The organism is Pseudarthrobacter sp. J1738, from assembly GCF_050490315.1.
GTDB lineage: Bacteria > Actinomycetota > Actinomycetes > Actinomycetales > Micrococcaceae > JBNPEO01.
In genome coordinates this window covers 114257-170531 of sequence record NZ_JBNPEO010000003.1, presented here as the reverse complement: position 1 = coordinate 170531, position 56275 = coordinate 114257, and the positions used below count along the sequence as shown (strand labels likewise).

The following is a 56275-nucleotide window of genomic DNA, read 5'->3' as shown; positions in this document are numbered from 1 at the left end:
TGCCGGGGTTGACAGTCAGGAACCTTCCGGTCGAACGCAATAACCCGTAGTAGTCTGCGAACGGGCCGGCGATGTCCCGAGTCTGCAAAGCGTACTTAATTGCTTCCCAGGTGTTTGGTGCATGCCGGGTTTGGCTCCCCAGAGCTGAGGTGAGATCGTTCCTCAGAGAACTATCCCCTTGCATTTGTTTGACTGCATCATCGAATTTCATGTTCGGCGATGAGTTCGACTTCAACCACGAATCGATTTGTTTCCTGACACCAGCACCTTTGTGAACCCTCCAGACAAGCACTGAAGCCACATCGCGAACCGACATCGACGCTCTGGAAGACTTCCACGGCAAGATCTGGGGCACATCGTTCAACACCTCCGGCTGAGTGAACGGCCGGCCCGAAAGAAGTTTGCGCGCGAGCGTTTCGTACCATGCAGCTTCCCAAAGGAACCCCATGCCAAGCGCCAAACGCAATACCGTAGTAGCCCAGTCGACCCAAACTCTAGCCGGCAGGGCTTCAACCCAGACATCACTTGTCAGCGAATCCCAGGATCGGCGAAACCAAGTAAAGGGAGTCGAAGGATACAAACCACAAACATTCTCAAGGCCACCATCTGCAAATGTTTTCGACTGAATATCGTCGTTCAAAAGACTCTTGAATACCGCCGAATCCATGGCAGCTAGAAGCGGATCAATTTCGCACCGAATGGAAGCCGCTCGGAGCCAATTACGTGCCACGCCACTTTCAATTTCCCCTCCACCGAAGGAATATAGAGATTCAAGAATCTCCGCCAAATCGGGAGGGTTCTTCGACTTCTGGATTCCACGCATGTCCTGCAACAGCGCAAAGCCCGGCGTTAACGGACTGGCGGCTTGATGCGTGCTCTTCTCCGCTCTGATGCCCGTGACGCTGTTGACAACTGACATGGCGAGAGTGGTTGCATCTATTGCGCTGGGACCGATCCCTGCTTCTTTGAGTGACACTCCGAAGTCGCCGAGTGCAGCACCTTTCGGAGCGGTTTCCCATAAGTCGAAGTGTTGTGTGCCGGTCTGACCTTTTGCTCGGAACATCATCGCTACCGGTTTTTCACTACCCGCATGTTCTGGCTTCCATTCGAATACTTTCCAAGCCAGAGATGAGATAAAGCCTTCTGGCACAGAAACGTACTGCGGTCGATTGATTTTCAAGTACATATCACTGGCAAAAACCATGATCGGTTGGGTCGACATATTAGCCTTTCGCAACGTTCAAGAGTAAATCGCGGTCGCCATGAACAACCCTGTAGTCAGCCGTTATCAATTGAGATGGAACGAGCCGCGCGGCTCGAAACCGCTCGAGACGGGGAGATGTACTTTCAGTCAGCTCCGTCATACCGGGGCGGTCGCTGCCACAGGCCGTCGCTTCACGAACTAGTTGGAAGTCGAGCGGCATGCGAGCGATTTCCACCCCCTGCTCGCTCAGGATCAGAAAAATGTCCTCACCAACCGTGAGCGTCTTCATGTCGACATCCCCGGTTCGTAGCGCCATTTTGGCTTCGGTCTGCTGACCGACCACGGGGTCCGTCCGGCTGTCAAGAATTGGAATCAACGATGCGGAGTCATTGTCCTGCGGGCGCCGTTTCGGCCGAAGCAGGGTACGTAGACCGTCGCGAATGTCGTCGGGAAGGGTGGGAGAGGAGTACCAGGTCTCTGCCCAAAGGCTGACGTCGCGTCGGAACGCCATTACGCCATTGGCTACCGCATAAAGGCGCCCCAAGTAACCGCCGTACCAGTGAATAAACGAGTATCTATCCGCATCTTTTAGGCCATCGAAGTTCATAACTGCCGAGAATGCGGCGTCGACTCCTTCGTCGAAAGTCGTCACTACATCCCGAAACGCATCTTCTTCATCGATTCTGTCCAACAGGTTCTTCAAGGGGGACCCCGTCGCCGCGGGCCCGGTAAATGAATCCGTCACGGACGTCGCCCATCCCGTGCTGGCGTCAGCTGAAAGTATCCCCGGGACAGCGTCGCGCATAGGATCCACCGCTGAGGTGAGTCGAGTAACTGGGTTACGGCGCGGATCACTGGAGCCGCTGTCCGAGTACTCGACCCCGAATATCGCTTGGCTAAACCGCTGATTAGCGAGTTGACGCAACTCCTTGAAGGATTTCACGGGGTCCATGGCCGGCGTCAGAGTTGAAGTAGAAATTTCCTCCACGGACTGTCGATCCGCGATTTCGGGCAAGCCTCCGACAAGTGCACGTACCGTTGCACCCCAGATTTCGCGATAGGTGAACCTCTTGCCGTTTACGATTTCGGCGCCACGAAGGACTGACAACAGTCCGGCACGGATTCGTTCCGACCTAAGCGACTCAACATTGGCAAGAATGGGATTAACCTGCCCCTCGTGACGAACATTGATAGGTTCCCCCAGATCATTGACAACCTGAGCCAACAAGGAACCCGCAGGACAGGCGTCGTCTTGCCAACTTAATCTTTGACCGACGTCAGAAATTTCGTAGGTTCCGGCAGCCAGACGGTCGCCCTCTGTCGAACCTTCAAAAAACATTTCCGGACGTCGTTCAAGAAGAGAACATACGTCCACAAAAACTACAAGAATCTGGGCCTTCGGGCTGCCGGCGTCCAGCAGCAGTCCGCTCATGACGTAGTCCAGCCGCTGCTGGGATTCTACCGTCCATGATTGTCCGTGCTGAGTGCCTGAAGGATCGCTGTTTAGCCACGTCAGGATGGCCTCTCCGGCCGATAATTCGGCGGCATCCTTCCCAGCGATAGCGTTCGCCTCCTCAACGAGGATCCCCCGGTTGACACATGCGATTAGCTGGTGATCGGCGTTCTGAACGATTTCGTCGATCTCGTGACAAAGTGGCTGCCGCTCGTGTTCGTCGCTAGGAATGGTGGCATCATTTATGAGAGTCACCCGGTTCGCGCCGGTGGAGTACGTGTAGCGCCTGTGCGCGAGACCGTCATCCGGCGGCGAAACCTTCGTAAGCCCTTTTACCAGCGCACTAGCAGCATGGGATTTTCCTGCGCCGGGCCCCCCGACCAACATCAGAAACCGCGGCAAGCCGCCGGCCGACATACCTTCGCCGAACCAGTTGCATGCTTCATCAACACCCGGCGGTCTTGGAGCTGTCGGCTTTTCTTCATCGGCATCGCTGGCTTCCGGCTTGGCGGCTACATCGCCACCGCCCGTCGAACGATCCCATAACTGCTGTATTTGGGCCCAAAATTCGGGAAAACCTGTTCCGGTTTCAGATTGATGCTGAGTCATTGCCATGGGAAATTCGTTGATCCGTTTCTCGGCCAGAGTACGCAGGGATGCTTGATAATGCGCGCGCGGCTTATAGCCGTTAATGTAGCGACGCCCCAGATCCCGAAGTACGGCACTGAGGTTTCCATATTTAAACTCAATAGCTGCATGGGAACGCCTGACGTGCTCTTGGAGCTCTAAGTTGAAGCGACGCTTTACAAATGGCTCGCCGCTAACCTCTCGCAACAGCATCGCCAAATAGCTGTCTATTAGACGATCAATTTCGTCGTCAGTCCACGCACCACTACTCAAAAAAACCGTCATGTTCCCCCAGTTCCTGACGCCAAACCCAAGTACGAGGTGCTTGTTAGAATGCGCACCTAAGTACTAGAACCTTTTAGAATCCCTTTTACGCCGGTGGGAGACCTATAGGTAGTTTGGAGTGCTTAATAGCGCGTTTGACTTGCTGACGTTGAGCTATTTATATCAGGTATGCCCCGCCGGTGTATACGCGGTAACCCCGATTTCAGGCCGGCCGCCAGCGTATCCGCCACTTGTGATCCTTTCCTTTTGAAACGCACCAGGTTTAAAGCGGTCCGGGTCCCCAATTTGAGCCGTTTAGTCGCCGGCTTGAGGTACCCAAGGCCGCCATTCTCAATATTCTTGAGCACGGTGTCAGGCAATCCTTCACGTCTGACAAAATTGGGTTCTCCTGAGACCCAAGTCCAAATAATCTCGATTACTATTGGTGCCGGATCGTCCGAAGACAATTCTGGCGCACCCGGAGGTAAGGCAGATCTGCTCAACGATCGACTGACGGTGCGCCCTCAAGAGGCAACCTGTCATCTGAGAATCGATCAACGCGCCCAGAGCCCGGCCCCTAAACGGCTTTGGAACCCGGGCGGGAACAGGAAGCGTCGTCGTATCAGTAGAATCTGGCGAAAGTAACCTCACGGCGACCCCACGAATCAAGACCTCTTAGGTCCAGGACCCATCACTCCGAGCGGCGCAATCCCTTGACGGTTAGGCCAGCGCCACCGCAAGAAACCGAGCCTGGTGAAAAACAACCGTCCGGCGCCGTAACGTCTGACCCAAACCCGTGGAGACTCGTACCCATGACCCCACAACTTCTGGATCCGTTAGACACCTCACGTGTTGTGGTGTATCACCAAACCCATCACGTGGACGGCGCACCGCTCTCCCCCGCGGAGCTGTTGCACAACTGCCCGTTCTGGGCGGCCATCGTGCTGGACGCCATCCACGTCAACACGGAGCTCTAGGACGTCACTCTCGATGACGCTCCCCCTGATTACCCCAAAAACGATTCCATATGGACTGGGCCGAGCACGAAACTTCACCGCCCCGCCCGGAACCCCATCTCCCTCGAAATCGCAGCCGCAGTACCCTGCACAGGTTTGAGGAGTTCTCGCATTCTGTTCGCTGGCATGTACGGCGCCGTTGCCGAGACGCTGATGGCCCCAACAATGGACCCGGAACCGTCACGGACGGGCGCAGCCACGCACCGGATGCCTGGCTCGTTTTCCTCCATGTCATACGAGTAAGCACCGTTGCGGTAGTGAGCCATCCGGGCAACAAAGTCCTCTTCGGCTTTAGCCCCGGCCTGGCGGGCTGCGGGCGAAGCAGCCGTCTCATCCGCAGGAGTCTCAGAGCGCCAGCGCTCCACCCACGCGCCTTCGTCGTCGTCCAACAAAAGCGCCTTGCCAATACCGGTACGCGTGAGCGGCATCCGTAGGCCAACCCGCGAGCGCATCTCAGCGCCTCGCTGTCCCGGGATCTTCACCAGATACAGCACCGAGCCATGATCCCTCACGGCAAGATGCACAGTATCTAGTGCTTGGTCTGCCAATAATTCAAGATGCGGCGTGGCCACGGCCGCCAACGGATTAGAGGCCAGCGCACTAAATCCAAGCTCAATCAACGTTGCTCCAAGGGCCAACCCTGCCGAGGTGTCCCGTAAGTAGCCTTCGCTTTTCAGAGCCTGCAAGAGCCGATGCACCGTACTTCGCGGCAGACCAGTAACCCGCTGCAACTCAGTAGCTTCCTTGGCGCCACCAGCAACAAGGTGAATCAGCGACAATCCGTTCAGCAGCGTTTGGGCGCCTTTGGGCGTCGACTCTGACTTTGGCATCAATTCCATGCGTCCCACTATATGGGAACTAGTTGAACAATGTGGGACAGGACACCTAATTTCATTGCATGCATCACCTCGAATCTCCCGGTCAGCCCGCGCTGGTGGCCCTTGACTGGGGCACATCCTCGCTCCGCGCTTGGTCACTAGACCAGGACGGAACCGTTCTATCCGTGACCACCTCACGCGATGGTCTCCGAGCAGTAGGCGAGCGCGCCATCACCAATGGGCAAGAACCAGCGCAAGCCTTCGCCGAAACTTTGTCCGCAGTTTCCGAACAGCTAGGCGCCTCCGGTGTACCCGCACTGGCCTGCGGCATGGTTGGCGCAGACGGCGGCTGGACAACCGCCGCTCGCCTTGACCTACCTCTGCCAGCTGATGCCATGGCCTTACAACCGACTGCCGTTCTCAATACCTCTCCCGCAGTGAGGATCGTCCCCGGCCTCAAAACGTCTCCGGACGCAACTGGCGCCTCGGACGTGATTCGCGGTGAAGAGACTCAAGTCCTCGGAGCTCTGGCCCGCCTAGGAAACCCCACGGAAGCGAACTTCATCCTTCCCGGCACCCACACCAAGTGGCTTCAAGTAGCCAAAGGCAAGATCGTCGACTTTGCCACGGCCATGACGGGTGAACTTCATGCCGCGCTTTTGGACGCCACCATTTTGGGCGATCCCACACGTAGCGCCGGTACGACTCTGAGCACCACATCAACAACAGATTTCGGCGCTTTTGATTCCGGAGTAACGCACTCCTTGACTCATCCAGGCCAACCGTTCGCCGCCCGCCTCTTCAGCGCCCGCACTCGGTACCTATCCGGCGAAATTGCGCCCAGCAGCATCCCCTCATATTTGTCTGGCCTGCTCATTGGCGACGAGACAGCCGCCATGCTGCCCCGGACCCGGCCTGACTCCGGAGTACCTCTGGCGCTGTGCGCGGACGGTCCCCTCGGCAAGCTCTACCAGCGAGCTTTAGCAGCCCAGGGCGTCCATGTCCCGCTCCTCGAGGACACTGCCCTTGACGGTTTGCGCGCCATTGCCCGCGCCTGGGGCCTCTTGCCAAACAACTTCGCCAGCATCTCCGCTCACCTCGCATAAGGATCACAATGCCTTCCACTCTCACTGGCCTGATCGCCATTCTGCGCGGCCTCACACCCGAAGAAGCCCCCGCCGTGGGCCGTGCCCTCTACGAGGCAGGCTTCCGCACCCTAGAAGTCCCCCTCAACTCCCCCAACCCCTTAGAGTCCATCCGCCTACTCCGCAAAGACTTACCCCAAGACATTCAGGTGGGCGCGGGAACCGTCCTCACCCCCGCGCAGGTAGCCGACGTTGCAGCCGCCGGTGGCCAGCTCATCGTCTCCCCCAACGCCAATACCGAGGTCATCGCCGCCACGGTTGACTCTGGCTTGGCCAGCTACCCCGGCGTGGCTACACCCAGCGAAGCTTTCGCCGCACTCAGCGCTGGCGCCACAGCCCTCAAGATCTTCCCCTCCGAAACCGTGGGGATCGCCGGCATGAAGGCATGGTCTTCCGTCCTTCCAGCTGGCACACAACTACTGCCCGTGGGTGGCGTTGATGACCAGACACTCGGCACGTGGCTGCAAGCAGGAGCCGCAGGGGCAGGCGTGGGCTCCTGGCTCTACAAACCGGGGCGTTCCATCGATGAGATTGCCGAACGTGCAGCTTCGCTGGTCACCGTTTGGACCACACACACGGCTGCCTAGCCCCCAGCCCTTCCGAAAGATGAGCTATCAATGAAGATCAAATCCATCACCACCTACACCGTCCCGCCGCGCTGGCTCTTTGTAAAAGTTGAGACAGACACCGGGGTCATCGGCTGGGGCGAACCAGTACTCGAAGGCCGCGCTGCCACCGTTGCAGCAGCCGTGGACGAACTCGCCGACTACCTGATTGGCAAGGACCCCCGCTACATCGAAGACCACTGGACAGTGATGTACCGTTCCGGCTTCTACCGCGGCGGCGGCGTACACATGTCCGCCCTCGCAGGACTAGACCAAGCCCTCTGGGACATCAAAGGCAAAGCACTCGGTGTCCCCGTGCACGAACTATTGGGCGGCAAACTGCGCGACTCCATCAAGGTGTACTCCTGGATTGGCGGCGACCGCCCCGGCGAGACAGCAGCGCAAGCGCGTGACGCCGTCGCCCGTGGTTTTAGCGCCGTAAAGATGAACGGCCCTGAAGAACTTCAGTACGTAGACACTTGGGACAAAGTTCAACGAGTGGTCCATAACGTCTCCGAAATCCGCGAGGCTGTTGGCCCAAACATTGGCATCGGTGTGGACTTCCACGGACGAGTCCACCGGCCCATGGCGCGCGTACTACTCAAAGAGCTGGAGCCGTATCACCTGATGTTCGTAGAGGAACCAGTCCTCTCCGAACACGTTGACGGCATCGCTGACGTATTGCGTGAATCCTCCACTCCCATCGCTTTGGGCGAGCGCCTCTTCTCACGGTGGGACTTCCGCCACGTTCTCGAGTCAGGCGTAGTGGACATCATCCAGCCCGATCTCTCACACGCCGGCGGGATCACAGAAGTCCGCAAGATCGCAGCAATGGCAGAAACGTACGACGTCGCACTGGCACCTCACTGCCCACTGGGACCTATCGCTTTGGCCGCCTGCCTTGCTGTGGACGCCGTCAGCTACAACGCGGTGATTCAAGAACAAAGCCTAGGAATTCACTACAACAAATCCAACGACCTCTTGGACTACGTCACAGACCCCAGCGTCTTTGACTACGCCGAGGGCATGGTCAAGATCCCTTCCGGGCCGGGCCTAGGAGTGGACATCAACGAGGAATACGTCAAGGAGCGGGCCAAAGAAGGCCACCGCTGGCGCAACCCCGTATGGCGTCACGCTGACGGTTCCTTTGCGGAATGGTGACCCAGCTTTAACCGCTTTCCCATCACAAAATGCGTTTTCCAACTTCTCACAACGAGGTGACTTAATGAGTGCAACCCTCGCGCCGTCTATTCTGCGCAAACTAAATTTGAAGATCATCCCTCTGGTGATCATCTGCTATTTCATCGCCAATCTGGACAAAACGAATATCTCCATCGCGGCCCTCCAGATGAACGCCGATCTTGGAATGACTGCCACCATGTACGGCGTTGGTGTCTCCGTCTTCTACATCACCTACCTGATCTTCGAAGTGCCCTCCAACCTGCTGATGACCAAAGTGGGTCCACGCATCTGGATTGCCCGCATTATGATCTCTTGGGGCCTGGTCAGCTCACTGATGTGTCTGGTCCAGGCGCCGTGGCAGCTCTACACCCTGCGCCTACTTCTAGGTGCAGCTGAAGCCGGCTTCGCGCCGGGCATCATCTACTACCTCTCGCAGTGGTTCCCGCAAGCCAACCGTGCCCGCGCAATGTCCTTCTTCTACATGGGCTCCGTGGGCGCCTCAGTCATTGGCCTCCCGCTGGGCGGCGCCATCTTGAACCTGCACGGAATCCTCGGCGTCAGCGGCTGGCGCTGGCTGTTCCTCATCGAAGGTATCCCGGCGGTGATCCTCGGCGTCGTAGTCCTCTTTGTAATGCGGGACAACCCGCACAAGGCTCCCTGGCTGTCCCATTCAGAAGCCGATGACCTCGTTGCAGTGCTCGACGCCGAACGCGGCACCGCCACCATTGGGGTCCACGTTCCTTGGTACAAAGCCATTGCAAACCGCACCGTACTGGGACTCTCCGCGGTGTGGCTGTTCCAAGCATTCTGCACCATTGGCGTCACACTCTTTATGCCGTTGATCCTCAAGGGCATGGTCCCCAACTCAGGCAGCGTCCTAGTGGGTGTGCTTTCCGCGGTACCGTTCCTGGCCGCTATCGTTTTTATGTACTTCAACGGCCGCAGCTCAGACAGGACCGGGGAACGTTCCAAGCACCTCGCATTCCCCCTCATTGCAGCCGGAGTGTGCATGGCTCTTGCCCCCTACACCCCAGCCCTGCTGGCGTACATCTTGCTAATCCTTGCAGTGGGCCTCACCTTCGCTCTGACCCCGGTGTTCTGGGCAGTAACCACCGAGAAGATCGTTGGCGTTGCAGCAGCAGCCTCAATCGCCGTCATCAACACCGTGGCGCAATTCGCTGGACTTGGCCTGCCACCCATCCTCGGCTCCATCAAGGACAGCACCGGAAACTACAACGGCGGACTACTGCTCATCGCAGCAGCCCTCATCCTCGGCGGCATTCTGGGACGCATCATCACCCGCAACCACCGATCACACAATCAACCAGTTGTTCCAGTTGATCTGGACTCACACGCTCAACTCGCCACAGATGAGGTATCTAAGCGATGACTCCCAACACCGGTGCCCTTCCCCTCGAGGAAGGGCACCGGGGCCCCCTTCTCCAACACGCCCCCGTCCCGGACATGCTCCTCGAGGCGCTCCGCCAAGACCACGAAATTGTGGATTTTTATGCCCTCTCCCCCGCTGACTTCGAAGCCCGTGCACCCGAATTTCGTATCCTGCTCACCAACGGTGAGGACACCGTGTCACGGGAGCGGATACAGTCACTGCCGAACCTGGCATTGATTGCGAATTTTGGTGTGGGCTATGACGGAATCGATGTGCTGGCAGCGGCCGATCATGGTGTCCAAGTGAGCAACACCCCGGAAGTTTTGACCGAAGACGTGGCGGATTTAGCAATGGGGCTGCTGCTCTCAGTCTCGCGCCAGATCCCGGCAGCTCAGCGGTTCCTTGAGTCCGGAGCGTGGTCAAAGGGTGGCTTTGCGTGGACGCACAAGGTGTCCGGCTCGCGGCTAGGTATTGTGGGGATGGGTCGGATCGGCGAGGCGATCGGACGCAGAGCTGCGGCTTTCCATATGCCGGTGCGTTACTACTCCCGCCAGCCCAAACCTTCCGTCGACTACGAATTTGAGCCATCCCTCGTGGAGCTGGCGACTTGGGCTGACGCGCTAGTGATCTGTGTTCCAGGCGGCGCCGCCACAAAGGACTTGGTCAACGCAGAGATCCTTCGCGCCCTCGGCCCCCACGGCTTTTTGATCAACGTGGGCCGGGGCTCGGTGGTGGACGAAGCAGCGCTGATTAAGGCTCTTCACGCTGGCGAGCTCGGTGGAGCGGGGCTGGACGTTTTCGCCAACGAACCCCACGTCCCAGCCCAGCTGCAAAATCTGCCCAATGTGGTCATTACTCCCCACATTGGCAGCGCCACGTGGCAAACACGTGAGGCCATGTCTCAACTAGTGGTGGCGAACATTCGGGCGTTTGAGGAAGGCCGGCCACTGGTCACTCCAGTGGGTCACTAGCGCAAAACCCAACAACGGCGGGCCAGGTCCCCACCCAACCTGGCCCGCCGTCGTCGTTATCCCTTCAAGGCAAAACCAAAACCAAACCCTACGGGTGCACCAGCACCTTCACCGCTGTGTCCTTGTGGTTGATCAGGATGTCGAAACCCTGCTCCACCAGGTTATCCAGCGCGATCCGGCCGGTGATAAACGGTTTGAGGTCCACCTTGCCGTCCTGCACCATCTTGATCACCGCGGGATGGTCGCGCACATAGGCGATGGTGCCGCGCAGGTCGATCTCCTTGAGCACCAGCTTCTGCATGTCTATGGTGGCCGGGGCGCCCCAGATGGACACGTTGACCACCACGGCGCCGGGCCGGACGGCATCGAGCATGGTGTCCAGGACCGCGTTCACCCCGGCGCATTCGAACGCGACGTCGGCCCCCGTCCCGCCGGTCAATTCGCGCACCCGCGCCGGAACGTCCTCCTGGCTGGGATCCAGGACGTGGTCGGCCACGCCGCTGGAGGTGGCCTTCTCCTTCCGGGCCTGGGTGAGTTCGCTGATGATGGTGGTCACGCCCATGCCCTTCAGGACGGCAGCGGTCAGCAGCCCGATGGGCCCGGACCCGCCCACCAGGGCAACATCGCCTTCCTTGACGCCGCTGCGGGCCACCGCGTGGTGGGCCACGGACAGCGGCTCGATCAGGGCGGCCTCATCCAGCGGGATGCCCCCAATCGGATGTACCCAGCGCTGGTCCACCACGATCTTTTCACTCAGCCCTCCCCCGCCGCCGGAAAGCCCGATGAACCCCATCTGCCGGCACAGGTGGTAGCTGCCCGCCTGGCACATGTCGCAGTCCCCGTCCACAAAGTAGGGTTCGACGACGACGTTGTCACCCACTGCCAGCCCCTCCACACCTTCGCCGATCCCAGAGACAGTCCCGGAGAACTCGTGCCCCAGGGTCACCGGGGATTCCTCGTGGGACAGCGGGTGCGGATGCCCCGGCGCCGGACAGAAGATGGGCCCCTCCAGGTACTCGTGCAGGTCTGTTCCGCAGATGCCGCACCAGGCGACGTCGATCTTCACCGCCCCCGCCCGCAGCTCCGGCTCCGGGATGTCCTCGATCCGGATGTCCTTGCGGGCGTGGAATCGTGCTGCCTTCATGATGGTCCTCCAATTGGGTTTCGACGGGCACAACCACCGGCTCAGCGGGTGTGGTGGCTGGGCTGCAGTTCGTAGACGGGTGTTTCCAGTCCTTCCATCCGTGCCTTGAGCTGCAGCGCGAGGTAGGCGGAGTAGTGCCGGCTCTGGTGCAGGTTGCCGCCGTGGATCCAGAGGTTGGGCACGTTGGTGGGCTTCCACATATTGCGCAGTTCCCCTTCCCACGGACCAGGGTCTTTTGGCGTGTCTGACCCGTATCCCCAGCACTTGCCCACCTGATCGGCGACTTCGGGCGAGACCAGGTCGGCCAGCCATCCGTTCATGGAACCGTAGCCGGTGGCATAGACAATCAGGTCCGCCTCCAGCTCGGTGCCGTCGTCCATGACCACGGCGTTGCCCGTGATCTTGGCGACCTGCCCGGACTTGAGCTTCACCCGGCCGTCGATGATCAGCTGGGAGGCGCCTACGTCGATGTAGTAGCCGGAGCCCCGCCGCAGGTACTTCACAAACAGGCCGGATCCGTCCACGCCGAAGTCCAGGTCGAACCCTGCTGCTTCCAGCTGGGAGTAGAACTCCGCATCCCGCGACGCCATCTCCTGGTACACCGGCACCTGCGCATCGGGGAGGATGCGCATGGGCAGCGAGGCGAACAGCAGGTCCGCCTTCTCCGTGGTGACGCCGGCCGCGAGCGCCCGCTCCGAGTACAGGTCCCCCAGCGCCAGGTCCATGAGGGATTCACTGCGGGCGATGTGGGTGGAGGAGCGCTGGACCATGGTGACGTCGGCACCGTGCTCCCACAGGTCGGCGCAGATATCGTGGGCCGAATTGTTGGAGCCGATCACCACCGCCTTCTTCCCGGTCCAGTCCCCGCCGCCGGGGTGCTGGGACGAGTGCCGCTGCTCGCCCAGGAAGGTCTCCGCGCCGTCGAACGAGGGGATGTTCGGGTAACCGGAAACGCCCAGGGCGAAGATGAGCTGCTTGGGCCGGAGCGTCACCGGTTCGCCGTTGCGAAGGACGCTGACCTCCCATTCCTGCGTGCCGTCGTCGTACGCTGCCTTGACGCACTCGGTGCCGGACCAGTAGTTCAGCTCCATGATGCGGGTGTAGTGCTCCAGCCAGTCGCCGATCTTGTCTTTGGCGGCGAAGACGGGCCAGTCGTCCGGGAACTTCAGGTAGGGCAGGTGGTCGTACCAGACGGGGTCGTGCAGGTGCAGGGACTTGTAGCGGTTGCGCCAGGAGTCGCCGGGGTTCTGGTTCTTCTCGATGATGATGGTGGGCACGCCCAGCCGCTTCAGCCGGGCAGCAAGCCCTATCCCGCCCTGGCCGCCGCCGATGATTACGCAGTACGGCTGCTCCTCGTAGCCCAGCCGGGCCTCCTGCTCCTCCTTGAGCTCCTTCCAGGATTTGCGCCCGCGGACGATCTGGTGCGCCACGCCCTGCTCGCGCCGCGGGCCCTTCTTCTCCTCGAAGCCCTTGAGCTCCTGCATGGTGGTCAGCAGGGTCCAGCACCTGCCGTTCCGGAGCCGGAGGTGGCCGTAGCCGCGGGCCGCGCCGGTCTCGAACGTGATCCAGGCTTCCACGTTCTCCGCGTCCCCGGTGGCGTCCTCCGAGAGCGCCCAGTTGGACGGCTGGACCCGGTCCAGCGTGGCCTCGAGCATCCGGCGGATGTCCGCCTTGCCTTCCAGGGTTTTCAGGTTCCACGTGAATGCCACGAAGTCCCGCCAGTAGGTGTCGTCCTCGAAGAGTTCCAGCGCGGCGTCCACGTCGCGCCGCTGCAGCGCGTCATCCAGGCCGGATAGCCATGCCTGCGCGGCAGCGGTGGGTGTTTGGGTCATCTCCACTCCTTTGTGCTGTTCCTTGGGCTCCGCCTGCCCTGCGATATGCTGGACCGGGCGTGAGCTGCATCACTAGTGGAACTCGGCGGGGGTAACAGCGGCGTTACACGGATCCGGCAAGGGCGCCGGCTGTGAGGAGGAAACAGTGGACCACGGCCTGAGGTTTTCGGACCCGGCAACGTATGCACGGACGCTGCGCCGCGCGCATGAGCTGGTCATTTCCGGCGTCCCGCGGCCGGAAATTCCCACCAGCCTGGTCGATTCCTGGCACCGGTCCATGGCCTTGGGCATCAGCCCGGACCAGCACAGTCCGCGGCACCTGCATGAGGTGGCCGAGGTGCTGGAGCTGCGCCGGGAACACCGGCTGCAACAGGTGATGCCCGCGCTGCACGACCTGCTGGCCGATGATTCCCGCACCGGCCGCCACCTCCTGGTGCTCACCGATGCCAGCGGCGAGATCCTCTGGCGTGTGGGCAGCCCAACCGTCCTCCGCCGGGCCGACCACCTGGAATTCCTTGAGGGCGCCGACTGGTCCGAGGCCGGTATCGGCACCAACGCCATCAGCGAGGCCTTGGTCACCGGCGGTCCGGTGCAGCTGTTCTCCGCCGAACACCTGGTCCGGACGCACCACGAGTGGGCCTGCACTGCCGCGCCCATCACGGACCCGGGCACGGGGCGGGTCCTGGGGGTACTGGACGTGTCCGGACCCTTGGACACCCTCAGCGCGGACACGCTGCGGATGGTGCGGTGCGCCGTGCGCGTGGCGGAGGCTTTGCTGGGAACGTCCGACGCCGGCACCTCCTTGGGAACTTCGTCTCCCCAGGGTGCGTCCCGGCGGACGCCGGTCCCTGTTGTCCGGCCGGCTGCCGCCGTCGAGTCGCTGGAACTGCTGGGCGACAAGCCGGCGGCGGTGTTTGCCGATGGGAGCCGGACTCCCCTGACGCTGCGCCGGGCGGAGATCCTGGCGCTGCTGGACTCCCGGTCGCACGGCTGGTCAGCGGAGGAGCTGGCCTACGAGCTCTATGGCGACGCCGGAACGCCCCAAGCCATCCGGACCGAAATGTTCCGGGTGCGCTCGATGCTCGGCGGGGCCGTGGAGTCGAACCCCTACCGGCTGGCTCCCGGGCTGGCCGGACGTTCCGATGCGGGGCACGTGCTGCGGCTGCTGCGCGAAGGCCGGGTTGCCGAGGCGCTGGCGCAGTACCGCGCTCCGCTGCTCAGCCGCTCCGGCGCCCTCGCTGTCCAGCTGCTCCGGGACCAGCTGGACATGGCGGTGGGATCTGCGGTGCGGGCCAGCCAGGACGCCGGGCTGGTGGCGCGCTGGCTGTCCACGGACATGGGTTCAGCCGATTCGCTGGCCGTCGAGGCACTGGGCCGGCTGGTGGGCCGCAGCGATCCCCGGTACCTGACGTTCCACGCCCGGGCCGCGTGTTAAGCCCAGTCCTACCGCCGCCCCGGCTTGGTGGCGGCCGCGTTACTTCTTTTTGGTGACCTTGATATCGATGCTCAAGCCGTGGTTCCAACTGATGTGGATCGAAACGCTCGTGGTGCGCGCGATGGCCTGGTCCGTAACCTGCCCTTCGTCCGGCCCCGGCCCCACTTCCACGGCCAGGTCGGTGTGCACTTCCCGGAGGGCGGCCCGCACCAGCTCATTGTTCTGCCTGTGGATGCCTTCGGCGAATTTGGCAGCCGCGGCGGGATTTGCCGCAAGGGATGACATGGCGCTGATCATGGGCAGCAGGATGCGGCGGGCATCCTCGGCTCCGGCCAGTTCCTTCGCCGAAACGTGCGCTGCCCCGGTCGATGCCGCCGGCGTTTGGTGCCCTGCTTCTTCGGATTCCATGGCTTTCTTCCTTTGAACAGCCTCCGCCACCGTGGCGGATGGTGGGTGCATTCTGGACCCGGCCCCTGCCCGGACTCAACAATCACTTATTGCAGACGGCCGATTCAGCACGACAGTTCTTGTCATGCCATTAACGCGTTGTTCATATCCTCCTCAAAGCCTGTACAGAAGCTGGAAATAGCTTGGGAGCCATGGACAACATCTCCCGCAGAAGCCTCATCTCCGCCGGCCTCGGCGCCGGCCTGGTCGCCGCACTGCCGGGTGCCGCCGTCGCCGTTTCCACCGCTGACGACGCCGGCCTCCGCGCCGATCCCTTCATGCTCGGCATCGCGTCCGGCGAGCCGTGGCCGGACGGCTTCGTGCTGTGGACCCGCCTGGCCCTGAACCCGGTGGCGGAGGACGGGCTGGGCGGCATGCCGGCCCGGCCCGTGGCCGTGCAGTGGGAGGTGGCCGAGGACCAGGGCATGCGGAAGGTGGTGGCCCGCGGCGTTGAGCAGGCGCGTCCCGAGTCCGCACACTCGGTGCACGTGGAGCTGCGCGGATTGAAGGCGGGCCGCGAGTACTTCTACCGGTTCCGCGCCGGCAAGCACCTCAGCGCGGTGGGCCGCACCCTGACCAGCCCGGCCCTCCATGAGACGCCCGCGGCCCTGGCCATGGCGTTCGCCAGCTGCGCGCAGTACGAGCACGGCTACTTCACCGCGTACCGGCGCCTGGCCGAGGACCACCCCGACCTGGTGCTGCACCTGGGCGACTACCTGTACGAATACAAGAAGGACAGCTACGTGATCGGCGGCGGCAACCCGCGCGACCACGAGGGCCCGGAGACCGTCACGCTGGAGACCTACCGGCAGCGGCACGCCCAGTACAAGGCCGACGCCGACCTGCAGGCTGCGCACGCAATGGCACCCTGGGCAGTGGTGTGGGATGACCACGAGGTGGACAACAACTGGGCGGACGACGTCCCGGAGAACCAGGACGCCGGCCAGCTCAACGACAGCGTGGAGCACTTCCGGCAGCGCCGCGCGGCCGCGTTCCAGGCGTACTACGAAAACATGCCGCTGCGACCTTCATCCCTGCCCGCCGGCCCGGACATGAAGATCTACCGGAAGATCCAGTGGGGCCAGCTGGCCAACTTCCACATGATGGATACGCGGCAATACCGGGACGACCAGTTGGCCGGCGACGGCTGGAAGAAGAACGTCACCGAACGGCTCGCGGAGGACAGGACCATCACCGGCACGGAGCAGGAAAAGTGGCTGCTGGATGGCTTCAGGAACTCCACCCAGCGCTGGGACATCCTGGGCCAGCAGGTCTTCTTCGCCGAGCGGGACCGGAACAAGGCGCCGGAGATCGACGACGTCTCCATGGACGGCTGGGACGGCTACGCGGCCTCCCGCCGCCGCATCACCCAGGGCTGGGTGGACGCAAACGTCCGCAACGCCGTCGTGCTCACCGGTGATGTGCACCGCCACTGGGCCAACGACGTCAAGGTGGATTACAAGGACCCGGCCGCCGCAGTGGTCGGCGCGGAGGTGGTCTGCACCTCCATCACCTCCACGGGTGACGGCAGCGGCTCCACCACGGACGCCACCATGGCCTGGAACCCGCACCTGAAGTTCTACAACGACAACCGCGGCTACGTGAACACCCGCATTACCCGCGACGCGATGACGGCCGACTTCCGGGTGCTGGACCACGTCACGACGCCGGGCGCGGCGGTTTCGACCAAGGCCTCCTTCGAGATCCGCGACGGCGTCCCCGGGCTTCAGGCGCGCGCCTGACCTTTCGCGAGGCCCGGCGGGACCTTCGGCACTTTTAGTGTCGAAGGTCCCGTGGCATTTTGGCGGCTATGGCTGGACGGCTACTTTCCAGGCGGGCAGGCCGCGGAACGGGCCGCCAGAGGCGGTGGCAGTTCCTGGCGGTATCGCTCTGCGCCCAGATGATGGCTTATCTCCTGTGGCGCCCGGCCATGCTGCGCTGGGGAACCGAGGGGACGGAAGCGGTGGAGCCCCTGCCCGGCGACAACCTCCAGCCCCGCCCTGCATTCCAGAGCACCCGTGCCATCAGCATCGACGCACCGCCGGAACGCGTGTGGCCCTGGATCGTGCAGATGGGAATTTACCGGGCAGGGTTTTACACGCATGACCGGGTTGAGCGGGCCCTGTTCCACGCCCGGTACGTCGAAGGGAAGCATTCGGCGACGCGGATCCATCCGGAGCTGCAGGACCTTAAAGTGGGCGACAAGGTCCCGTACGGCGCCGGTGTTTTCGCCACCGTCTCCGAGCTTGAACCCAACAAACATCTGGTGGCGGGAGAGCAGTTCATCCTGCGGCCGCTGCCGGTTGACCGCACCCGCTTCATCATCCGGTACCGCGGCCCGGGCTACCTCAGTGCCGCAGTCCGCGGCGCCGGTCCGGATGCTCCTGCGGTGACCCGGGCCCTGGCGTTCGCCCTCGAAAAGGTGCCGGGCGCGATGCTGCTGGCCCGCGCCGTCGACCTTTTCATCGGTGACCCCCTGCACCACTACATGGAGGTCGGCGTGCTCCGCGGGGTCAAGCAGCGGGCGGAGTCCTGAGGAACTCCAGGGTCTTGCCGCCAGGAGGTCGGGCCGGGGGTCGGCGATGAAGTGCCCCTCCCGCGCACCTGATGTACTACTTAGGCGGTGGGGACGTCAGCGCTACTGCACCGCCTTTTGCGCGTTCACCCGGCCATAGGCCCAATACGTTCCGGTGCCTGCAACCTTGTCCGCCGTGGTTTCCAGGTCTGCCCTGATGGAGGTGTTCGAGGCCCCGGGATGCGAGCTCCACGCGAGCGCCGCCGCTCCTGAGACGATGGCCGAGGACATCGAGCTTCCGTTGCCCACGTCGTAACCCTGGGACCGGTTGTTCTGCGTGCCCAGCACGAAGGGATGGTTGGGGAAGGTGGAGTAGACATTGACGCCGGGAGCGGCGATATCCACCCAGCTGGCGCCGTACGTGGAGAACGACGCTTTGGCGTCGTTGTTGTCAGTGGCTCCCACCGCGATGACATGGGTGTACGCGCCCGGGTAGATCTTGGTCTGGTTCCCGCCGTTGCCGGCGGCCGCCACCAGCACCGCGCCCTTGTTCCAGGCGTTGTTGACCGCGGTTTCCAGTGTCCGTGATGCCCGCACCCCCAGGCTCATGTTGATCACCTTGGCGCCGTTGCTGACCGCCCAGTTGATGCCGTTCGCCAGGCCGGAGCTGGAGCCGACCCCGTTGTCGTCCAGGACCTTGCCGGCCAGGATGGTGCAGCCCGGGCAGACCCCGGCCACGCCGATGGTGTTGTTGACAGTGGCCGCGACGTTGCCGGCCACGTGCGTGCCGTGCCCGTAGTAGTCCTCGGCCACGGGGTCCCCCGCTTTTGTGGCCGAGCCGCTGAAGTTGGCGCGGGCCACCACTTTGGGGGCGATGTCCGGGTTGTCGCTGGCCACCCCGGAATCCAGCACCGCGACCTTGATGCCGGTGCCGGTGGTCACGTTCCACGCTTCGACGGCGTCCGCGTCCGGCGTGCCGGCGGGGATGGTGATGTCGCCTGCGGTGTTGGTGAATGACTGCCCGGTGTTCTGCAGCGCGTACTGGCGCGGGAAGTACTGGTCGGAGGTGAAGGCGGCCACCGGCTGGTCCGCTTCGGCGTACTCGACGGCGGGATCCCGGCTGAGCGCGTCGATGAGCCGGCCTTCGCTGCCGGCAGGCACACTGAGCAGCCTGGCGCCTGTACTGCCGACGTCCGCGCCGGCCTCCAGACCGCGCCGGTGCAGGGCGCCGGCGGCAGCACCGTCGTCGTGGAACTTTACGAGGATGTGCCCGGGCTGAATGGACGTGCCTCCCGCAGCATTGGCGGGAAGGGCACATGGGACGGGGCCAAGCACCATCAGTGCTGCCGTGAGGCCGGCGGTGAAGAGTTTTCTCATGCGGGCCATCTTGGCCCCACATGCTCGAACCCGGTAGGGGCGGGAGCCTCGAAAGTGCTCGTTTCCTGCCAATGACGGCTCTGGCCCACGGTCCCGGCCGAACCTACACTGGCGGGATGGAAGCGGTGGTGAGGGGTGTGCCCGTCCATTTCGTTGAACATGGCAGCGGAACGCCCGTCCTTGCGCTGCACGGCGCCGGCGTGGACCACCGGGAGATTGCCGGCGGCCTGGAACCGATGTTCGGCAACATCCCCGGGTTCCGGCGCCTGTATCCGGACCTCCCGGGGATGGGCCGTACCCCGGCTCACCGCTCGCTCAAGAGCAACGACGATGTGCTGGACCTCCTGCTGCGCTTCATCGACAGCATGATCGGTGATGAACCGTTCCTCATCATTGGCCGGTCGTACGGCGGGTACCTGGCGCGCGCGGTGGCCCATTTGCGGCCCCAGGCGGCCGGGCTTGCCCTGATCTGCCCGGTCGGCGCGCATGCCGGCAGCGTGCCCAAGCACCAGGTCCTGGTGTCGTCGGCCCATCCCGCCGGCCTCGACGCGGAGATCGAAGCCTCTTTCCGCAGCTATTTCGTGGTCCAGACGGACGGGACGCTGAACCGGTTCCGGCAGCTTGTGGCTCCTGCGGCATCGCTCGTTGACGAGCCGGGGTTGGCCCGTATTTTCTCGCGCTGGGAGTTGCGGGATCGTCCGGAGTCGGCAGCGCGGTATCCGCATCCCGTGCTGGTTCTGGTGGGGCGGCAGGACGCCACCGCCGGATACGCCGATGGGTGGGCACTGGCGCGGGACTACCCGCGGGGCACCTTTGCCGTGCTGGACCGCGCCGGCCACGCCCTGCTGCACGAGCAGCCCGCGCTCGTCCAGGCCTTCCTCGCCGAATGGATTGAGCGGGTGCGCGAAGACGAGGCCGTGGTGCAGAGCGTCGCCCGTTTCCCCTGACCATGACGACGTCGGGCACCTCGGTGAGTGCCGCCGTCGTACTTACGCAAAGCCGTTGTGTGCCGTGGTGGCCGGGGCTACGATGCTCGCGGGGAGAGGTCCTTCGTCTCAGTGACAGACAAAAATAGGGGCCCACAATGACTGACTTCTTCACCATGCAACCAGGCGAGACCGCGCCTCCGCTCCCATCAGGACCTGTCCTGTGCGCAGGGACGGCCGGGATGCGGCGCATCCACCGCTTTTTCCTCTGGGCCTACGGTGAGGCCCCGGGGCTGGTGCGTTCCGTCCGTGCCGGTGACACTGCCCGGGCCGCCTATGTGGGGGAAGTGCTGGGGAACTTCGACAAGGTGCTCCACATCCACCACGAAGGCGAGGACCTGCTCATGTATCCGCAGCTGAAGGAGCGGGCGCCTGCCTGTGCGCTGCATGTGGGGCAGATGCTGGAGCAGCACCGGCAGGTGACGCAGCGGCTTGAAGCGATTGAGCCGGTGCGGCTGCGCTGGATGGACCGGGCGGATGAGGAGTCAGCGTCGGAGTTGGCCGCGCTGTATGAGGACCTGTCCCGTGTCCTCAACGTGCATCTGCGCCGCGAGGTCACCGAGATGATGCCCGTGGCGGACCGAGTGATGACCGAGAAGGAAATGAACGAGACGGGGCAGCACGGCATCCGGCAACTCGACAAGAAATTCCTGGTGGGCTACCTCGGGATGGTGCTGGCCACGAACCCGCCGGCGGACCGGAAGGAGCTGTTCAAGGAGATCCCTCCCCCGGTCCGGCTCGGCTACAAGCTGGTGGGGCGCCGGATGTACCGGAAGCAGTACGCCACCCTGTTCCCGGGGCGGCCGGTGCCGGATACGCTTTAGCGGGGGAATGTTACTCCGCTTGATGCCCATGCAGCCAGAGCAACACGGATCTAGTAAAATCTTTGGGTGCCTTCTCCAAGAAACCTCCCCTTTGGGCGCCGGCGCTTTTTGGAGTGGATAGGGGCAGCGGCCGTAACTGCCGGCCTGCCCAGCATGATTGCCCGTGCAACTGATCCGTTCCCCGCCGCCGCACCTGCCCCCGAGCCTTCCCCTGCCTACGCGAACTCCCGCTTCGTGAGCAGCAGCGGTAATGACGCCGGCCCGGGCACCCAGGACGCGCCCTGGCAATCGCTCGCCCGGGTCCGGTCGGCGCTCGAGGCCGGCGAAGTGGGCCGCGGCGACGCGGTCCTGCTCCGGCGCGGCGACGTGTTCCCGGGCTCGCTCCAAATGCCTGCCGTGAAAGGTCCCGCCGGGGTCTTCACGCTCAGCTCCTACGGCACCGGGGCGCTGCCGCAGATCAACGGCTACAAGGTGAGCAGCGACGCCTGGACGCTGCACAGCCCCCAGGTGTGGAAGCTCAACCTGCGGCCAGGGTCCGGGCAGTTCAGCGGCAACACTGACGGAGCCTCCACCAACGTCGGCTTCCTGAAGGCCGGCGGTGAGATCCGCGGCTGGAAACGGTGGAGCCTGTCCGGGTTGGTGCAGGACTGGGACTTCTACAGCGACGACACCTTCGTGTACGTGAAGCTGCCGGCGTCGCCGGGTGCCGGGGTGGAGATCGCTGTCAAGCAGGAGGGGTTGCGGCCGGCCTCCAACACCGTCACCTCCGGGGTGCACATTCTTGGCCACGGCGGCCACGGCGTCAGGACTTACGGCATCCAGGACGCAGAGATCAGCGGCTGCCTGATTGAGGAAATCGGCGGGTCGCGGCTCAAGGACACAACGCGTTACGGGAATGGCGTTGAGGTCTGGATTGGCTGCTCGAACGTGCTGGTCCAGGGCAACACCATCCGGCAGACATACGACACGGCCACCACGATGCAGGGCAATATCGAGGGGCCCAGGGTTGCCTGGACGGACTGCCGGTTTGTGGGCAACACCATTGAGAACTGCAACCAGAGCTTTGAGATCTGGTCCCACGGAACGCCGGCGGCGGGCACCGGACACATCCGGTGCGCCTTCACCGATAACCAGTGCCGCGACGCCGGGTACTCCTGGGCCGCCAATATCCGTCCGGACCAGGCGGGGATGGGCACCCACCTGTTGACCTACGACGTGCAGCTGCCCTGCGACGTCGAGATCGCCCGGAACCAGTTCATCGGCGCCAAGGACAACTTCGTGCGCTCCAGCGGCAGCGGCCGGCAGATCCCGGCGGGCATCAGGATTCACGGCAACACCATTGCGCTGGCCAGCGGCCAGAAGATTGCGTACCAGAACCCTGAAACCATCGAGCAGCTCGATGCGTGGCGCTCGCGCACCGGCAACAGCCAGTCCTGACATGAGCCAGTCCTGACACCCGCCGGTACCCATTGAAGACGCGGCAGGCTCAGGGCGCTGTGCACCCCACTGCCTTGCAGGCGTTCACCCGGCCGTGGGCCCAGTAGGAACCGGTGCCCGAGATGGGATCGGCCGTGGATTCCACCTTGGTGCGGACGGATGCATTGGACGTGCCCGACGGCGTACTCCACACGAGTGCGGCAGTGGCGGCAACGATGGGCGAGGCCATGGAAGTGCCGCTGAGGATGTCATAGCCGGGTGACAGGTTGTTCTGCGTGCCCAGGACCGACGCATAGTTCGGCAGGGTGGAGTAGACCCTGACCCCCGGGGCGGCGACATCCACCCACCTGCCGTAGGTGGAGAAGGATGCCTTGGTGTCGTTGTTGTCAGTTGCTGCCACGGCCATGACGTTCGGATATGCACCTGGGTAGACCTGCGCCTGGGTACCGGCGTTGCCCGCCGCGGCGACGATTACCACGCCTTGGTTCCAGGCGTTGTTGACGGCAGCTTCGAGGGTTCGTGATGACACCTTCTGTCCAAGGCTCATGTTGATGACCTTGGCGCCCTTGCCGACAGCCCAGTCGATGCCCTTGGCAATGCCCGAGGAGGAGCCGGAGCCGCTGCTGTTCAGGACCTTGGCATCGAGGATGGAGCAGTCGGGGCATACACCTGCCACCCCAAGGGAGTTGTCCGCGGTGGCGGCCACGATGCCGGCTACGTGGGTGCCATGGCCGTACTGGTCGTAGTCCTCCGGGGTGAGGATTTGGGTGTCGCTGAAGTTTGCCCGGTCCACCACCTTGGACGAGATGTCCTCGTGGTTGATGGCCACGCCTGAATCGACGATGGCAACCCTGACACCGGCCCCCTTGGTGACGGCCCATGCTTCAACCGCATCCACATCCGCATCATTCTTGCCAGCGGGCACCGTTACCGTGCCGGCGGTGTTCGTAAAGGACTGCCCCACGTTCTGGAGCGCGTACTGGCGGTCAAAGTACGGGTCTGCCGTGGTGGCGGTGACCAATTCGTCCGGTTCGGCGTATTCGACGGCGGGGTTGCGGCTTAGTGCGGCGACGAGTTGGAGTTCCCTGCCGGCCGGGACCTTGATGAGGTGCGCGCCGGTGCTGCCGATCGGCGGGCCGTCGCTCAACCCATGCTGGCCGAGCACCCCGGCCGCCGCGCTGTTGTCCCGGAATTTGACCATGGTTTGTCCTGCTATGGGCGAGGACGGCACGGACACGTTGCCGGGAACGGCAGCGTTGCCCGGAACGGCAGCGTTGCCCGGAACGGCGATCGTGATGGTGCTGAGCACCATCACGATCGCTGCGAGACCGGCTATGAGTACTTTTTTCATGCCGTCATCATGCGCCCCATGCGTAACAGCTGCATAGGGGGCAGCCCAAGACGGCTACTGCTGCGCCTTAGAGGCAGACGGGCTGGTAGGCCGGGTCCGCCGGGCCGGACGGCTGGGCCAGGGCGTTGCCCACGAGCTGGTGCACCACGGGATCGTTGGGCGTCTGGTCGTGCTCGATCACGTCCGCCGGGCACTTGTCCTGGATGGTGATGTTGGTGACCTGCCGCGTGGAGCCGTTCAGGAACTGGCTGTTGTACGGGATCACCACCTCATCGTGGATGGTGGAGATGACGGTGTAGGCGGGGCCGGCGACCGTATCGCCGATGGAGTTCAGCTCCTGCATGAACGGCGATCCCGCCTGCTGGTCTGCACAAGCGGCACAGCCGGCGGCGGTGTAGTCCGGCGTGGGCACCAGATCCGGAGGCGGAAGGATCACGCCCTCAGTGCCGTGGTTGGATGGGGCGATGCCGACGAGTTGATGGACGTACTTCGCCCCGCCCAGGAAGCCCATGTAGTACCGGGGCATCATGCCGCCCTGGCTGTGGCCCACCAGGTCCACCTGCTTGGCACCCGTGGCGGAGCGGACGGCGTCCACGAACGGTGCAAGTTCCTTGGCGGAATCTTTGACGGGAGCCGTGGCGTAGACGCCGTTGGTCTGGCCATAGTTCAGGGCGAAGACGCAGTACCCCTGGCTCTTGAGGTACGGCGACATGGTGGACCAGTTCTTCTCCATGCTCTCGAACGTGCCCGGCACCAGGACCACGGGATACGGATGTGCTGCTGACGGTTTACAGGACCAGTCGTTGGCTCCCGGCGGCGAGACGTCAACGGCATGGGCGGGAGCGGTTACCAGGGACGTGGCGAGGAGTGTACCGGCCGCGATGGAAAGGGCCCGGGTAAGGAGTGACATGGAAACCTCTTTGTTCGTCTGTCTTAGGGGACGGCCGGAGCTGATGGTTTTGGGGGTGTCCATCAGTTCCGGCCCGGGTTTTCCATGCTGGCAGCGCTGCGGCTCCTCTGCAGCGGAAGTGCACGAACGTGCGGCGGAAAAGGTCTGGTGCTGCAGCGGCTGTCACGACTCGTTTGTGACTCGGAACACAGCGTTGTTACTGGTGAGTAGGTAGTTTGGGTAAGGCCCTGTGTTGGTCACCCTCCCACAGGCGCTTTGCACAAACGTGCACTCCGCGGTCGGCCGGACGATACCTCAACCGCGAGGTAGGAGAGCTTGGCAGCGGCGAAGTCGCCGGATCGGCGCGAAACCGCCGGAACCTTCCGGCGAGCCGGTACCGTTCCGGCGATTTGACTCCCCGCGAGGCCACCTTGAGGTGTGAGAATCAGGCCGTAGTTTCCGCGGTGTGACCATCCGACGGCGCTACTGGAGTTGGGGGTGATGGGTCCTTTTCCTTGAACCGGCTCAGGTAACCCGACCTGGACCCGTGGACGTGGGCTGCCATCCCCTGCTCGGCGGCCTCCGCGTTCCCGGCATCGATCGCTGCCATGATGCCGCGGTGCTCGGCCCAGGACCGGATGCCGCGGGAGTCCACATCGGAGGCGTAGAGCCACTCGATCTTGCCCGAAATCTGGCGCAGCAGCGCCGTGAGGGACGCGCTCCGGCTCAGTTCAGCGACCCCCAGATGAAAACGGATGTTCAGCTCCGGCAGCAGCTCAACCTGCCCGTTTGCCACCGCCTGATCGCCCTCGTCCAGGATCGCGGCCAGTGCGCGCCGCGTCTCCCACCACTGCGTATCCGGGCCGCCCGCGGAGAACTGGGCGGCCGCCCGCCGGGCCGCCCGGCGGGCGGTGGCAGCTTCCAGGGCCTCGCGCACCGCGAAGAGGTCGTCGGCGTCGTCCACCGGTATCTCTGACACCGTGGACCCGGCGAAGGGCTTCGACTCAACGAAGCCCTCCACCTCAAGGGCCCGCAGCGCTTCCCGCACCGGAACCCGGGAAATCCCGTATTTCGCGGCCAGGGAGGACTCGGTGATCCGTGTCCCGGCCGGGAGCTTCCCGAAAATGATGTCCCGCCGGATTTCATCCTGGACGCGGGCCCGTGGGGTGGGATCACCGCTAGCTAGCGAAGGCTGCACCGGGTATCGCTCCAAGTAGTTCCCTGGTGTAGTCGGCCGAGGGTGCCATGAAGACCTGCTCCACGCTGCCGGTTTCCACCACTTTTCCTGTTTTCATGACCACCACGTTGTGCGCGATCTGGCGGACAACGGCCAGGTCGTGCGTGATGAAGAGGTAGGTCAGGCCCAGCCTATCCTGCAGGTCCCCCAGCAAAGTGAGAATCTGCTCCTGGACCAGCACATCCAGGGCTGAGGCGGCCTCGTCCAGGATCAGCAGTTCCGGTTCCAGTGCCAGGGCCCGGGCGATGGCCACCCGCTGGCGCTGCCCGCCCGAAAGTTCATGGGGCCGGCGCTGGGCCACAATCCGCGGCAGCGCCACCTGGTCCAGGAGTTCGGCCACGCGTTCACGCCTGCTCTCACGCGTCCCTATCTTGAAGATCCGCAGGGGCTCGTCGATCAGCCGCTCAATGCTGAAGGTCGGGTCCAGGGATCCGTACGGGTCCTGGAAGACGGGCTGCGCGATGCGGCGCAGGGCACGGCGCGTTTGGGGATTGCTGGTGGCGATGCTCTCCCCCTTGATCAGCGCCGAGCCGGAAGTGGGTGTCTCCAAGCCCAGGATGATCCGGGCAACCGTCGACTTCCCGGATCCGGATTCACCGACCACCGCCGTGGTGGTTCCCCTGTGCACGTCGAACGAGACGTCGTCCACGGCCTGGATCCTGCGCCCGCCCTGGCCACGCAGCTTGAATTCCTTGGCCAGGTTCCTGACCGACAGCACGGGAGCCGGCCGGTCCTCTTCAGCAACTATTGGACCGGAAACCGCGTCGGCGGAAAGGCTGGCCGACGGCGCCGCGGCCACCAGGCGCCGCGTGTAGTCCTCCTGCGGATTCAGCAGCACCTCCCACGGCGTGCCGGTCTCCACAATCCGCCCCTCGGCCATGACGATGATCCGGTCCGTGCGGTCCCCCGCGAGTCCCAGGTCATGGGTGACGAACAGCAGCGAGGTGCCCCGCGCGTCCACCAGCGTCTGGAGGTGGTTCAGGATCTGCCGCTGGACAGTGACGTCCAGGGCCGACGTCGGCTCATCCGCAATCAGCAGGTCCGGCTCACCCGCAAGGGAGATGGCGATCAGGACGCGCTGGCGCATGCCGCCGGAGAACTCGTGCGGGTACTGGTTGTACCGGCGTTCGGCGTCCCGGATGCCGGCTTCCGTCATGAGCTCCACGGCGCGCTGCTTGATGGCATCCCGGCCACGCATGCCGTTGCTGGCCAGCGCGTCGGCAATCTGCGCGCCCACCTTCATGGAGGGATTGAGGTTGGACATCGGATCCTGCGGGACCAGGCCGATCTTCTTGCCCCTGATGCCACGCAGCTCCTTTTGGCTGGCATCCGCCAGGTCTGCCCCGTCGAGCAGGATGGATCCGTGGGTGATCCGGCCGGAGCCGGACAGCAGGCCCAGGATGGCGCCCACCACGGTGGACTTGCCCGATCCCGACTGGCCCACGATCGCCACCCGCTCGCCCTTCTTCAGGTCGAAGGAGACTTTGTCCAGGACCGGGGTGCCGCCGTAGCTGACCTCCAGCTCGCGGACCGATAGCAGGACGTTTCCGTCGTTCCTAGCGTCCTGCTGCATAGCCCTGCGCTCCCCTCGGGTTGGCGGCGGCCTTAAGGACACCGGTTTCGGGGTCGCTCACCACCGATGAGAGGCGGCCCAGCGCCCAGTCCCCGGCCCGGGTCACCACGTGGCCGCGTTCTTCCAGTTCGCTAATCACGTCCTCGCCCAGGCGGTCTTCAACAACCGCGCCGCCCGGCGTCCAGGTACGGGGCCAGAAGGATCCGGGAATGGAGGTGGTGTGGAGCGAGGGTGCGTCAACGGCCTGCTGGGGCTCGTAGCCGCCCACAATCGTCCGGAGCAGGTACAGCAGTTGCCATTGGTCCTGCTGGTCACCGCCCGGAGATCCGAGGGCGGTCACCGCTTTGCCGTCCTTCAGCACCAGCGTTGGCGTCAGCGTGGTCCGTGGGCGCTTACCGGGGGTCAACGTCGAGGGTGCGCCCTCCTCCAGCCAGGTCATCTGCAGCCTGGACCCGAGGCAGAAGCCGAGTTCGGGGATGGCCGGGGAGGACTGGAGCCAGCCCCCGGACGGCGTTGCGGAGACCATGTTTCCCCATTGGTCCACGACGTCGATGTGGCAGGTATCCCCGCGGGTCTCCCCCGTCGGCATGACGGTGGGTTCGCCCACGCCGGCGAAGGCAAGCTGGCCGTTTTCCGCGAGCGACGGCGGGAGGTACTCCGTGCGCAGCGGCGGAACGAAGGGTTCGTGGCCGGGGACGTTGCCGGGCCGGAATTCGTGCGAGGCCTTTTCGCCGATCAGCTTCCGCCGCTCCGCTGCGTACTCGGGGCTGAGCAGGTAATCCATCGGCACCTCGGCATCGCCGTAGTAGGCCTCGCGGTCCGCGATGGCGAGCTTCTGCGCCTCAAGGATGGTGTGCGCGCCGATGGCCGTGGACGGGTCCAGCCGCTCGTCGTCGAACCCTTCAAGGATGGCGAGGGTCTGCAGCAGTGCCGGTCCCTGCCCCCAGGGCCCGGTCTTGGCGATGGTGTGGCCGCGGAACTCGATGGTGGTGGCGGGTTCGTAGCCGGCCGAGAATCCGGCGAAGTCAGCTTCGGTCATGACGCCAGCATGATCGGCGCCGGACGAGTGGCGGTGGGGCGTGGCGAGGAATTTGACCGCTGCCTTGGCCACAAATCCCTCGCCCCATTCCCGGCGGGCGGCGTCGATGCGTGCTTCCCGCGACGCTGCCGCGTCCGTTTCTCCGGCGGCAACGAGCCGGTCCAGGACGCTCGCGTACGCCGGGTTCTTGATGATGTCTCCGGCGGCGGGAATCTTCCCCTCCGGCATCCACAGGGCGGCCGACGTCGGCCAGTGCTCGGTGAAGAGGTCGGCGACGGTTTCGATGGTGGTCCCCACGCGGCCCACAATCGCGTGCCCGTTGCGGGCATAGCCGATGGCGAAGGCCAGCACGTCCGCCAGATCCCAGGTGCCGTGGTCACGGAGGAGCAGCAGCCAGGCGTCGACGGCGGCCGGCACCGCGGCGGCGAGCGCGCCGGCGCCGGGCACCAGTTCCAGCCCTTCGGCCAGGTAGTGCTCGCGGGTCGCGGCGGCGGGGGCTGGGCCCTGTCCCATCAGTACGACCGGTTCGGACGGGTTCTCCGCCCTGACGAACACGCCGGTCATGTCCCCGCCGGGGCCGTTCAGGTGGGGTTCGACGACGTGCAGGACGAAGGCGCCGGCGACGGCGGCGTCGAAGGCGTTGCCGCCGCGTTCCAGCACCGCCTGGGCTGAGGCGGTGGCGAGCCAGTGGGTGGAAGCGGTCATGCCGAAGGTGCCCTGGAGGGTGGGGCGGGTGGTGAAGCTGTCTGCGGGGGTGTAAGTCATGGCTATTTCTTTCGGGTGGTGGCGGCGGGGTCCAGGGCGTCGCGCAGGGCGTCGCCGAACAGGTTGAAGGCCAGGCAGATCGCGGCGATGCCCAGGCCGGGGACGATGGCCGCTGTGGGTGAGCGGAAGAGGTACTGCTGGGCGTCGGAGAGCATGATGCCCAGGCTGGGTGCGGGCGGTTGGATGCCCAGGCCCAGGAAGGACAGCACCGCTTCGCCGATGACGGCCGCGGGCATGATCACCGTGGCCTGCACGATGAGGGAGGAGGCGGTGTTGGGCAGGATGTGCTGGAAGATGATCCGCCCGCCGGAGGCATCCATGGTCTTGGCGCCAATGACGAAGTCGCTTTCCTTGATCCGCAGGGTTTCGCCGCGGATGATCCGGATCATGGCGGGGATGTGTGCGATGCCGATGGCCACTGCGGCGTTGCCCAGGCTGGGGCCGGTGATGGCCACGAGGCCCACCGCGATGATCAGGAAGGGGAAGGCCAGGGTCACGTCGTTGAGCCGCGAAATGATGGCGTCCAGCCACCGCCAGTAGCCGGCGAGCAGACCCAGCGGGGTTCCGATGACCACCGAGAGCAGGACCGCGAGCACCCCGACCTCGAGGGAGGAACGGATGCCGAAGACCAGCCGGGAGAAGATGTCCCGGCCCAGGTCGTCGGTGCCCAGCAGGAAGCCCACCGTGCCGGGCTTCTGGAATGGCGTGGCGAAGTGGACCTGCGCCGGGTCGTAGGGGGCCAGGAGCGGTGCCAGCAGTGCGACCAGGACCACGAGGGCCAGCAGGATGCCGCCGGCCAGGCCCAGGGGGTTTCGCCGGAGCGACTTCCAGATGCGTCCGCGGTCGGAGCCCAGGCTGGTTGCACCCGGGGCTGCAGGGCGGATGTCGGTGACGGCCATCAGTTGCTTCCTACTCGGATTCGCGGGTTGATCACGGAGTACAGGATGTCCACCGCAAGGTTAATCAGGATGTACCCAACGGTGATGACCAGCACCACGGCCTGGATCACGGGATAGTCGCGGGTGAAGACGGAGTCCAGGGTGAGCTTGCCGAAGCCGGGCAGGGCGAAGATGCGCTCCGTGACCACAGCTCCGGAGATCAGTCCGCCCAGCTGCAGGCCCACGATGGTGACCACCACGATCAGGGAGTTCCGGAGCCCGTAGCGGAACAGGATCCGGCCGCCGCCCAGGCCCTTGGCGCGGGCGGTTCGGACGTAGTCCGTGCTCATGGTTTCGATCATGGAGGCCCGCGTCTGGCGCAGGATGACGGCGGCGAGGCCGGTGCCCAGGATCACCGCCGGCAGCGTCAGGTAGTACAGGCCGCGCACGGGGTTCGTAGCGACGTCGACATAGCCTGACGCGGGGAACCAGCCAAGGTTGACGGCCAGGTAGAGGATGGCCAGCAGGCCAAGCCAGAAGCTGGGGACGGACAGGCCGATGAGGGCAAAGCCGTTGGAGAGCCATTCCGGCCAGCGGCCGCGGTACCGCTCGGCCACCACGCCGAGCAGGACGCCGACGACGACGGCCACCACGATTGCGTAGGCGGCAAGCCACAGCGTCACGGGCAGGGTGCCGGCGAGCAGGTCCGTGACGGGTGTTCCGGTGCGGGTGGACTTTCCCAGGTCTCCCTGCAGCAGCCGGCCGATGAAGGAGAAGTACTGGACGGGGAGGGGCTGGTCCAGGCCGAGCTGGGAGCGGATGGCGTCCAGCTGTTCAGGACTGGCCTCCTCCCCCGCCATGGCAATGGCCGGGTCACCGGGGAGTTGGCGGATGCCAATAAAGATGACCACGGAGGCGAGCACCAGGGTGATGGCTGAGTGCCAGAGACGGGTCGAGAGGTATCGGATCATGGTGGAGTCCTTATTTCTTCACGAAGGCCGCGTTGCTGAGGTGGACCACACCGTCCGCGAACGTTTCCACTCCGGCCACTTTGTTGGAGTAGGCCGTGAGGCTGTGGATCCGGTAGAGGTAGATGATCGGGTCGTCGGCCTGCACCTGCTGGACGGCTTTCCCGTAGAGGGCCGCGCGGGCTGCCTGGTCTGTGGTGGTGGAGGCGTCGGTGAGGAGCTTGTCCACGGCAGGGTTGCTGTAGCCGGAGTAGTTGTTGCCGCCGCCGGTGGCCAGGAAGTTGTACATGTTCCCGTGCGGGTCCACGCGTCCGGACCAGCCCAGCAGCAGGGCTTCGAAGCTGCCGTGGCTCTGGACGTCCAGGAGCGTGGAGTACTCAACGGGCGCGATGGTCAGGGCGAATCCGCCGTCCGCCGCGGACGCCTGGAGCGCCTGCGCATACCGCAGCGAGTCCGGCGAGTTGGTGACCTGGACCTTGATGGGGAAGGGCACCGGAACCCCGGCGTCCTTCAGCATCTGCTTGGCCTTCGCCGGATCGTAGGCCGGGCAGCCTTGGGCGGCGTCCGAAGAGAAGGGGCTGGAGGGTGCCACGGGGGAACAGGCAGGCTCGTACCAGTTGTTGAAGAGCGTGCTCACCAGGGCTTTGCGGTCGATCGACATGGACAGCGCCTGGCGGATGGTGGCGTTCTTGGCCAGTGGCGTGTTGAGGTCCCCCACCGGTTTGCCCACGCCGTTGGTGTTGCCCAGGTTAATGGTCAGGCCCTGGTAGCCCAGGGATCCCACCTGGAGCACGCCGACGCCGCGTTCCTTGGCGAGCGCGTCCACGTCCTGGGGTGCGATGCTGTCCGCCACCTGGACGTCGCCGGAGCGCAGGTTGGCGGTCCTGATGTTGGAGTCCGTCATGATCCGGTACGTCACCGTGTCCAGGTGGACGTTTTTGGCGTCGTAGTAGAGCGGGTCCCGTTCCACCTGGATGGAGGTTTGCGGGATGCGCTGCTTGAACTTGAACGGTCCCACGCACACGGGGTGGTCTCCAAAGGAATCCCCTGCCGCAGCAACCGCCGTGGGCGAGAGGATCATGCCGGCCCGGTCCGCGAGCGCCGCGGTGAGGGGAGCGAACGGCTTCTTGTAGCTGATCTGGACGGTAGTGGGGTTCAGGGCCGTGATGCCGCTGATCGGGCCAAGTTCGCTCTTGCGGGCGGAACCTTTCATGGTCAGGTCCCTGTCCAGGGTGGCGCGGACGGCCTCGGCGTCGAACTTGGTGCCGTCGGCAAACACGGCGTCGTCCCGCACCTGAATGGTCACCGTCTGCCCGTTGTTGCTCACCTCGGGAAGCTTGGTGGCAAGCTGCGGAACGATCTTGCCCTCGGCGTTGATGTCGTACAGCTTCTGGCACATCGTCTGCATGACGTACCGGGTGTAGAGGGACGACGACGTTGTGGGGTCCAGGCGGTCGGGTTCAGCCGAGAGGGCCATCACCAGGTCGCCGCCGTCCACCACTTTCTGGTTGCCGATGGGGGCGGAGGTCACGTCGTTATGCACTACCGCCTCGGGCAGGGGCTGGATGGGGGCGCAGGCAGTCATCGCCAGTGCCAAGGCGGCCACGCCGCCGCCCAAGGCAGCGCTTCTCGCCCTGAATGGAGTGCCGTCCGGAAGGGCCCGGGGGCGGAACGGGAGTCTCATACAAGTCCTATGATCGAGCACGGAATGTGAGATTGAATACAATCGCTGAACGAACATATCCTTGGTATACGTTTCGATTCAAGGGTGTATTGGAGAATTTACGGTGAGGAAACATTTTTTCCGCTCAGCTGAGCGGCTGCATCTGGTGCTGATGCTGGCCCTGACGTTTTCCACCGGCGTGGTGGACGCGATGGGCTACCTTGGCCTGGACCGCGTATTCACCGGGAACATGACCGGCAACGTGGTGCTGCTGGGCATGGCCATGGCAGGCGGGACAAGCCTCCCCGTGCTGCGGCCGGCGCTGGCGCTGGCCTTCTTCATGCTGGGCGCAGCCCTGGCGGGACGGCTTCTTCGGCGCAATGGCGAAGGCTGGTCGCCGCAGACCTCCGCGGCCCTGCTCGCGGTGTCGCTGGGCCTGTGGGCACTGACGGTCTTCGTGCTCCTGGCCCCCGTGCAGGCGGACCCCACGCTTGGCAGCATCGTCACCAGCGCACTCGCCCTGCTCATGGGCACCCAGGCCGCGACGGCGAAACGCCTGAAGGTCGCGGAGATCACCACCGTGGTGGTCACCTCCACCATCACCGGCCTCGCGTCGGATTCGCGGCTGGCCGGCGGCAAGGGAACGTTCTGGCAGCGGCGCGCCCTGGCCATTGCCCTGATCATGCTGGGAGCCCTGGCCGGAGCGGCTGCGCTGCATGTGCACCTGGCGCTTGCACTGTCCATGGCTGCGGTGATCGCTACGGCAGTCACGGTGACAGGGCACGCCGCACATCGCCGCCCTGCCGCAGAGGCAAAGGCAGACTCGGAGAGTCCCTCGCTGGCCCGGGACTGAGGCGGCGCTGACCGGGGACTAAACCGGTCAGTGGGGCGGGACGGCGGGCACGTCTGTAACGGCCGCCGTCGGAGGGCTGCGCGATTCGCGCATCAAGCCTTGCGCTAATCGCGCATCAGTAGCTATGATCTACATCATGCTTCGGGCCCGCAGCCCGACCTCCCTCTCCCCCACACAACAATGAGGTTGCACATGTCTGTCCCCATCAAGGCCACCATGGAAAAGGTTCCTGGCGGCATGATGCTGATCCCCCTGCTCATCGGCGCCTTGCTCGGCACCTTCGCCCCGGATTCCGCAAAGTTCTTCGGGTCCTTCACCGGCGCCCTCTTCACCGGCGGCACCACGATCCTCGCGGTGTTCTACGTCTGCATGGGCGCCAGCATCGACATCAAGGCCACCCCGTACATTCTGAAAAAGGGCGGCGTCCTCTTCGGCAGCAAGGTCCTGTTCGCCATCATCATCGGCGTCATCGCAGGCCGGTTCATGGGTGAACTTCCCATCGACGGCGGCCTGCTGTCCGGCCTCTCCGTGCTGGCGATCCTGGCCGCCCTCAATGACACCAACGGCGGCATGTACATGGCCCTCATGGGCCAGTACGGCAAGCCCAAGGACGTGGCGGCCTACTCCGTGATGACGCTGGAATCCGGCCCCTTCCTGACCATGGTGACCCTCGGCGTCGCGGGTCTTTCGGCCTTCCCGTGGCAGGCCCTGGTGGGTGCCATCATTCCCCTGCTCCTCGGCGCCATCCTGGGCGCCTTGGACCCGGCCATGCGCAAGTTCCTGTCCTCCGCGGCGCCTGTCCTGATCCCGTTCTTTGCCCTGGCACTGGGCTTCGGCCTGAACCTGGGCCAGGTCCTGAACGCCGGGCTGCTCGGCGTTGCCCTGGGCCTGTTCGTGCTCATTGCCGGCGGCGCCGTGCTCTTCTTCGCGGACAAGCTCACCGGCGGTTCGGGCATCGCCGGCCTCGCGGCAGCCACGACCGCCGGCAACGCAGCCACCGTTCCCATGCTGGTGGCCGCCGCCAACCCGGCCTATGCCCCGGCAGCGGGCCCGGCAACCGTGCTGGTGGCCGCGTCCGTAGTGGTGACCGCCATCGGCTGCCCGCTCATGGTCGCTTGGTACGCTAAGCGCCTGAAAGCCAAGCAGCCCGTAGAAACCCCCGAGGTGGCCCCAGCAGTATGAGCACCACCGCAGCCAAGCGCTGGGCAATCATCGCCGACGACCTGACGGGGGCGGCCGATGCGGCCGCAGCCTACGGACCCACCCACAGCAGCTCCGTCATCCTGGATCTGGACTCCACGTGGCCGGACGCTGACATCCTGTCGGTCAACACCGAGAGCCGCTACCTTTCAGCGGAAGAGGCGGCAGCCGCCGTCACCGCGGCTGTGGGACGCGCCCTGGAACAGGACCGGCAGGTTTTCAAGAAGATCGACTCGCTGCTTCGCGGCAACGTCGGTGCCGAGGTTGCCGCAGCGCTGGGCCGCGTCAGTGAAGGCCGCAGCAGGGGCCTGGCCCTTGTGGCCCCCGCCTTCCCGGGCACGGGAAGGACAACCGTTGGCGGCCTGGTCCACGTCAACGGTGCGCACAACGCGCAGGGAAGCTTCGACGGCGACGTCGCGGCGGCGCTTGCCGCCGGCGGTCTTTCGACTGAACTCGTGGAGCGGGAAACGCACCCCACCCCGGAGGAACTGGCCGCGCACCTGCGCAACGTGCAGGAACGCGGGCGTGACGCCGTCGTACTTGACGCTGTTTCCGACGACGACCTGAAACGCGTGGCTGCCGCGGCAGCCCTGCTGGACTTCCCCGCACTCCTGGTGGGCTCCGGCGGACTGGCCGGGCACGTTGCCCCTCGTGGAGAAGGGCAGGATGTTCTTCAGGAGCACGCGAGGTGCGTGACACGGACGCTGACCGTGATTGGCAGCTATTCCGGCCTCGCCCGGCAGCAGACGGACGCGCTGGTCGCCGCAGGTGCCCGGCACATCACGCTGGACCACCAGACGCTCGAGGACCCGGCAGTCGCGCGCGAAGTTGCGGCGGCGATGCTGCGGACGGACGTGGTGTTGACGCCGGATCCCATGGGCGCCGTGGACAAATCGCAGGCGCTGGTGGTGGCGGAGGCGCTGGCACGCGCCACTGCGGCTGGCGTCGAGCACTGCGAGGCGCTGGTCCTGACGGGCGGGGAAACGGCCACGGCCGTCCTCAGAGCCCTCGGCGCCGGCAGCTTCACCGTCATCGGGGAGATTGAGCCCGGAGTGGTCATGAGCCTGCTTCCGGAGCCCCTCCCCCTGCTGGTCACCAAGGCCGGTGCATTCGGGGACGCCGGCACGCTGGCCAGGACCAAACAGTTTTTCACTAGCACTACGACTGAAATGAGTAGCAAATAATGGGACGCCCGATTGTAGCCATCACCATGGGCGACGCGGCCGGCATTGGCCCGGAGATCATCGTCAAGGCCCTGGCGGACAGCGAACTCCGGTCCAAGGCGCGGATGCTGGTCATCGGCGATCTGCGCCGGATGCAGCTCGCCGCGGACATCGTGTCCAGCCCGCTGACCCTGCGCAAGGTCACCGAACCGTCGGAGGCATTGTTCCAGGAAGGCACCATCGATGTGCTGGACATCGACTGCATTCCGGAGGACCTGGCCTGGGGCGAGCTGTCCGCCGCCGCCGGACACGGTTCGTACCTCTTCATCGAGAAAGCCGTGCAGCTGGCAATGGATCGCCAGGTGGATGCCATCTGCACTGGACCGCTCAACAAGGCGGCCCTGCACGCGGCCGGACACAAGTTCCCGGGCCACACGGAACTCCTCGCCGAACTGACCGGCACCGAGGAAGTGTCCATGATGCTGACCGCGCCCAAGATGCGCGTCATCCACGTGACCACGCACATCGGCCTCATCGACGCCATCGCCAAGATCAACGGCGACCTGGTCTACCGGACCATCAAGCGCGGGTATGAGCTGCTGCGCACCTCCGGGATCGAGAACCCGCGGATTGCCGTGTGCGCCATTAACCCGCACGCGGGCGAGAACGGTCTGTTCGGCTACGGCGAAGAGGCGGAGAAGATCCAGCCGGGCATCGAGAAGGCCCAGGCGGACGGCATCAACGCGTTCGGCCCGCTCCCGGCGGACACCCTGTTCTTCCTGGCCGGCCGCGGCGACTTCGACCTGGTGGTGGCCCAGTACCACGACCAGGGCCACGGACCCGTCAAGGTCCTGGGCCTGGAGAACGGCGTCAACATCACCGTGGGCCTCCCCGTGGTGCGGACGTCAGTTGACCATGGCACGGCCTTCGACATCGCCGGCAAGAACATTGCCGACCACGAGTCGCTGCTCGAGGCGCTGCGGCAGGCAGTGGACCTGGCACCAGCGCGCGACGAGGCCTGAACGCTTCAGTAGTGAAACGGCCGGTCAGCGTAGAATTGCTGGCCGGCCGTTGCCGTCCCTGATTCGTTAGAGCCGGAACTAGCATGGGTAGCACTGCCACTGCCATACCCACGGGAAGGAGACCGGGAATGCTCAGCGCAAACGCGCGGCGCGAGGAGATCTACCACCTTGCCGTGACCACCGGCCTTGCCTCCGTGGAGGAGCTCTCCGCCAAGTTCGAGGTGACCGCGTCCACCATCCGCCGCGACCTGGCGCTGCTGAATTCGCAGGGCCGGCTGGCCCGTACGTACGGCGGGGCGATGGCGCTGGGCGCGCACCCGGAGGCGTCGCTGCGGCAGCGCACGGGTCAGGCGTTCGAGCAAAAGCATGCCATAGCCCGGTGGGCGGCGTCGGTGATCCAGCCCGGGGAGAGCATCCTGCTCGACGCCGGCTCCACGGCGGGTGCCCTGGCGCACGAACTGCGCGGGTTTGATCGGTTGTCCGTGACGACGCCGGGCCTGAATACTTTGCAGGAGCTGGCCGATTCGGAGGGCATCGAGGTGGACTGCCTGGGCGGCCGGCTCCGGGGCGTCTCGCAGAGTTTCGTGGGCCCGCTGGCCGAGGCGGCGCTGGAGCGGATGAGCTTTGACCGGGTGTTCCTGGGCGCCGACGCCGTCACCGCCGAGGACGGCATCTGCGAAGCCGACCACGCCCAGACCCGCCTCAAGGAGCTGATGGCCCGGCGGGGGCGTTTGGTTTATGTTTTGGCCGACTCCTCCAAGCTCGGACTGCGGCCGTTCCACGCCTGGGCGCGGCTGGCACTCCCCTGGACCCTGGTGACGGACGACGGCGCCGACCCCGCCCAGGTGCAGAAGTTCCGCGACGCGGGGGTACAGGTTGAGGTGGCCTCCGTTTCCGGGTAAGTCCCGGTGGGTAGGCTATTTCTACAACGAACGAAACCCCTGAACGATATGGAGACGCGCATGCACGCCGTGCTGGAATACACCTACGCAGACGACTACCTCGAAAGCCGCGAACAGTACCGCGCAGACCACCTCCGGGCGGGGTGGGAGGCAGTCGAACGCGGCGAGCTCCTGCTGGGCGGCGCCGTTGGCGAAGTCCCCTTCAAAGGCTTGTTGATCTTCACCGGCGAAAACGCAGTGGAAGCCGCCAAAGCTTTTGCAGCCGCCGACCCCTACGTCCTCAACGGCGTGGTCACGGAGTGGACCGCCAACCCGTGGACAACGGTGCTCGGAAACGAAGCAGCCACACCAGTCCGCCCCTAAGCCGCGTAGACCCTGCCCTACTGCACGGATGGCGCACATGCGCCTACGTCGAAGTTCCCAACGCGCCGGACTCCTCAAGCACCTGCTGTAGCCCGGTGACGGGAATGTCGGGAAACTCGGCGCGCGCCAGGCCAAACTCAAAAGCAGCCGTCCCCGATTCCTCCCAGATGCCGGCCCCTGCCACCCTGGCCAGGAACGGTGAAAACGGCTTGGCCGCCACTGACAGCACCCGCAGGGCGGCCGCCGGAACGCGCTGAACCGTTCCATGGCCTGCCCGGGCAAGCACAGCCTCCGCGAGCTGGTTGCCGGTCAGCGTGTGCGAGCCCCACTCGATGACGCGGTCCCGAAGCGCCGGGTCGCGGAGGGCACGGACCACGACGGCGGCGGCGTCCCGGACCGAGGTATAGGTCACGGGGGCGGATCCCGAGCCGAACACCGGCACCTTGCCCTTCGATTCAAGCGGGGCCGTCATGGTCTCAAGCCGCTGTTCCAGGAGGGCCCCGATCCGGACAATCGTCCAGTGCACGCCGGACGAGCGCACCGCATCCTCGGCCGCAGCCTTGCAGCGCAGGAAGTCGATAGGCCCGTCGGCGGCAGCACCATGCATGGACATCATCACCACATGTTTCACTTCGGCCGCGGCCGCCGCGCGGACCAGCCGGATGGCGCCGTCGCGGTCCACCGTCCGCGGGTTCGAGTCCTTGACCCCGAATCCTGAAGCCGCGAACACCAGCCCATCGCAGCCAGCCACCGCTTGCTGGCAGTCCGCGTCTGAGCCGAGGTCCCCGCGGAGGAGCTCGACGCCGTCGCTCATCTTTCGGGGGAAGGGCTGGGACTTGCCGCGGGCCATGATGCGGACCTGCTGCCCGGCGGCAAGGAGCAGGGGAACCACGGCGCGGCCGAGGCGGCCGGTGCCGCCGACCACCAGGATCATGACCGGTCACCTCCAACTGCCCCATGGACTGCCTCGCTGATAGCCACGTTCACGTCGCCGGAATCCTGGTCCACGGGTTCAAGGTAAAACTGGGCCGCCGCGATCTTGTCGTCGCGGACGGTGAGGATGGAGACCCCGGCAGCACGCTGTACGGACCCGTCCGGCCGGGTGCCGCGGTTGCTCCATTCCATCCAGACTTTGCCATCCGGCCCTGTGGCCACGTCGTGGACGGTGAGGGTGAGATCCGGCAGACCGGCAAAGAGCGCCGTCCAGTTCTTCCGGACCTGCGCGGAGCCGGTAAAGCTGCGGGCGGGGTGGACGGGGGTGGTGTTCCTGTAGTCCTCCGCGAATTCAGACACCATGGCCTCAAGGTCATGGCGGTTGGCCGCGGCCAGCATACGCCGCACTGGGCCTTCGGGGACGCGCTCGATTCCTGAAGCGTCCATGATCTGCTCCTTAGTTTCCGTCGCGGGAGGCGGAGAGGCTGGATCGCTGAATTTGATACAGTTAGCTGTATCTAACTGATACAAGGAGCATAAGCCCGATGGGACCCGCAGTCAACGGTGCGCCGCCCCGCCCCCGCAGCTACGATGCCCGCCGCCGGCAGGAGGCGGCCGAGGAGTCCAGGAAGCGGGTGCTGGCCCAATCGCGCGAGCTGTTCCTGGCCCACGGGTACGGCCGGACCACTATCGCGGCCATCGCCCACGCCGCCGGCGTCTCCAAGGAATCCGTATACAAGGGGTTCGGCGGAAAGCCGGGGCTTGTCCGGGCCATCTACGCACAGAGTCTGCTGGGAGCAGGCGGTCCCCCGGCTGAGGAACGGTCGGACCGCGCCCAGGCCACGGTCACCGATCCCCGCGAACTCATGGAGCAGTTCGGCCGGTTCATCGCCGAGGTCAGCCCGTTGGGCTCCCCCGTCTACCTGCTTATCAGGGACGCCGCGGCGAGCGGGGACCAGGATATGGCCGCACTCCTGCGCGACGTGGACGACGAGCGGTACCAGCGCATGCTGCACAACGCGCACCAGGTGCTCGGAAGGGGGTTCCTGCGCCCGGGCCTGACCGCGGAGGAGGTGGCCGACGTCTTCTTCATGACCACCTCGGCTGAGCTCTACGAGACCCTTGTCCTCAAGCGCGGCTGGACCGCGGAGCGCTTCGGGGTGTTCATGGCCAGGACCCTGGGGGCCAACCTCCTGCCGGACGGGAACGCTGCGTCTGCCAAAGAACGAAACCCCTAAACGACATGGGCAGACACGCGTGCACGCAGCGTGGGCGAACGGCAGCCACTGCTCTGTGGCAGTCCGTCGATCGGGCTTGCGATCAGGCTGGCTTGACCTTCGCGAGCGTGAATATCCCGTAGCGCATCGCACCGGTGCGGTAGGCCAGGATCATGCGGGGAATGCTCCAAAAGGAGTCACGGTTCCGGGCGCCAAGGGCGAGTCGACGGATCTTCGGATCGACGAGCAAGGCCTTCATCAGCCGGGCGGCACAGAGCAACCACGTCCGGGCGACACGGCGCTGACATCCTCGTAGCCGGTCACCGTAAAGCCCGCGGCAGTGGCCATTGCCTCGTACTCCTCGCGCGTGCCCATCGAGGGCAGGCGCCCTTCCCGGCAGATCGGCTCAAGCAGGTGCCGGACCTTCCAGCCCCTGGCATCGGTCCCAGCGAGCCAGGCACACACGACCAACCGGCCGCCGGGCGCCAGCACTCGGTGCGCTTCTGCGAAGAAGCCGGGCTTATCGACCATGTGCTCGCTTGACTCGATCGCCCAGGCCGCATCGGCCGAGGCATCGGGCAGCCCGTTGAAGAGCCAGTCACGCACCTGGATGTCGACGCCCGCCGCGGGATGGGCGGCGGCATAGGTGCCCTGCTCAGCGGACAGCGTGAAGCCAGTGACCCGGACCTTGCGCGTCATGGCGAGCCGCCGTGCAGTGGCACCGTAGCCGCAGCCGATATCCACGCACACATTTCCGGGCTCCAGGTTCAGCCGGTCGGCGACGGCGTCGACCAGCGCCTCGACGGCCTCTTCGGCTGTCTCGCGGCCCGTCACCCACAACCCGTGATGAACATGGTCCCCCCACACCTGGCGGTAAATGGGATCGAGCTCGTCGTAGTGGTCCGCGACCGCCGCGGCATCCTGGGAAATATCTGGGACGATCACGGCACGACACTACAACGGCGCTCCACCGCGAAGGAAGGGAAAGGACGACGGCGGCACTTGCGTCCCGCCGTCGTCCTCCCCCACGTTGGCGGGTATCAGACCAAGGGTGTAATCGGAGATACAGAGAAGGGTACGGCCAGCAGGGACTGCACCCCGTCCACGAAGTCCTTAACATGGACTTCCTCGTTGTGGGCCTCCAGGTCCCCGCGGCGGGCCCATCCCTCAATGAGGACGTACGTACCTGGCCTTTGATCGTCTGCGAAGACCGTATATTCCAAGCATCCGGTGTCCTTCCGGCTCAGCGACTGCAGTCCGAGGAGTGCTTCCTGCAGCATGGCTTCGTGCCCTGCTTTTGCGGTGAACACCGGCATTAACCAGACTTGCGTTTCGTCGTGGCTGACTGTTGTGTGTGGCATTTTTCGTCCTCGGGTGGTCCTGGGCTTGCGGGAGGGGCGGATTCGTCGCCGCCCCTCCCCTTACGTCATGCGTTGATCTGCGGAACGTCGACCCAGGATTCTTTTGCCGCCGACTCGACAATTGCGTCGTCGATGAGGGCTACCTGATATCCGTCGGCAAAGTTCGGGCTGACGCTGCCGCCTTCTGCGATGGCCTTGAAGAAGTCGTAGGCCTCGATGATCTTCGTTTCGCCGTATCCGATGCCGAGCGCAGGGATGGGCCACAGTGCATCTCCATGCGGGTGTGCGGGCCCGGTGTAGACGGTGCGGAATCCGCGGCGGTCGGCCTGGTCGGACGCGAAGCAGACCTGCAGTTCGTCGCGCCGCTCGTAGTTGAAGACGATGCTGCCCTCGGTTCCGTGGATTTCGAAGGTGATGTAGTTGTTCCTGCCGTGGGCGTTGCGGGTTGCTTCCACGGAACCCACGGCACCGTTGGCAAAGCGGATCATGGTCATGACTTCGTCGTCCACGTCGACCTGGCCACGGGGGCCTTCTCCGCCCCGTACCGTGCCGAGTGCGTCAGCACCTCCGGCTTGGAGCGGCCGCTCGGGGATCCAGGTGGACAGGAGGGCGTTGACGGCGCTGAACTCGCCGACAAGGTAGCGGGCCATGTCAATGACGTGCGTTGCAATGTCGCCAAGGGCGCCGGAGCCTGCAATGGATTTCTGGAAACGCCAGGAGAGCGGGGAGTTCGGGTCGGCGCTCCAGTCCTGCAGGTAGGTGCCCCGGAAGTTGAGGATTTGTCCGATGGCCCCTTCCTCGATGTATTTCTTTGCCAGTGCAACGGCCGGAGTCCGCCGGTAGTTGAAGGCGACCATGTGGACGAGGTTCTTGTCTTTGACTGCGTCGTACATCGCCTTGGATTCTTCGCCCGTACGCGCCAGGGGCTTTTCGCAGATGATGTGCTTGCCTGCTTCGGCGGCGGCAATGGCAATCTCGGCGTGGAGGTGGTTTGGCGTGGCGATGTCGACGACGTGGATGTCCGGATCATCGATGATGCTGCGCCAGTCTGAGGTGGAGTTTTCGAAGCCGAAGCGGCGGGCCGCTTCCGAGGCAAGGTCTTCGGTGGCTTCGGCAATGACTTTTCGGACCGGCATGGCTGGTGCGGGCCAGAAAAACATGGGCATGGCGGCGTAAGCCAGCGAGTGGGCCTTGCCCATGAAGCCGCCTCCGATGAGGCCGACGTTGAGGTTCTGCATGTGAATCGTGTTCCTTCCGGAAGGCAGGGCAGTTGCCGTCTGTGGCAGTCCCCGCGGTTGAAAAATTAGTGAGAGAGGAGCTTTTCGAGGTACTTCTTGCTGAGGGCCGCGGCTTCCCGGGGGTCACCGTCGTAGTTGTCGAGTTCGACCATGAGCCAGCTGTCATAGCCGCTCTCGCGGATGGCTGCGATGATGTCGGGGAAGTCGAGCTCACCCTGTCCAAGCGGCAGGAAATTGAAAGGGTCCTTCTGGAAGTCCTTGAGGTGGACGTGCCGGATCCTGTCGGGGTACTTCCGGATGACTGCGGCCGGGTCCGCTCCGCCGGCTGCAAGGTGTGCGGTGTCCGGGCAGAAGCCGATCCGGGTGAGCGGCATGAGCCTGTCCAGTTCTTCCGGGCTTTCCACAATGGTGCTCAGGTGCGGGTGATAGCTTGCCGACAGACCGAAGCTTTCCGCAATGTCCGTCACGCTGTCCAGGGCCTCACCGAGGCGGTGGTAGTCCTCGTCAGTGGTTCCGGCGGCGCGGCGTGCCCCGCCTCCCACTACCAGCCGTTCTGCTCCAAAGTTGGCAGCCAGTTCGGCGGCACGGTGGATCCGGTGCAGCTCGTCGGGAAGGATGTCAGCGTAGATGAAGTTCGCGCCGGTATAGACACTGGTTAGCTCGATGTTGTTGCTGCTGAGGATCTCTTTAAGTTCTTCGGGCTTGTCGGCGTATTCGGCCAGGTTGCCGTCGAACATCTCCACGCCCTCATAGCCAACGGAGGCGATGTCCTGGACCGCTTGCTGCATGGACCCGTGGGTCATGTAGAAAAGGTCCTTCACGCTCGTCACACCTTGCGGGTGGCCGACGACGCCGCCCCAGGTGATGGAACAGTAACCGAGTTTCATTGCTTCTGCCTTTCAGCTGCGGGGGAAGAGGTGAGTGATCCGGTGAGGTTGTCCGTTTGCGGAACCTCTACCCAGGTCTGGTGCGCGGCCGAGGTTACGACTGCATCCGTAAGGAGGGCTGCCCGTAGGCCGTCCCGGAAGGTGGGCATGCCGTCCGGTTCCTGGCCGTGGACGGCCGCATACACGTCCGCGACGAACGCGTTGAAGCTGTCCTGGTAACCCTGGGGGTGGCCCGGGGGAAGTTTGGCGTAGCGCCGGCCGCCCGGCGTCGTGAGTGTTTGCGGGCCGACCGGGATCTCGGAACTTGAGTCGCTGCGGCCGACGTGCAGGGTGTCGGGCCGTTCCTGGTTGAAGCTGAATGACGCTTCGGTTCCATCGAAGGAGAACCAGAGTCGGTTCTTCCTGCCGGGACTGACTTGGCTGACCACCACGGAGCCGGTGGCACCCTTGTCCGTCTCGAACAGGAGCGTGGCGCCGTCCTCGGTAGCGACGGAGGACAACCGGCCGCCGGTTTCGCGTTCGTCGTACGCCCTGCTGGTCTGGGCCACAAGCCTGGTGATTCTGTGTCCGGTGGTGAACTCCATCAGGTCACACCAGTGGACGCCGATGTCGCCGAACGCCCTGGAGGCTCCGCCGATCGTTGAATCGACCCGCCAGTTCGTGGCTTCCGCGCCGGCCAGCCAGTCCTGCAGGTAGGAGCCGTGCAGGAGCCAAAGCCGGCCGGCGTCGCCGCGCTGGATACGGTCGCGGGCCTCGCGGACGGCCGGATAGAACCGGTAGACGAAGGGCACGCCGGTGACGACCCCGGCCTGGGCCGCGAGGGTTGTCAGTTCCAACGCGTCCCCAACGTTCGTGGCCAGTGGCTTTTCGCAGATGACTGCTTTTCCTGCCGCAATGGCCTTGCGGGCAAGGTCGGCGTGGGTGGCATTCGGGGTGCAGATATGGATGACATCCACATCTGCCCGTGCGATCAGTGCTTCAGGCGATTCGGCTGCGGTTCGGGCGCCGATCGCGGATACTGCAGCTTCGGCGGAAGCCTGGCTGCTCCCGGCGACTGCGACGACCTCACCGCCTGCTGCGCGGACCGCATGGGCGTGGACAGAGCCCATGAATCCTGTTCCGATGATTCCGGCCCGTAGCTGGGAAGTCACGGGTGCTACTTCTTCCGGGCGAGGGCGACGGCCAGGATGATGATCGCGCCGCGGACCACCTGCTGCTGGCTGCTGTCGAGTCCGGCGAGGATCAGCCCGTTGTTGATCAGGCCGATCAGAAGGGCACCGAAGAGTGTGCCGATGATGGAGCCGAACCCGCCGAAGAGGCTGGTTCCACCCAGGATGACGGCGGCGATGGCGGAGAGTTCGTCTCCGGCTCCCCACTGGAACCGTCCGGACTGCAGCCGGCCCGCGTAGAGCATGCCGGCGACGCTTGCCACCATGCCCGAGATGAGGAGCACCTGGAACTTAATGCGCTTGGTATTGATGCCGGTGAACTCCGCGGCGTTGCGGTTGCCTCCTGTGGCCAGGACCTGGCGGCCGAACCTGGTGCGGTTCAGCACGACGGCGCCGATGGCCACGAAGATGGCGCTCCAAACCACCAGGCCCGGAACAGGACCGAAGTTGCCGGATCCAAACACGATGTTGAACGTGTCGTTGAGGATGGGCTGGGGCGCCGACGCCGTGATCCACTGGGCAACGCCGACGGCTATCCCCAGCATGCCGAGTGTCACCAGGAAGGACGGGATGCCCAGGAGGCTGACCAGGGCGCCGTTGATCGATCCGACGACGAGACCGACAGCGAGGCCGGCGAGGATGCCGGGCACCAGGCCCCACTGGGAGAGCGCCATCGCAGTGCACACACTGGACAGGCCCGCCACGGATCCGACGCTCAGGTCGATTTCTGCGCACGCGATCACGTACGTCATACCGACGGCGATGACGGTGATGGTGGCGGTCTGCCGGAAGATGTTCAGCAGGTTGTTCGGCGACAGGAAGCCCTGGTCGCGTAGCAGAACGGCGAAGAAGAGGAAGACAACGACGAAGCCGATGTAGATGACGTAGCGCCGCCAGTCCAGTTCCTTGAGGATAGTGCCGAAATTACGGGGTGCCGCGGTATCCCGCGGCGCGATGGTGTTTGCCTTGCTCACTTTTCAGACTCCCTGCACTGCAAGTTGGAGATACTCCTCGTCAGCAATCTCGCTGCGGGGGATATCGCGGATGATGGAGCCGTCCTTAAGGACGAGGACGCGGTCGCTGACCGCGAGTAGTTCGGGGTACTCGGAGGAGATGACAATGACGGCCTTGCCGGCACTTGCCAGCTCACGGATCATGTCGAGGATTTCGCTTTTGGTGCCGATGTCGACGCCGGCCGTTGGCTCGTCAAGGATCAGGGTGTCCGGATCGGTGCCCAGCCACTTGGCGATGACCACTTTCTGCTGGTTGCCGCCCGAGAGAAGCCGCACCGGGCGGTGGGGATGGGCTACCTTCACTGCGAACCTCTCGATCAGTGACGAGGACAGTTCCTTCCCCTTTGCGCCGTCCAGGAGGGGTCCCCGCTGGATCTGGCCGAGGAGGGGAAGCAGCAGGTTGTCCTGGACGGAGTGCTCCAACACCAGGCCCTGGGCCCTGCGGTCTTCCGGGATAAGGGCAACTCCAGCGTTGATGGCCTGCTGCGGAGACCCAAGGTTGACCTTTTTGCCCCGCAGGAGGACCTCACCGCTGTCCAGCTTGTCAATGCCAAAGAGAGCACGGGCGAGCTCGGTTCGTCCGCTGCCCATCAGCCCTGCCAGGCCGAGGATTTCGCCAGGCCGGAGCGCGAACGAAACGTCCCGCACCCGCTGCCCCGCGTTAAGCCCGCGGACTTCCAGCAGCGGCGCCCCGTCGTGGGCTACATGGTCACGCGCACGATAGGAAAGCTGGCCCTCGATCTTCTTGCCGACGATGCCTTCCACGATCTGTTCGGGAGTGACGTCCGTCAGCGGCGCGGTAAGGAGGTGGCGGCCGTCGCGGAGGATGGTGATCCGATCCGCGAGCCTGTACACCTCGTCCATGCGGTGGGAGATGTAGATGATCGAGATGCCACGCTCTTTGAGGCGGTCGATCAGTTCGAAGAGCGCTTCGGACTCATGCCGGGCAAGGCTGGCGGTGGGCTCATCCATGATGAGCACCTGGGCATTCTGGGCGAGTGCCTTGGCGATCTCCGTCAGTTGCCAGTATGCGGTGCCTAACCGTGCGACCCCGGCGCGCGGGTCGACGTCGACTTCCATCTCACTGAAAACTTCCTTGGCACGGCGCACCGCAGCACGATCGTCGATGAGCCCGCCCTTGCCGAGCGGTTCGGCGGCGAGGAAAATGTTCTGCGCAACGGTCAGGCTCGGTACCAGGCTGAACTCCTGGAAGACCATTCCGATCCCGGCGGCCTTCGCGTCCTGGATCGAGTTGATGGCGGTCGGCTTGCCTCCAATAAGGATTGTGCCGGCGTCTGCCTGGTACACGCCCTGAAGGATCTTCATGAGCGTGGACTTCCCGGCGCCGTTGCCGCCCGCCAGCGCGTGGACCTCACCCTTGCGGACATCGAAACTGACGTCTTTCAATACGGGAACGCCGTTGAAGCTCTTGGATATTGAGCGCATCTCGACGACATTGTCTGCGGTATTCATCGTTGCCCTTTCGGCGCGGTGCGGGGGCGGACCCCCGCACCGCCGGTTCTTGCCTACTTCTTGTAGGAGTCCTGGATGTCCTTCGGGGCGTCCTCGTGGTAGACCTGCTTCCACGCATCCAGGACGTTGGAGTGGTCAACCGGAAGGGCGCTCAGCGCCACATAAGCGGGTGCTTTCTTGCCGATGAGCGCTCCGGCAGCCAGCCGCGCTTCCGTGACACCCTGGTCGAACGGAACCTGCGCTCCAAGGCCGACGACGAGTTCGTCCTTGGCAAGGGCAATGGCCACGTTCTTGCCAAGGTCTTCCGTGGCAATCTTCAGGTCAGGCCGGCCGGCGGCCCGGGCGGCAGCCATGACACCTTCTGCAGGAACGTCCCAGACCGCCCAGATTCCGGACAGGTCGGCGTACTTGCTGAGCATGGCGTTCGCAGCTGCCTGGGCATCTCCAGCGAAGTCAGGGCCGGCGATTCCCTTTTCCTCGACAATCTTGATGTCCGGGTATTCCTTCGTAATCGTTTCCTTGAATCCCTGGTAGCGCTGCTTGGTCACGAAGAAATCGGCCTGGTGGAAGACAAGCCCGATCTTCCCCTTGCCACCGAGCGCTTTAGCCATTTGGTGGGCGGAGACGACGCCGTTCCCGTAGTTGTCGGCAGAAACAACAGAGACATAGTCCTGGCCGGCGGTCAGTCCCTGGGGGACGTTGTCCATGAAGACGAGCTTGGTGCCGGCAGCCGCGGCTTTCTTGTAGGCGGAGGCCGTAGCCACGGGATCCGTGGGGATCGAGACGATGACGTTCGGGTTCTGCGACATGACCGTCTCGATGTCCGAGACCTGCTTGTCCGGCTTGAAGTTCGCGTCGGTGGTGGCGATGACTTTGATGCCGAGCTTTTCAAACTCGGACTTTAGGCCGTTGATCTGGGCGTTGGCCCAGTCGTTGCCGCCATAGTGCATCACAATGGCTGCCTTGGCGTTGAGCGCCTTGACCTTTTGGATCTCGTCAGGAGTGAGGTCTGCTGCGGACGCCGGGGAGGGCGTCTCGCCGTTGGGCCCTTTGCTCAGGACCTGTCCCTTGATCTGGTCAAGGGCCTGTTGGGCCTTGCTGGACACCCCGGCGTCGGGAGCGTTGGACGTGGCCGTGGTCGAACTGCTGCAGGACGCGACGGAAAGGGACAGGACTGCGGCAAGGGCCACGAGGGGAAGCCTGCGGATCATCATTGTTCTCCAGTGCTTGGGGTGGGTGGGGGTGGATGCCTGGGATGGTTCAGGCGAGGGCTATAGCCAGGGCCGGCGGAACCGGGGACAGGACGAGGCCGCCGGAGGCCGAGGCTGTGCGGACGGCAGTGGCCTTGTCTGAAGCTGCCAGCAGCGCCTCTGCGTGTATTTTGTCGACGAAGAAGCCCAGGGAACACGGTCCGTGGTGGGCTTGAACCCACTTCACCGCTTCGTTGGCCGCCTTCGTCATGTCTTCGCCCGCTTCCCGGACCGGGCCGGGGATGGTGGACGCGGACGCGGGTTTGCCCGAGTTATCGACGGAGACCACCAGGCTTGCCCAAAGGCGATCCTCATCGAAGACTCCGACGACTGCCGAAGATCCGGCAGAGACAAAGGTGCGGACAGCAGCTGCCAGATCGCCGGGCGCCGCATCTTTCAGGAGCACTTCGAGATTTGCCCACTGGGTTTGGTCGGCGTCCCGAAGTCCGGCGTTCGGATCGAGCGCGAGTGCGTGGACGATCGTGTCGGGCATCGCGCTCCCTTTCTTCATTGAAATGTGTGGCTGCGTAAACGTTCACGAAGCGTTCGTAAACGTTTACGGACATCATCGTAAACGTTTACGGTGTTACGTGTCAACGGTCACATGGACAGTTATTCCAACGGATACGGGGGTACGGTCCGACGTAAGATCGAAAGGCACGGAACCCGAAAGGTTCCAACCAACGTGCAAGACAGGAGTGGGCATGGCAGGCACAACTGTTCCCCGTGAGGCGAACGGGAGAATGCCGGAAGCCTCACGGCGCCGGAAGCCCACCATCAACGACGTGGCGAGCATGGCCGGCGTCTCCTTCGGCACGGTCTCGCGGGTCCTCAACGACGCACCGGACGTGAGTGCGGCAACGCGGCAACGGGTCCTGCAGGTGATCAAGGACATCGGGTACCGCAGGAACCGGGCAGCCACGGCGCTCGTCACCAGCCGGTCCACCTCCATCGGCATACTTTCCGACGGCTCCCCGCGGTTCGGCCCGGTGGGGACGCTCATGGCCCTCGAGAACATTGCACGCAGGAAGGGTTACGCCACAACCGTCATCAGCGTTGAGCGGCCCTACGGAGAGTCGGTCCAGGCCGCCCTGGACACCCTGGACGACACCGGCGTGGGGGGAATCATCGTCATCGCCCCCGTGGTGGAGATGGCCGCAGCCGTATGGAATGCCTCGTGCCGTGTACCGGTGGAGATGATCGCGGCAGGAGCATCATCGACTCCCAACGTCTTCTCATACTCAGAGAACCAGGAGTTGGGCGCACGGCTGGCCACCCAGCACCTGATAGACCTGGGCCACACCGACATCGCGCACTTCGCCGGCTCCATGGACTGGTTCGACGGCCGGGTCCGCAAACGCGGGTGGGAAGCCGCGCTGCGCGACGCCGGGCTTACACCAGGGCTGTGCCTCGAAGGCGATTGGAGCCCCCGGTGGGCTTACGAGACCGCGCTCCAACTCGTGCGGGAACAGAAGGTGCCCCAGGCGATCTTCGCCGCCAGCGACCACACGGCTCTCGGGCTGATACGGGCCTTCGCGGAAAATGGGATCAAGGTCCCGGACGACGTGAGCGTGGTGGGTTTCGACGACATCGAAGGTTCAGACTATTTCCTGCCTCCCCTGACCACTGTTCGCCAGGACTTCACGGCGTTAGCGCTCATGAGCATGGAAGTGCTCCTTGGTGCCATGGAAGGGCGGGAGGTGGACCGCACCCCGATCGCGCCCACCCTTGTTGTCCGCGACAGCGCCCGCCAGGCCACCTCCCCCAAGTAGGAGGGGGACGACGGCGGCACCCGCCTCCCGCCGTCGTCCTCCACACGCACTGGTACCAGCAGCGCTAAGACCTGCGGACGCCGCTTGTCCAACAAACGCATCAGACGCTGAAGTAGGCTGGAATCCCAGAAGAAACCAACCAAAAGCGAGGCTAAACGTGCACCAGGACGCCGTCCGGTTCCTGTCCCAGCCGGTGGCCGCCCAGCCCGGCGCGCCGCTGCGCGTGGCGGTGTACTCGCGCATCGCCGAAGCCATCCGCAACGGCCTCCTCACGCCCGGCTCCATGATCCCCACCGAAACCGAACTCGGCACGGACATGAAGGTCAGCCGCACCGTGGTCCGCGAAGCCCTCATGCTGCTCGAGGAGGACGGCCTGATCAGGGCCAGGCGCGGCGTCGGACGCTTCGTCTCGGACACTCTCCCCCGGATCGGCATCGAACGCATCCAGCCGTTCGAGGACGTCCTCGCCAGCCCCGGCCAGAAGGTGGAGGTCAAGGGCATCCAGGTGGTCCGGCAGGCGGCCTCCGAATTTGTCGCCCCGGGCATCGGCGTCGAGCCGGGCACCGACTGCTGGCTCTGGGAATCCGTCCTGATCCGTGACGGCGAGGCCATCGCCCACCTGCAGGAAAACGTCACCGCCCAGCCGGTCAGCGTCGGCAAGGGTGCCGCCGCGCCCCTTGAGATAGAGGACGACGGCGGCGCCACCCTGCTTGCCGCGCTCACCAAGCAGCTGGGCAGGCTGGCCGGGCCGGGCGAGTGCCAGATCAGCCTCAGCCAGGTGGGCCCCAGCGGGGCGAAGCTGCTGGATCTGCGCCCGTCGGACCCGGTGCTGGTCCTGACGCAGTACGTCCGGAACGCCAACCGGCCCTTCTACCTGGCCAAGTGCCTGGTTTCGGCCCGGGCCGGGCACCTCTCGGTGATGCAGCAGTTCCAGTCCTAGGTGGTCACCCGGCGGCTTGACTGCTGTCGTACCCCAATGCACGGCTGGCCTCCAGTCCCGCCCGGGCCACCACCGGCCCCAGCCGTTCAACGTCGGCAGGCCCGATCCGCTGGGTAGGGAACCCCAGGCCCACGGCACATGCAAGCCGCCCAGTATGGTCGAAAACGGGCGCGCTGATGGAGCCCACGTCCTGGTTGCGTTCCCCGAAGGCCGCAAAGAAACCCTGCTCGCGTGCAACGGCCGCCTGCTGCCTGAGCGTCTCCATTGACACCGGCGTATCGGCCGTAAAGCCCTCGAGCCCCTGCTGGTCCAAGGCGTCCCAGGCTCCGGGGTCGAATGCCAGGAACACCTTGCCCGGGGCGCCTGCGTGCAACGGCATGACCATGCCCACCATGAACGGCCGCATCACAACGTGCCGCGTCTCGGCCACGGCAACGATGGTCCGGAAGGCCCCGTCCCGGACGTACAGGCAGGCAGTTTCGCCGGTTTCGTCGCGCAGCTGCTGCAGGACCGGCTTCACCAGCCGGACCACGTCCAGCCCGAACGTCCCGGGGGTAGCCCAGCGGACCAGGCCGATGCCGATCCGGTACCGGTCGCCGTCGCGGTCCAGGAATCCCTCGCGGAGCATGTTCTGGACCAACCGCTGGCACGTGCTGGACGGCAGCCCGGTTTTGCGGATGATCTGCTGCAGCGTCGGCTCGGGCTCCTCCACGGAAAAGCAGTCCAGAATCTCCGCCACCTTGTGCAGGACCAACAGGGGCGAGGCCCCAGCTCCCGGTTCCTTCGCCACTGTCCGAACACCCTTTCAATCTGTTTCCGCCAGCCTCCAGCTTAGTGAGCAGGGAGCCGTCCCAGCATGTGATCCATTTGACATCCCATCAAAGTGACCCACATCATGGGATTAGAACCCACTTTATGGGTTTACTCGCAAATCCCCAACACAACGACGTGGAGAATCCATGAGCACCCCCGCAATCACCTGTGAAACAGCCCCCGAGCCCAAGCGCCCCGGGATGAGCCGGGTTGGACTGATCGTCCCCAGCTCCAACACCACCATGGAGACCGAACTGCCGGAACTGTTCCGGCGCCAGGCCGAGGCCACCGGCCACAAGTACACCTTCCACTCCGCCCGCGCCGGCATGAAGAAGGTCACCAGGGAAGAACTGCTGGCCATGGTGGGCAAGGCAGCGCAGTGCGCCGAAGCGGTCTCCGACGCCGACGTGGACGTCATCGCCTACGCCTGCCTGGTGGCCGTCATGGCCCAGGGCCCCGAAGCCCACGAGGGCTCCGAAAAGGTCATCGCCGACGCCGCCGCCGGCAACGGACACCCGGCCCCGGTCACCAGCAGCGCCGGCGCCCTGGTCCGGACCCTGCACGAAATCGGTGCCCAGAAGGTCGCCATGATCACCCCCTACATGAAGCCGCTGACCAAGATGGTGGTGGACTACATCGAGGGCTCGGGCATCACGGTGCTGGACGCCATCAGCCTCGAAGTTGCGGACAACCTCGAGGTTGGCTGCCTTGACCCGCAGAACCTGCCCGCACTGGCCCGCAGCCTGCAGCGCGAAGGCGCAGACGCCGTCGTCCTTTCCGCCTGTGTCCAGATGCCTTCGCTCGCCGCGGTCCAGGCAGTGGAGGACGAGCTGGGGCTCCCCGTCATCACGGCGGCCACGGCCACCACGTACGAGATCCTCAAGGCGCTGGGCCACCAGCCCGCCATCACCGGAGCGGGCAGCCTGCTGTCCGGCGCCGGCGTCCCCGCCCCGGCGAACGCATAGGCGGCGGGCACCATGTCGCTCTCACTCATAGCGTTCCTGGTGCTGGTGGCGGCCTTCGCCGTCGGTTCCTTCACCAAGATCAACGCCGGGCTGCTGGCCACGGTCGCCGCGTTCGGCGTGGGCACCCTCCTGGCCGGGATGTCCATCAAGGATGTCATCGGACAGTTCCCCGCCGGACTGTTCTTCATCCTGGTGGGCGCCACCCTGCTCTTCGCTATCGTGCGGATCAACGGCACCATCGACCTGCTCGCGTATTGGGCGGAACGGCTCGCCGGCGACCGGAAAATCCTGGTCCCTATCCTGATGTTCCTGCTGACCGCAGCCCTGGCTTCCGCCGGCGCCTTCACGCCGGCCGCCATCGCCATCGTCGCCCCGGTGGGCCTGGCACTGGGCGCGCGGTTCGGCATCAGCACCCTGGCTATGGGCCTGGTCATCGTCCAGGGCGCGAACGCCGGCGCGTTCTCTCCCGTTAACCCCTTCGGCGTCCTGGGCAACAAAATGCTGGACGGTGCCGGCGCTTCTGGCGATTCCTTCAAGCTCTATGCGTACTGCTTTATCTTCAACGCCATCCTGGCCGTGATCGCCTACGCCCTGGTGCAGGCCATCATGAAGCGCCGGGCAGCCAGGGCGGAGGCGCGTCAGGCGGACGGCGGCAATGCCATGAAGAACGACGACGGCGCTGACGCCCCCTCAGGTGGCAGTGTTTCGGGTCCCGGCGGCGCCGGAACGGCCGTCCTCACCGCACCGGCACAGACCATTGCGGCCACCGGAACCAAAACCGGCCCGGTGAAGGTGGCCGCAACCCCCATGCGTATCCTCACGCTGGCGGGCATCGCTTCCCTGCTGGTGCTCACCACCGTCCTGGGACTTGATGTGGGAGTGGCCTCGCTGGTGATCGCCGCGGTCCTGATCGTCCTGGACTCCAACGTGCAGAAGCCGGCGGTGGAAAGCATGCCGTGGTCGGCCATCATCCTGGTCACCGGCATCGTCACCTACGTGGGCATGCTGGAGAAGATGGGTGCGCTGAAGGAGCTCCAGGAAGGCATCGCAGGCCTGGGCAACAGCTCCCTCGCTGCGCTGATCGCCAGCTACGTGGTGGCCATCGTGTCAGCGTTCGCCTCCACCACCGGAACCCTCGGTGTCATCAGCCCCGTGGTCGTGCCCATCGCCATGGACCCGCTGCTCACCCCCGTGGGAGTGGTGACGGCCATCGCCATCAGCTCCTCCGTGGTTGACGTCAGCCCCATGTCCACCAGCGGGGCCCTGCTGATGGCGAGCGCCCAGCCCAAGGACGAGCGGATGTTCTTCCGTGCCCTGCTGCTATGGGCCATCGCGATGATCGGTGTGGTGCCGCTCCTCGTCTGGTTCGTCTTCGTCCAGCTCGGCCTCGGCTAAGAGCCCCGGGCGGACAAGGGAAAGGGACGTCCTCGCCGGGCGTCCCTTTCCTTTGTCTTTCCCCTTGCACGGGCAGGGCGGGCCGGCCGGCCCTAGTCCTTGGGCCGGAAGTCGCCCGGCCAGTCCTTCAGCCGGATCCGGCCGAGGTCCTGGATTTCGCCGAGGGTACCCCACTCATCCAGGCCCAGCCGGGCCAGTGGCTCCAGCAGATCGATGCGCGGGTGGCTGCCGTCCAGCACTTCTTCGCTCACGGCGGCATGGGTGACTTCGCCGAAAACCAGGGTCGAGTCCCCTATCGGCAGCACGGAGTGGAGACGGCATTCAAGCACCGCCGGTGATTCCTTGACCCGGGGCGCGGCCACGGTGAGGCTCGGCTCCCGGGTCAGGCCGGCGGCGTCGAACTCGCTGGTCTCCGGCGGGAAGTTGGTGCCGGTGGCGTTGACCTCTTCCAGGAGTGCGGCCGGGGCCAGGTTGACCACGAATTCGCCGGACGCGGTGATGTTGCGGAGCGAATCCTTCTCCCCCACCGACGTGAACTGCACGATGGGCGGATTGGTTGACGCTACGGTGAAGAAGGAGTGCGGGGCCACGTTGTCGATGCCTTCCGGGGAGACACTCGAAACCCACGCGATGGGCCGGGGCACCACCACAGCGGTGAGCAGCCGGTAGAAATCACGGGCGGACGTCGCTGAGGGACTGAAATCAGTTCGCATGCTGCCAGACTAACCGGCGCCGCAGACAGGAAGGACACGCACATGAGTTTCCAGCCGTACCGTTCACCCTCAACCGGGCGCCAGGTGCACGCCGTCCTCTTCGACACCTTCGGGACCGTGGTGGACTGGCGCACGGGTGTGGCAAGGGAGGTGGCAGCTTTCGCGGCAGCACACGCGCATACGCTCGACGCCGAGGCCTTCGCCGACCACTGGCGGGCCCTCTACCAGCCAGCCATGGAAGCCATCCGCTCCGGAAAGCGCAGCTTCACCAAGCTGGACACCCTCCACCGCGAAAACCTTGACGAGGCACTCCGCCGGCACGGCATCGAACCGGCACCGGTGCCCAGGGAAAACCTGGAGGAGCTGAACAAATCCTGGCACCGGCTGCCGGCGTGGCCGGACAGCGTGGAGGGCCTCGCTGCAATCCGCCGCCACTACATCGTGGGCCCGCTATCCAATGGCAACACCTCACTGTTGCTGGACATGGCCAGGAACGCCGGCCTGCCGTGGGATGTGATCATCGGTTCGGACATGACGGGCACCTACAAGCCGTTGCCCCAGGCCTACCTCCGGACAACGGAGTTCCTGGACCTTGAGC

Annotated in this window: 53 protein-coding genes (2 of these 53 cut by a window edge); 24 read left to right on the top strand and 29 right to left on the bottom strand. The window is 64.8% G+C overall.

All coding sequences use genetic code 11. The features are described from left to right. Positions 1 to 1222, bottom strand: the 5' portion of a protein-coding gene (locus ACQR35_RS06695; RefSeq protein ID WP_430269587.1) for a hypothetical protein. The gene continues 200 nt to the left of window position 1, outside the view; the window shows 1222 of its 1422 coding nt (coding positions 1-1222); it begins with the start codon at positions 1220 to 1222; its stop codon lies beyond the left edge, outside the window. Position 1223: 1 nt separating this feature from the next. Further along, complete coding sequence (locus tag ACQR35_RS06690; protein ID WP_430269586.1) at positions 1224 to 3569, bottom strand: hypothetical protein; 2346 nt, start codon at positions 3567 to 3569, stop codon at positions 1224 to 1226. A 791-nt stretch (positions 3570 to 4360) separates the two neighbouring features. Between ACQR35_RS06690 and ACQR35_RS06685 the strand changes: the two genes are divergently transcribed. Next, complete coding sequence (locus ACQR35_RS06685) at positions 4361 to 4525, top strand: hypothetical protein (RefSeq protein WP_430269585.1); 165 nt, start codon at positions 4361 to 4363, stop codon at positions 4523 to 4525. A gap of 74 nt (positions 4526 to 4599) precedes the next feature. Here ACQR35_RS06685 and ACQR35_RS06680 read toward each other — a convergent pair whose 3' ends face one another. Further along, entirely contained in the window at positions 4600 to 5403 is an 804-nt protein-coding gene (locus ACQR35_RS06680) for an IclR family transcriptional regulator (protein WP_430266820.1), read from the bottom strand. A 59-nt stretch (positions 5404 to 5462) separates the two neighbouring features. Here ACQR35_RS06680 and ACQR35_RS06675 point away from each other — a divergent pair, with 59 nt between their 5' ends. From ACQR35_RS06675 to ACQR35_RS06655, 5 genes are all read left to right on the top strand, one after another. Beyond that, positions 5463 to 6488, top strand: a complete 1026-nt coding sequence (locus ACQR35_RS06675) for a 2-dehydro-3-deoxygalactonokinase (protein WP_430269584.1) — start codon at positions 5463 to 5465, stop codon at positions 6486 to 6488. 8 nt (positions 6489 to 6496) lie between these two features. Beyond that, the gene (locus ACQR35_RS06670; protein WP_430269583.1) at positions 6497 to 7114 is read left to right on the top strand and encodes a 2-dehydro-3-deoxy-6-phosphogalactonate aldolase; all 618 of its coding nucleotides are present in this window, start codon (positions 6497 to 6499) and stop codon (positions 7112 to 7114) included. A 30-nt stretch (positions 7115 to 7144) separates the two neighbouring features. Beyond that, entirely contained in the window at positions 7145 to 8293 is a 1149-nt protein-coding gene (dgoD, locus tag ACQR35_RS06665) for a galactonate dehydratase (RefSeq protein WP_430269582.1), read from the top strand. 64 nt (positions 8294 to 8357) lie between these two features. Next, complete coding sequence (locus tag ACQR35_RS06660) at positions 8358 to 9704, top strand: MFS transporter (RefSeq protein WP_430269581.1); 1347 nt, start codon at positions 8358 to 8360, stop codon at positions 9702 to 9704. Further along, positions 9701 to 10675 (top strand): 2-hydroxyacid dehydrogenase, encoded by a 975-nt coding sequence (locus tag ACQR35_RS06655; protein WP_430269580.1) that lies wholly within the window; start codon positions 9701 to 9703, stop codon positions 10673 to 10675. The genes ACQR35_RS06660 and ACQR35_RS06655 overlap by 4 nt, the downstream gene beginning before the upstream one ends. 88 nt (positions 10676 to 10763) lie before the next feature. Here the strand turns inward: ACQR35_RS06655 and ACQR35_RS06650 are convergent, their stop codons facing one another. Both ACQR35_RS06650 and ACQR35_RS06645 read right to left on the bottom strand, forming a co-directional pair. After that, entirely contained in the window at positions 10764 to 11819 is a 1056-nt protein-coding gene (locus tag ACQR35_RS06650; RefSeq protein WP_430269579.1) for a 2,3-butanediol dehydrogenase, read from the bottom strand. 41 nt (positions 11820 to 11860) lie between these two features. Further along, a complete protein-coding gene (locus ACQR35_RS06645; protein WP_430269578.1) occupies positions 11861 to 13651 on the bottom strand; it encodes an NAD(P)-binding domain-containing protein in 1791 nt (596 codons plus the stop codon). A 145-nt stretch (positions 13652 to 13796) separates the two neighbouring features. Here ACQR35_RS06645 and ACQR35_RS06640 point away from each other — a divergent pair, with 145 nt between their 5' ends. After that, entirely contained in the window at positions 13797 to 15086 is a 1290-nt protein-coding gene (locus ACQR35_RS06640) for a GAF domain-containing protein (RefSeq protein WP_430269577.1), read from the top strand. Between the two features lie 39 nt (positions 15087 to 15125). Here ACQR35_RS06640 and ACQR35_RS06635 read toward each other — a convergent pair whose 3' ends face one another. Then, positions 15126 to 15494, bottom strand: coding sequence for a hypothetical protein (locus ACQR35_RS06635; protein WP_430269576.1), 369 nt, complete (start codon positions 15492 to 15494; stop codon positions 15126 to 15128). A gap of 191 nt (positions 15495 to 15685) precedes the next feature. Here ACQR35_RS06635 and ACQR35_RS06630 point away from each other — a divergent pair, with 191 nt between their 5' ends. Further along, the gene (locus ACQR35_RS06630; protein WP_430269575.1) at positions 15686 to 17275 is read left to right on the top strand and encodes an alkaline phosphatase D family protein; all 1590 of its coding nucleotides are present in this window, start codon (positions 15686 to 15688) and stop codon (positions 17273 to 17275) included. Positions 17276 to 17433: 158 nt separating this feature from the next. Beyond that, on the top strand, positions 17434 to 18069 hold the full coding sequence (locus ACQR35_RS06625) for a hypothetical protein (RefSeq protein WP_430269574.1): 636 nt from the start codon (positions 17434 to 17436) through the stop codon (positions 18067 to 18069). 102 nt (positions 18070 to 18171) lie between these two features. Here the strand turns inward: ACQR35_RS06625 and ACQR35_RS06620 are convergent, their stop codons facing one another. Then, entirely contained in the window at positions 18172 to 19425 is a 1254-nt protein-coding gene (locus ACQR35_RS06620) for a S8 family serine peptidase (protein ID WP_430269573.1), read from the bottom strand. A 116-nt stretch (positions 19426 to 19541) separates the two neighbouring features. Here ACQR35_RS06620 and ACQR35_RS06615 point away from each other — a divergent pair, with 116 nt between their 5' ends. From ACQR35_RS06615 to ACQR35_RS06605, 3 genes are all read left to right on the top strand, one after another. After that, positions 19542 to 20372 (top strand): alpha/beta fold hydrolase, encoded by an 831-nt coding sequence (locus ACQR35_RS06615; RefSeq protein WP_430269572.1) that lies wholly within the window; start codon positions 19542 to 19544, stop codon positions 20370 to 20372. 137 nt (positions 20373 to 20509) lie between these two features. Beyond that, complete coding sequence (locus ACQR35_RS06610; protein WP_430269571.1) at positions 20510 to 21235, top strand: hemerythrin domain-containing protein; 726 nt, start codon at positions 20510 to 20512, stop codon at positions 21233 to 21235. 153 nt (positions 21236 to 21388) lie between these two features. Beyond that, on the top strand, positions 21389 to 22672 hold the full coding sequence (locus ACQR35_RS06605) for a hypothetical protein (RefSeq protein ID WP_430269570.1): 1284 nt from the start codon (positions 21389 to 21391) through the stop codon (positions 22670 to 22672). A gap of 49 nt (positions 22673 to 22721) precedes the next feature. On the opposite strand, the gene ACQR35_RS06600 is transcribed toward ACQR35_RS06605, so the two are convergent. The 8 genes from ACQR35_RS06600 to ACQR35_RS06565 all read right to left on the bottom strand — a co-directional run bounded on the left by ACQR35_RS06600 (position 22722) and on the right by ACQR35_RS06565 (position 33113). Next, the gene (locus tag ACQR35_RS06600; protein ID WP_430269569.1) at positions 22722 to 24023 is read right to left on the bottom strand and encodes a S8 family serine peptidase; all 1302 of its coding nucleotides are present in this window, start codon (positions 24021 to 24023) and stop codon (positions 22722 to 22724) included. 67 nt (positions 24024 to 24090) lie between these two features. Beyond that, a complete protein-coding gene (locus tag ACQR35_RS06595) occupies positions 24091 to 24933 on the bottom strand; it encodes an esterase/lipase family protein (protein WP_236801416.1) in 843 nt (280 codons plus the stop codon). A gap of 424 nt (positions 24934 to 25357) precedes the next feature. After that, positions 25358 to 26110 (bottom strand): GntR family transcriptional regulator, encoded by a 753-nt coding sequence (locus ACQR35_RS06590; RefSeq protein ID WP_430269568.1) that lies wholly within the window; start codon positions 26108 to 26110, stop codon positions 25358 to 25360. Then, complete coding sequence (locus ACQR35_RS06585) at positions 26091 to 27722, bottom strand: dipeptide ABC transporter ATP-binding protein (protein ID WP_430269567.1); 1632 nt, start codon at positions 27720 to 27722, stop codon at positions 26091 to 26093. The genes ACQR35_RS06590 and ACQR35_RS06585 overlap by 20 nt, the downstream gene beginning before the upstream one ends. Further along, positions 27706 to 29526, bottom strand: coding sequence for a gamma-glutamyltransferase family protein (locus ACQR35_RS06580; RefSeq protein WP_430269566.1), 1821 nt, complete (start codon positions 29524 to 29526; stop codon positions 27706 to 27708). Before ACQR35_RS06580 ends, ACQR35_RS06585 begins: the two co-directional genes overlap by 17 nt. A gap of 2 nt (positions 29527 to 29528) precedes the next feature. Next, entirely contained in the window at positions 29529 to 30425 is an 897-nt protein-coding gene (locus ACQR35_RS06575; protein WP_430269565.1) for an ABC transporter permease, read from the bottom strand. Then, the gene (locus ACQR35_RS06570) at positions 30425 to 31375 is read right to left on the bottom strand and encodes an ABC transporter permease (RefSeq protein ID WP_236821535.1); all 951 of its coding nucleotides are present in this window, start codon (positions 31373 to 31375) and stop codon (positions 30425 to 30427) included. Before ACQR35_RS06570 ends, ACQR35_RS06575 begins: the two co-directional genes overlap by 1 nt. Before the next feature lie 10 nt (positions 31376 to 31385). Continuing rightward, the gene (locus tag ACQR35_RS06565) at positions 31386 to 33113 is read right to left on the bottom strand and encodes an ABC transporter substrate-binding protein (RefSeq protein ID WP_430269564.1); all 1728 of its coding nucleotides are present in this window, start codon (positions 33111 to 33113) and stop codon (positions 31386 to 31388) included. A gap of 46 nt (positions 33114 to 33159) precedes the next feature. Between ACQR35_RS06565 and ACQR35_RS06560 the strand changes: the two genes are divergently transcribed. The 6 genes from ACQR35_RS06560 (at position 33160) to ACQR35_RS06535 (ending at position 38538) form a co-directional block, all read left to right on the top strand. Continuing rightward, on the top strand, positions 33160 to 33888 hold the full coding sequence (locus ACQR35_RS06560) for a YoaK family protein (protein ID WP_430269563.1): 729 nt from the start codon (positions 33160 to 33162) through the stop codon (positions 33886 to 33888). Positions 33889 to 34080: 192 nt separating this feature from the next. After that, positions 34081 to 35070: a 2-keto-3-deoxygluconate permease gene (locus ACQR35_RS06555; protein ID WP_236801406.1), complete on the top strand. Its 990-nt coding sequence runs from the start codon at positions 34081 to 34083 to the stop codon at positions 35068 to 35070. Then, positions 35067 to 36272 carry a four-carbon acid sugar kinase family protein gene (locus ACQR35_RS06550; RefSeq protein WP_430269562.1) on the top strand — a complete coding sequence of 402 codons (1206 nt, stop codon included), beginning with the start codon at positions 35067 to 35069 and terminating at the stop codon, positions 36270 to 36272. The genes ACQR35_RS06555 and ACQR35_RS06550 overlap by 4 nt, the downstream gene beginning before the upstream one ends. Beyond that, positions 36272 to 37273 (top strand): 4-hydroxythreonine-4-phosphate dehydrogenase PdxA, encoded by a 1002-nt coding sequence (gene pdxA / locus ACQR35_RS06545; protein ID WP_236801404.1) that lies wholly within the window; start codon positions 36272 to 36274, stop codon positions 37271 to 37273. Before ACQR35_RS06550 ends, pdxA begins: the two co-directional genes overlap by 1 nt. A gap of 128 nt (positions 37274 to 37401) precedes the next feature. Next, positions 37402 to 38175: a DeoR/GlpR family DNA-binding transcription regulator gene (locus tag ACQR35_RS06540; RefSeq protein ID WP_430269561.1), complete on the top strand. Its 774-nt coding sequence runs from the start codon at positions 37402 to 37404 to the stop codon at positions 38173 to 38175. A 60-nt stretch (positions 38176 to 38235) separates the two neighbouring features. Next, on the top strand, positions 38236 to 38538 hold the full coding sequence (locus tag ACQR35_RS06535) for a YciI-like protein (protein ID WP_236821530.1): 303 nt from the start codon (positions 38236 to 38238) through the stop codon (positions 38536 to 38538). Between the two features lie 43 nt (positions 38539 to 38581). Here the strand turns inward: ACQR35_RS06535 and ACQR35_RS06530 are convergent, their stop codons facing one another. Together ACQR35_RS06530 and ACQR35_RS06525 are read right to left on the bottom strand one after the other, a co-directional pair. Continuing rightward, entirely contained in the window at positions 38582 to 39472 is an 891-nt protein-coding gene (locus tag ACQR35_RS06530; RefSeq protein ID WP_430269560.1) for an SDR family oxidoreductase, read from the bottom strand. Next, positions 39469 to 39918 carry a nuclear transport factor 2 family protein gene (locus tag ACQR35_RS06525; protein ID WP_430269559.1) on the bottom strand — a complete coding sequence of 150 codons (450 nt, stop codon included), beginning with the start codon at positions 39916 to 39918 and terminating at the stop codon, positions 39469 to 39471. Before ACQR35_RS06525 ends, ACQR35_RS06530 begins: the two co-directional genes overlap by 4 nt. A gap of 98 nt (positions 39919 to 40016) precedes the next feature. On the opposite strand from ACQR35_RS06525, the gene ACQR35_RS06520 reads away from it, so the two are divergent. Continuing rightward, entirely contained in the window at positions 40017 to 40709 is a 693-nt protein-coding gene (locus ACQR35_RS06520) for a TetR/AcrR family transcriptional regulator (protein ID WP_430269558.1), read from the top strand. An 82-nt stretch (positions 40710 to 40791) separates the two neighbouring features. On the opposite strand, the gene ACQR35_RS06515 is transcribed toward ACQR35_RS06520, so the two are convergent. From ACQR35_RS06515 to ACQR35_RS06470, 10 genes are all read right to left on the bottom strand, one after another. After that, positions 40792 to 40947 (bottom strand): hypothetical protein, encoded by a 156-nt coding sequence (locus tag ACQR35_RS06515; protein ID WP_430269557.1) that lies wholly within the window; start codon positions 40945 to 40947, stop codon positions 40792 to 40794. Then, positions 40947 to 41633 (bottom strand): class I SAM-dependent methyltransferase, encoded by a 687-nt coding sequence (locus ACQR35_RS06510; protein ID WP_430269556.1) that lies wholly within the window; start codon positions 41631 to 41633, stop codon positions 40947 to 40949. Before ACQR35_RS06510 ends, ACQR35_RS06515 begins: the two co-directional genes overlap by 1 nt. A 95-nt stretch (positions 41634 to 41728) precedes the next feature. Next, complete coding sequence (locus ACQR35_RS06505; protein WP_430269555.1) at positions 41729 to 42049, bottom strand: putative quinol monooxygenase; 321 nt, start codon at positions 42047 to 42049, stop codon at positions 41729 to 41731. A gap of 65 nt (positions 42050 to 42114) precedes the next feature. Continuing rightward, a complete protein-coding gene (locus ACQR35_RS06500) occupies positions 42115 to 43287 on the bottom strand; it encodes a Gfo/Idh/MocA family protein (protein ID WP_236801395.1) in 1173 nt (390 codons plus the stop codon). 65 nt (positions 43288 to 43352) lie between these two features. Further along, positions 43353 to 44174 carry a sugar phosphate isomerase/epimerase family protein gene (locus tag ACQR35_RS06495; protein ID WP_430269554.1) on the bottom strand — a complete coding sequence of 274 codons (822 nt, stop codon included), beginning with the start codon at positions 44172 to 44174 and terminating at the stop codon, positions 43353 to 43355. Beyond that, positions 44171 to 45325: a Gfo/Idh/MocA family protein gene (locus tag ACQR35_RS06490; RefSeq protein ID WP_430269553.1), complete on the bottom strand. Its 1155-nt coding sequence runs from the start codon at positions 45323 to 45325 to the stop codon at positions 44171 to 44173. The genes ACQR35_RS06495 and ACQR35_RS06490 overlap by 4 nt, the downstream gene beginning before the upstream one ends. Positions 45326 to 45330: 5 nt before the next feature. Further along, entirely contained in the window at positions 45331 to 46317 is a 987-nt protein-coding gene (locus ACQR35_RS06485) for an ABC transporter permease (protein ID WP_236801391.1), read from the bottom strand. 3 nt (positions 46318 to 46320) lie between these two features. Continuing rightward, positions 46321 to 47829: a sugar ABC transporter ATP-binding protein gene (locus tag ACQR35_RS06480; RefSeq protein WP_430269552.1), complete on the bottom strand. Its 1509-nt coding sequence runs from the start codon at positions 47827 to 47829 to the stop codon at positions 46321 to 46323. A 53-nt stretch (positions 47830 to 47882) separates the two neighbouring features. Further along, entirely contained in the window at positions 47883 to 49040 is a 1158-nt protein-coding gene (locus tag ACQR35_RS06475; RefSeq protein ID WP_430269551.1) for a substrate-binding domain-containing protein, read from the bottom strand. 49 nt (positions 49041 to 49089) lie between these two features. After that, positions 49090 to 49572, bottom strand: a complete 483-nt coding sequence (locus ACQR35_RS06470; RefSeq protein ID WP_236801388.1) for a hypothetical protein — start codon at positions 49570 to 49572, stop codon at positions 49090 to 49092. A gap of 211 nt (positions 49573 to 49783) precedes the next feature. Here ACQR35_RS06470 and ACQR35_RS06465 point away from each other — a divergent pair, with 211 nt between their 5' ends. Together ACQR35_RS06465 and ACQR35_RS06460 are read left to right on the top strand one after the other, a co-directional pair. Then, positions 49784 to 50851, top strand: coding sequence for a LacI family DNA-binding transcriptional regulator (locus ACQR35_RS06465; protein WP_373993038.1), 1068 nt, complete (start codon positions 49784 to 49786; stop codon positions 50849 to 50851). Positions 50852 to 51008: 157 nt separating this feature from the next. Then, complete coding sequence (locus ACQR35_RS06460; RefSeq protein ID WP_373993037.1) at positions 51009 to 51791, top strand: GntR family transcriptional regulator; 783 nt, start codon at positions 51009 to 51011, stop codon at positions 51789 to 51791. A 4-nt stretch (positions 51792 to 51795) separates the two neighbouring features. On the opposite strand, the gene ACQR35_RS06455 is transcribed toward ACQR35_RS06460, so the two are convergent. Further along, positions 51796 to 52581 (bottom strand): IclR family transcriptional regulator, encoded by a 786-nt coding sequence (locus tag ACQR35_RS06455; protein WP_373993036.1) that lies wholly within the window; start codon positions 52579 to 52581, stop codon positions 51796 to 51798. Between the two features lie 169 nt (positions 52582 to 52750). Between ACQR35_RS06455 and ACQR35_RS06450 the strand changes: the two genes are divergently transcribed. Next, entirely contained in the window at positions 52751 to 53569 is an 819-nt protein-coding gene (locus ACQR35_RS06450; protein WP_373993035.1) for a maleate cis-trans isomerase family protein, read from the top strand. 12 nt (positions 53570 to 53581) lie between these two features. After that, positions 53582 to 54964 carry an SLC13 family permease gene (locus ACQR35_RS06445; RefSeq protein ID WP_373993034.1) on the top strand — a complete coding sequence of 461 codons (1383 nt, stop codon included), beginning with the start codon at positions 53582 to 53584 and terminating at the stop codon, positions 54962 to 54964. A 92-nt stretch (positions 54965 to 55056) separates the two neighbouring features. Here ACQR35_RS06445 and ACQR35_RS06440 read toward each other — a convergent pair whose 3' ends face one another. Continuing rightward, positions 55057 to 55677 carry a flavin reductase family protein gene (locus ACQR35_RS06440; RefSeq protein WP_373993033.1) on the bottom strand — a complete coding sequence of 207 codons (621 nt, stop codon included), beginning with the start codon at positions 55675 to 55677 and terminating at the stop codon, positions 55057 to 55059. 42 nt (positions 55678 to 55719) lie between these two features. Here ACQR35_RS06440 and ACQR35_RS06435 point away from each other — a divergent pair, with 42 nt between their 5' ends. Then, positions 55720 to 56275: the 5' portion of a haloacid dehalogenase type II gene (locus ACQR35_RS06435; RefSeq protein WP_373993032.1), read on the top strand. The gene runs 191 nt beyond the window's last position; 556 of the gene's 747 nt are visible here — the first part of the coding sequence; it begins with the start codon at positions 55720 to 55722; its stop codon lies beyond the right edge, outside the window.

What these genes read in the sequence shown, in the direction of transcription:
- ACQR35_RS06690 (WP_430269586.1), bottom strand. Translation starts at nt 3,569, where the DNA reads ATGACGGTTTTTTTGAGTAGTGGTGCGTGGACTGACGACGAAATTGAT.
- ACQR35_RS06685 (WP_430269585.1), top strand. Translation starts at nt 4,361, where the DNA reads ATGACCCCACAACTTCTGGATCCGTTAGACACCTCACGTGTTGTGGTG.
- ACQR35_RS06680 (WP_430266820.1), bottom strand. Translation starts at nt 5,403, where the DNA reads ATGGAATTGATGCCAAAGTCAGAGTCGACGCCCAAAGGCGCCCAAACG.
- ACQR35_RS06675 (WP_430269584.1), top strand. Translation starts at nt 5,463, where the DNA reads ATGCATCACCTCGAATCTCCCGGTCAGCCCGCGCTGGTGGCCCTTGAC.
- ACQR35_RS06670 (WP_430269583.1), top strand. Translation starts at nt 6,497, where the DNA reads ATGCCTTCCACTCTCACTGGCCTGATCGCCATTCTGCGCGGCCTCACA.
- dgoD (WP_430269582.1), top strand. Translation starts at nt 7,145, where the DNA reads ATGAAGATCAAATCCATCACCACCTACACCGTCCCGCCGCGCTGGCTC.
- ACQR35_RS06660 (WP_430269581.1), top strand. Translation starts at nt 8,358, where the DNA reads ATGAGTGCAACCCTCGCGCCGTCTATTCTGCGCAAACTAAATTTGAAG.
- ACQR35_RS06655 (WP_430269580.1), top strand. Translation starts at nt 9,701, where the DNA reads ATGACTCCCAACACCGGTGCCCTTCCCCTCGAGGAAGGGCACCGGGGC.
- ACQR35_RS06650 (WP_430269579.1), bottom strand. Translation starts at nt 11,819, where the DNA reads ATGAAGGCAGCACGATTCCACGCCCGCAAGGACATCCGGATCGAGGAC.
- ACQR35_RS06645 (WP_430269578.1), bottom strand. Translation starts at nt 13,651, where the DNA reads ATGACCCAAACACCCACCGCTGCCGCGCAGGCATGGCTATCCGGCCTG.
- ACQR35_RS06635 (WP_430269576.1), bottom strand. Translation starts at nt 15,494, where the DNA reads ATGGAATCCGAAGAAGCAGGGCACCAAACGCCGGCGGCATCGACCGGG.
- ACQR35_RS06630 (WP_430269575.1), top strand. Translation starts at nt 15,686, where the DNA reads ATGGACAACATCTCCCGCAGAAGCCTCATCTCCGCCGGCCTCGGCGCC.
- ACQR35_RS06625 (WP_430269574.1), top strand. Translation starts at nt 17,434, where the DNA reads ATGATGGCTTATCTCCTGTGGCGCCCGGCCATGCTGCGCTGGGGAACC.
- ACQR35_RS06620 (WP_430269573.1), bottom strand. Translation starts at nt 19,425, where the DNA reads ATGAGAAAACTCTTCACCGCCGGCCTCACGGCAGCACTGATGGTGCTT.
- ACQR35_RS06615 (WP_430269572.1), top strand. Translation starts at nt 19,542, where the DNA reads ATGGAAGCGGTGGTGAGGGGTGTGCCCGTCCATTTCGTTGAACATGGC.
- ACQR35_RS06610 (WP_430269571.1), top strand. Translation starts at nt 20,510, where the DNA reads ATGACTGACTTCTTCACCATGCAACCAGGCGAGACCGCGCCTCCGCTC.
- ACQR35_RS06605 (WP_430269570.1), top strand. Translation starts at nt 21,389, where the DNA reads ATGATTGCCCGTGCAACTGATCCGTTCCCCGCCGCCGCACCTGCCCCC.
- ACQR35_RS06600 (WP_430269569.1), bottom strand. Translation starts at nt 24,023, where the DNA reads ATGAAAAAAGTACTCATAGCCGGTCTCGCAGCGATCGTGATGGTGCTC.
- ACQR35_RS06595 (WP_236801416.1), bottom strand. Translation starts at nt 24,933, where the DNA reads ATGTCACTCCTTACCCGGGCCCTTTCCATCGCGGCCGGTACACTCCTC.
- ACQR35_RS06585 (WP_430269567.1), bottom strand. Translation starts at nt 27,722, where the DNA reads ATGCAGCAGGACGCTAGGAACGACGGAAACGTCCTGCTATCGGTCCGC.
- ACQR35_RS06580 (WP_430269566.1), bottom strand. Translation starts at nt 29,526, where the DNA reads ATGACTTACACCCCCGCAGACAGCTTCACCACCCGCCCCACCCTCCAG.
- ACQR35_RS06575 (WP_430269565.1), bottom strand. Translation starts at nt 30,425, where the DNA reads ATGGCCGTCACCGACATCCGCCCTGCAGCCCCGGGTGCAACCAGCCTG.
- ACQR35_RS06570 (WP_236821535.1), bottom strand. Translation starts at nt 31,375, where the DNA reads ATGATCCGATACCTCTCGACCCGTCTCTGGCACTCAGCCATCACCCTG.
- ACQR35_RS06565 (WP_430269564.1), bottom strand. Translation starts at nt 33,113, where the DNA reads ATGTTCGTTCAGCGATTGTATTCAATCTCACATTCCGTGCTCGATCAT.
- ACQR35_RS06555 (WP_236801406.1), top strand. Translation starts at nt 34,081, where the DNA reads ATGTCTGTCCCCATCAAGGCCACCATGGAAAAGGTTCCTGGCGGCATG.
- ACQR35_RS06550 (WP_430269562.1), top strand. Translation starts at nt 35,067, where the DNA reads ATGAGCACCACCGCAGCCAAGCGCTGGGCAATCATCGCCGACGACCTG.
- pdxA (WP_236801404.1), top strand. Translation starts at nt 36,272, where the DNA reads ATGGGACGCCCGATTGTAGCCATCACCATGGGCGACGCGGCCGGCATT.
- ACQR35_RS06540 (WP_430269561.1), top strand. Translation starts at nt 37,402, where the DNA reads ATGCTCAGCGCAAACGCGCGGCGCGAGGAGATCTACCACCTTGCCGTG.
- ACQR35_RS06535 (WP_236821530.1), top strand. Translation starts at nt 38,236, where the DNA reads ATGCACGCCGTGCTGGAATACACCTACGCAGACGACTACCTCGAAAGC.
- ACQR35_RS06530 (WP_430269560.1), bottom strand. Translation starts at nt 39,472, where the DNA reads ATGATCCTGGTGGTCGGCGGCACCGGCCGCCTCGGCCGCGCCGTGGTT.
- ACQR35_RS06525 (WP_430269559.1), bottom strand. Translation starts at nt 39,918, where the DNA reads ATGGACGCTTCAGGAATCGAGCGCGTCCCCGAAGGCCCAGTGCGGCGT.
- ACQR35_RS06520 (WP_430269558.1), top strand. Translation starts at nt 40,017, where the DNA reads ATGGGACCCGCAGTCAACGGTGCGCCGCCCCGCCCCCGCAGCTACGAT.
- ACQR35_RS06515 (WP_430269557.1), bottom strand. Translation starts at nt 40,947, where the DNA reads ATGAAGGCCTTGCTCGTCGATCCGAAGATCCGTCGACTCGCCCTTGGC.
- ACQR35_RS06505 (WP_430269555.1), bottom strand. Translation starts at nt 42,049, where the DNA reads ATGCCACACACAACAGTCAGCCACGACGAAACGCAAGTCTGGTTAATG.
- ACQR35_RS06500 (WP_236801395.1), bottom strand. Translation starts at nt 43,287, where the DNA reads ATGCAGAACCTCAACGTCGGCCTCATCGGAGGCGGCTTCATGGGCAAG.
- ACQR35_RS06495 (WP_430269554.1), bottom strand. Translation starts at nt 44,174, where the DNA reads ATGAAACTCGGTTACTGTTCCATCACCTGGGGCGGCGTCGTCGGCCAC.
- ACQR35_RS06480 (WP_430269552.1), bottom strand. Translation starts at nt 47,829, where the DNA reads ATGAATACCGCAGACAATGTCGTCGAGATGCGCTCAATATCCAAGAGC.
- ACQR35_RS06475 (WP_430269551.1), bottom strand. Translation starts at nt 49,040, where the DNA reads ATGATCCGCAGGCTTCCCCTCGTGGCCCTTGCCGCAGTCCTGTCCCTT.
- ACQR35_RS06470 (WP_236801388.1), bottom strand. Translation starts at nt 49,572, where the DNA reads ATGCCCGACACGATCGTCCACGCACTCGCGCTCGATCCGAACGCCGGA.
- ACQR35_RS06465 (WP_373993038.1), top strand. Translation starts at nt 49,784, where the DNA reads ATGGCAGGCACAACTGTTCCCCGTGAGGCGAACGGGAGAATGCCGGAA.
- ACQR35_RS06450 (WP_373993035.1), top strand. Translation starts at nt 52,751, where the DNA reads ATGAGCACCCCCGCAATCACCTGTGAAACAGCCCCCGAGCCCAAGCGC.
- ACQR35_RS06445 (WP_373993034.1), top strand. Translation starts at nt 53,582, where the DNA reads ATGTCGCTCTCACTCATAGCGTTCCTGGTGCTGGTGGCGGCCTTCGCC.
- ACQR35_RS06440 (WP_373993033.1), bottom strand. Translation starts at nt 55,677, where the DNA reads ATGCGAACTGATTTCAGTCCCTCAGCGACGTCCGCCCGTGATTTCTAC.